This window comes from Actinomadura sp. NPDC049382 (assembly GCF_040677125.1).
GTDB classification, from domain to species: Bacteria; Actinomycetota; Actinomycetes; order Streptosporangiales; family Streptosporangiaceae; genus Spirillospora; species Spirillospora geliboluensis.
Genome location: NZ_JBFARO010000065.1, coordinates 1 through 43,770, shown reverse-complemented (window position 1 = coordinate 43,770; position 43,770 = coordinate 1). Strand labels below are relative to the sequence as shown.

Sequence of the window (43,770 nt, the reverse complement as noted above, 5' to 3'; positions counted from 1 at the left end):
CGCTCAGGCCGCTGCGCGGCCCCCCGCCAGGCCGCCCCGTGCGTGCGGCGTGGGCGCCGGTCACCGGACGGCCGCGCCGGGCCGCGCATCGCGACGCGTCCGCCGACCCACCCCGGCCGGCCGCCACGGGGTCGCGCCGCCACCCATCGCCCCGTGCGGACATCACCGCTTCGAAAACCTGGCTTCCAGGTGACATCCGATGGCTTTTTTTTGAGAGGTCCCGGCACTGGCCGTGATGGCCACGCAAGCACCTGCCAGGCCACTCGCGCCGAGGAGAGCCGCAAACTGCTCCCAAGTTGGTGCACCCGCATACCCGGCCGCCGCTGACAAAGCTGTGCCTATGGAAGTGAGCACAGCCAGGAAAGCCGCAGGCCAGCGGTTCGCGCCCTGCCGCTTCGGTGACTGCTGCTCTGCCATGACATCAACTCCAGGGCCGGGCACAAGAGACCCGGACATGTGCACTCTAAATCTACGACGTCCGTTCCTCCAGTGCCGTTCCCGCGGAGCTGCAGTGCCTCCGGCGGGGGCCTCTGACTCTGGGAAGCTCAGCTCGTCCCGTGACGGTTGTTGGTGGCTTGGGGATGCCTGAGCTTCCCGTCTGCCGTCGCCCCGATCGGAGATCTACCAGACCAGGGCCAGGGCGTGAAGGTCGTTCGTCCAGTTGGGCGCTCCACCTTCACGCCCTGGCCCTGGCCCGGCAGCGCGGAGCGCGGGACGACGGCAGACGGGAAGCTCAGGCGGGGCGTGGTGTGCGTTCGGCACGGCGCCAAGTGTGCAGGTCGTACGCGTGAGCAGCGGGCCATAAGCGGGCCATTAAGGACGGTGATCAAGTGGCAACAGCGGTCACTTGTGGACCATCGATTGCCCAGGTCAGAGCCCCGATCGGGGGTGATCTCGCAGATTTGCAAGCCGGGTGTCAGGGGTTCGAATCCCCTAGGCTCCACCAGCCAAAAGCCCAGGTCAGAACCGAAGTTCCGACCTGGGCTCTTGCGTCTCACGACCTCTTCTTCCGCTTCCGTGCCCGTTGCGTGCCCGATCGCTTCTTCCCCTTGAGTTCGGCCTTGGCCAGCGCACTCAAGGTGTCGGCGATCTCCCGGTGCCGCTCGTCCGTCGCGTGCAGGTAGATCATGGCCGCGCGGTCGCTGGCATGGCCCATGCGTTCCTTGAGTTCTGGGAGCGTCGCCCCAGCGATCGCGGCGAGGGTGTTCCCCGTGTGCCGCAGGTCGTGGAAGCGCACACCCTCGAGCCCCGCCTTGTCCAAGGCCCGCACCCAGTTGCGCCGGAGTTCGCCCGCCGGAGCAGCGCGCCTTTACCGCCGACGAAGATGAGCCCTTTGTCGCCGTCATGGGCGAACGTCTTGACGTGCTCCTTCAGTTCAGGGAGCACGATTGCCGGAATCGGAACCGTCCGCGCGCCCGCCTCAGTCTTCGGAGGCCCGAAGTGGAGAGGCTTACCCGTCACCTCCACCAACGTCCGCTCAACTCTCACGGTGCGAGCCTTGAGATCGACGTCCTTTCGTCGCAGCGCCACGGCCTCACCCCAACGCAGGTTCGTGAAGGTCGCGAGCAGGACGAGCGCCCGGTAACGATGGTCGATCGCCTCGGCCAGTGCGAACACTTCGGAGATGCTCAGGACGGGCCGCTCTGGCGAGTTCTCGGCCCCGCCACCCTAGACCGTGCAGGGGTTCCGCTTGATCATGCCGTCACTCACCGCCGTGTTCATGATGGCCTTGAGCAGCCGATACGCCTTGGCCACCGCGACGCCTCCGCCCCGTCCGCCAAGCGCCGGCGGTCACGGGGGCCGCGCCGCCGCACACGAGCATCGCCAGAGCAGCGGCCTTGTACTCCGCACCACCTATCGCCATCGTGTGACACATGGCCCAAGAAGATCGCCAACGCCGACCGCGCGAACTGCGTGACGCAGAGGAAGAGACGTTCACGGGTGTTCTCCGACGCATGACACGACGTCCGCCCCTAGCGATCAAAGTAGGCATCGTCATGGCGACCACCACAGCGATCGGAGTGGCCGTCTTTGACTCATCACTCGAAGCTGCCCCCGGGTTTCTCATCGGGGTCCCTTGGATGGCATGGCTGATCCATCGACATCGGTAGCAAAATCTCCGGTGAGTGCTTCCCCAACCGAGAGCCTCTGGCGGGGGCACACGGTCGCCGCGGGGTTGAGGTAGGAAGCCCGAGCAAGAGGCCGTGTCATTCGTGAGGTCAGCTATGCGGGTCTTCCTGCTTCTGGGCCAGAGGGGCAGATCGGTGCTTGCCTCGATCCCTTGCCTTCCAGAGCGGCCGTGTCTTCAGCATGATCGACGTCAGCCAAAGCAGCGCGCTGATTGTCATCGTCAGGGACGATGCCGGCGTAAAGGGCACACTCAAAAAGACGATCATGCTGAAAAAGAACAAGAACCACAAGCCGGCAATGATCTGGAGCAGGGGTTCCGGAAGCTTCCCGCGGGTCCAGACGAGCCTCGACCTGTACAGCTTCAGCACGCCCGCAACAACCGCCACCGCCCCGATTACCCCTGTCAAGGCGATTTGCAGACCAGCCCACATCGCGGACCTCCCTGAGCTCCCACAAGAGTAACGTGCCCGTTGCGTGCCCGATGTGAGGGGGCGACGGGGACTCGCAGTCATTTGCGGAGTGATGCGCCGAGTATGCCCAGGTCAGGGGATCGGCAGGTCAGCGGCGGTGCTGGTGATCGTTGATCTAGGGAAGTGACTTCCCAAGCTGACAGCACCGACCCGAGGAACCGTGATCCGGAACATATGCGGAACGGTGGAGTAGGGGACGAGGGCGAGCGACCGCCCGCACACAGGTCAGACGGGGTCGCGAGGTCGATCAGATACGCGCCCTCCGGAGCCGTGTGCCTACTCACGAAGGCCGAACCCCTAATCAGCGCTAGCGATTTACGGGCCGGGACTGCGCGTCAAGTGGTGCCAGTCATGGTTGCAACCCTCCGTGCAGTAGCGTGCCCGACGCCGCTCATCAGCGATGCTCAGCAGTGCGACAAGCAACCGGAACGACTTAAGTCGTTCATCTTCGGGCAAGTTAACGATCTTCGCGAGCTGTCCTCTCAGCTGGCCGCGTCTGATCAGCACGGCCGGAGTGTGAGTCGGCCGGATGCCAGCGCGGCGAATGCTCTCCTCGGCGTCATCGCTGGTCGCGCCAGCTTGTGTGCAGAACGCAGCGAGCTTCCATAGGGCGTTGTACTGCCGCTCACTCGTCAAGGCTTTGAACCAGGCGATGCCATCGGCAGCCGGCCGGAGTCCTTGGGCGAGTTCGTTAAGGACGACCGTAGTCTCGTCCATACCGACCACCTCCATGAGTCGTCCAGCCAGCCAAGGCTCGAGGCCCATCGAATCAGATCGCTTCCGTGCCCGTTGCGTGCCCGATCGCAGGGGGGAACCGCGGGGAATCACGGCCGCTCACGGGGACGTTCCCGAGATGCGTCAGGTCAGAACCAATGTTCCGACCTGGGCTTTTGTGTCTTACGATCTTCTCTTCCGCTTCCGTGCCCGGTCGTATGCCGGGCTTGCGTTCGGTCTTGGCGATCGCGCTCGGGGTGTCGGTGATCTCCTGATGCCGCTTGCCCGGCGGGTGTGGGCAGACCATGGCCGTGCGGTCACTCGCGTGGCCCATGCGTTGCTGAGTTCGGAGAGCGTGGCTCCGGCGATTGCGGACTTTCCCTGTGCGTTGCAGGTCGCGAACCGCACACCCTTGAACGCCAGCTTGTCCAAGGACGGTGTCCTGCTGCGCCGTAAGTCGCCCCCGGAGCAGTACACACTTGGCAGCGTGTGCGGCGGGCATGGCGCGGATGCGTTGCCTACGGGCCTTCCCCTCCGTCTTGCCGGTGGGATGATCGACACTGTGGGTGTTCTGCAGTGGATCATTCAAGCTGTTGGGACGATCGCTGGGATCGTCCTGTATCGGCTCTATGTCCGAGATCATGGATGGGCTGGATGGATCCTGATCGCCCTCTACGTCCTGCTTCTCTTTGGTTTGGTTGTGGCTACTCTCGGCTCACTGCTCGCCGGGGAGTATTGGTTCTTCCTTCCGCTGCTGGGAGTCACCGGGCTATGGGCGTTCGTGGTTTGGAAGGCTCTGGCGGGTTTCCGGAAGTAACGCGCGGCCCGCGAGGCGCGTGTGGCGCATGGCCTGTTCGCCTGTGAGCCATTGGGCGCCGAGTGCGGGCGCGCCCTCGGGGACTCGCGTCCGCAGATGTTCCCTGGAGGGAGCGTGCACGGAGCACGCGGCCAGGGATGTATCCGCGTTTCTGCTACGTCGGCTCAGGGGTGTGCTTGGCGTGATTTGCGGGCGAGGTGGAGGTCGCGGGACAGGTGTGCGCGTCGTAGGCCGTGGGAGCGTAGGTAGCGGAGGTCCTCGGTGGTGTCGTACATGAGCTGGACGTGGAAGTAGTTCACGTACTCGAGCACCGCGAACAGGCCGAAGGCCAGCCCCGGCCAGCTGCCCGCTCCCGGAACGGTGACCACTCTTCCGACTAGGAATGACACCCCGGCCGCAAGGAGCACCGCAATGGCGATACGGGCTATCGCGAAGGCGCCAGCGCCGGGCAGGGTCCTGCTGGGAGTCGAGAGCTGCCGGAGTTTAGCCGACCAGTATGCGGCCCCGACCAGGAGGAGGGCCGCGAACATCGCGAAGCCCGTTAGGTTCGTCGCTGTCATCGGTAGTCCGATAACGCCGAACCAGACCGCGGCCTGCAACGGAAGGTTGAACAGCTCCAGCCAAGCCAGAGAGCGCAGCCGTCGACGGACCCAGGAAGCGGAACGGTGATCCAATCCGGGGCCTATCTCAGCTCGGGAGCACGAGGTTTCCGTGGACGCCACGTACCAGGATTCGGAGCGTGTGGGGAGCGGGGCACGATGACGCAGATGAGGGGCGAGGCGTGGCGCGGGTGTTTCTCGCCGCTCCCCCTTCAGCGCTCGGCTGCTGGTGGGGCGGGTGGACGACGGCGTAAAGGAGTGTTGAGGGTCAGTGTCGGCCTAGGACGCAGAATTCGTTGCCTTCTGTGTCGGCCATGACCGTCCACGGGACTTTGCCCTGGCCCAGGTCGATGTCGGTGGCGCCGAGCGTGCGGAGTCGGGCTACCTCGGCTTCCTTGGCGTCAATGGGCTCTGGGAACAGGTCGACGTGGATGCGGTTCCACCATGCCCTCTCGTCGGGCTTGCGCAGGAACTCCAGGTAGGGGCCGGTGCCCTCGGCCGAGCGCAGCACTGAGTGGTCGTCGGTGACCTCGAGCAGGGTCCAGTTCAGTGCCTCGTCCCAGAACTGGGCCATGGCACGCGGGTCCGCGCAGTCGACAACTACGGCGGCGATCGGTCCGGTGTCCCGGGTGGATTCGCGGGGCTCCAGCACGCAGAAGACGTTGCCTTCCGGGTCAGCCAGCACCGTCCAGGGGACGTCGCCCTGGCCGACGTCCGCGGGTGTCGCGCCGAGGTCCTTCAAGCGCGCGACCATCTCCGCCTGGTGGGCCTCAGAGGTGGTGGCGAGGTCGAGGTGCACGCGGTACTTCACCGTTTCGGGGTCCGGAACGGCGACGAGATCGATGTAGAAGGCGGCGGGGTCTGGCCACTTGAAGCCCTTGGGCTCGAGGTTGGTGACACCGGGACCCTCGCTGGAGAGGTCCCAGTCGAGCGCCTCCGCCCAGAACTGGCCGAGGGCCGAGTCGTCCCCAGCCTTGAAGTTCACCTGTACGAGTCGCAGTGCCATGCCGCTGATCATAAGGCCGTCACGGAGTGAACCACATGGTCAAGCACGTCGCACTCCCCGTCGGCCCGCTGCTGGACGGCTCGCTCGGTGATGACCCGCTTGCCCTCGAACCGGCTGCACTCCAGGGCGGAATCCTGATCGGCTACGCCCGGGTGTCGACCGACGGGTTGAGGAGAGCCGTCCCGGCGTGAACCACCGGTCGGGGGGACGAGCGGCTTTGAGCGCCCGGCCCGGGCTGTTGGCTCATTGCCGGTGCGGAAGGTCCCAGAGATGGAGAGCGGTCTGATCCTTGGAGACCGTGTACCAGGCGTCTTTTCCTGCCGACAAGGGAGACCCCGAGACGGGGAAGGGGTAGGCGACTGATCCGCGTAGGGCCATTGTGCGTGGGTCGACGAGCCAGTGGCGGGGGACCTCCGCGTAGTACTCGGTGCCGACCACGGCGATGTCGTCGTACGGGAACGCCGCTTCGAAGTCCCAGCGAACACGGTCGTCTCCCGAAGGAGGGGGTACGGCATCCTGGGCGTTCAGTCGCCGCAGTTCCGTGCCGTCTTCCGCCTGGTGGAGATAGAGGGCCCACTGCCCCGTATCCGTCGTCAGGAAGTGCTCCCCGGAGGGACTCACCGCGAGAAAGACCTCCTCGACGAATCGCTGGACGGTGAGCTGCGTACCATCCCAGCGTCCCCACAGCACGGGCGAACTCTCCTCGCCCTCCGCGATGGACAGCCCCATGTACGCCGGATCGGGGTGAGGAAAGTGGAAGGAGCCCGATCCCACGGTCATCGTCGGGACCCGGGCCAGCAGCGAGCCGTCGCTGGCGTCGAGGATCAGCCATTCCTCCCCGGTGTCTTGCCCCGCGTGGCTGCGGACGTGAGCCCACAGGACCTTGCCGTCGGAGGAGAAAGCGGCCGAGCCGCTGTCGGCGTGGCCGTGGTGGTAATCGTCGGCGTACTCGGAGAACGAGGCATGGGCCGTCGTGCACACGGCGGCGGACCAGCAACCGTGGCGGATCTCCCACAGCACGGTCCCGGTCGTATCCACGGCCCGCAAGGCGTGCACGCCGGCGAACACGGCGACATCCCCGGCGGGAGAGACCGCCACTGAGCCGTACCGGCGAGGCCATGGCGCGGGAAAGCGGGTCTCCGCCCCCGCCCCCTCCAGGTCGCGGACGGCCAGTTCGGTGTCCCCGCGCTGCACCAGCAGCCTGCGCCCCAGCCAGTGCAGTACCCGTGGGCCGTCCGCCGAGGCGGGGTCGAGGGGAGCGGCGGCGGTGGCCAGGAGACGGGCGGCTCCCTCACGGGTGGCATTGGGCGTCACAGCCGCATGCTTTCACAGGGGGCGGTCGGCTTCGCTGGGGCGCCTGGGAACTCTTCGGCGGGGACTGACGGTGGTGGGCGTGGAAGACGCTTGGCCGGCTTTCTGGCCTGACGGGCGCCGACATCTGGCCCCCCGGAAAGCGACATTCTCGAATACGAGGGCGACACCCGGAACTGGTTCAACATCTACTGGAACGCGTCCGGCGGCTGGTCCAGCACCATCGTCAACGTTCCCAGCCCCGGCTCCTGGGGCGGCCGCCACCGCGGACACCTACTACCGAGCCGCAACCTCCACGTAGGCCGCATCCGAACCTGGTGATCACTTGCCGCGACGACGACGGGTCTCGTCCGTCCAGGACAAATCCCCTCCACCGTGCCCTTGCGAGCCCCGGTCCCAGGCACGCATGTCGCGACGGTTCTCACGCATCTCCCGCGTCAATGCCGCACCGCCTTGAAACCGTCGCCCTCGCCGACGGAGGCGGTAATCGAAGACCAACGCGAAGCCGAACAGCACGACGAAGAAGCCAAGCACAAACCACCACATGCACCCACCCTCGCCCACCCAGCCGGGCGTAACAATGGAGCCTTACACAAACCCCGAGCAGAGCTCCTGCCTCAGCCTCCCGGCGGCCCTGCCGCCAGATCCTCTCCCGGGTCGGCGCAGGGCGGTTGGCGGATTGAGCCGGTGCGCCTGGACGGCGTCGATCAGCTGCGCGTCCCCTGCTACCAGCTGTGGGCTCGCATCTCCTTTCAGGCCCTTGGGGCCGTTTTGGCCGGGGTGCGTTCGCGGTTCCAGAGGGAGCGGTAGAGGCCCGGGCGGGAGATGAGGTCGCTGTGGGTGCCGCGGTCGGCGACGCGGCCCTCGTCGAGGACGATGATCTCGTCGACGGCGTCCAGGCCGGTGAGGCGGTGGGTGACGAGGAGGGTCGTCCGGCCTTCGGTGGCGGTCAGGAGGTCGGCGGTGAGCTCGTCGGCGGTCGCGATGTCCAGGTGTTCCGCGGGCTCGTCGAGCAGGAGGATCGGGAAGTCGGCGAGGAGGGCGCGGGCCAAGGCGATGCGCTGGCGCTGGCCACCGGAGACTTGAGCGCCGTGCTCACCGACGTAGGTGTCGAGCCCCTGTGGCAGGGAGTCGACCCAGTCGAGGATGCGGGCGCGGCGTAGGGCGTCGCGTATCTCGGCCTCGGTCGCCGTGGGGCGGGCCAAGCGGATGTTGGCTCCGATGGTGGAGTCGAACAGGTGCGCGTCCTGGGCGCATAGGCCGATGACTGTTCTGGTGTGGTCGCTATTGAGCGCGCCTAGGTCGACGCCGTTCAGGGTTGCCTTGCCTGAAGCGGGCTCCAAGAAGCGCAGGAGGACGGAGGTAAGGGTCGTCTTGCCCGAGCCTGACGGCCCCACGATCGCGCAACGGCGGCCTGGTGTCAGGTCCAGGGAGATGCCGTCGAGGGCGTAGGGGGCGGTCGGTGTCCACCGGGCCCGGAGGTTCTCGACCTTGAGCGTGTAGGGGGACGCCGGGAGCGGTGCGGGGTCGGCCGGGTCCTGGACGGGCGGTTCCGCGTCCAGCACGGCGAAGATCCGTGCGGCGGAGCGGCGGACGCGCTCCAGGTACTGGGCGGCCATCGGGAGTCCGGCGACGACCTCGAACGCGGCCAGCGGGAGCAGGACGATCACCGCGAGCAGCACCCCGTCGAGCGCGCCCGAGCGGACGGCCGGGACGCCGGCGGCGAGGGTGGCCCAGACCGCGAGGCCGGCGGCGAGGGCGGAGATGGCGGCGCCGAGGCCGGCGGTGGCGGCGGAGCGGGCGGTGGCGCGGGTGAAGTCGCGGTCCAGGCGGGCCGCCTCGGCGAGCTGGGCGGGTGCCGCGCCGTAGGCGATGAGTTCGGGGGCGCCCTGGAGGGTGTCGACGATGTGGGAGGTCAGTTCGCCGCGCAGGTCGGTCGTCCGGCGTTCGGCCCGGCGCGCCATGACGGACGACAGCCAGGGCGCGACGACTCCGGCGACCAGCAGGGCGACCAGGAGGATGAGGCCGGCGGACGGCAGCAGCGCCCAGGCGACGCCCACCGAGGCCCCGCCGACGACGGCGGCGACCGTGCACGGCAGCAGGACGCGGAGGAACAGGTCCTGGACGGCGTCGACGTCCGCGACGAGCCGGTTCAGGAGGTCGCCGCTGCGGAACGCGGGCAGCCCGCCGGGCGCGAGCCGCTCCAGCCGTTCGTACACGCGCGCGCGCAGGTCGGCCAGGATGCGGAACGTCGCATCATGCCCGATGAGACGTTCGAGGTAGCGGAACACGCCGCGTCCCAGCCCGAACGCGCGGACGGCCACGATCGCGACCATCAGCATCAGGACGGGCGGGTGCTGCGCCGCGCGGGAGATGAGCCACGCGGAGGTGGCCATCAGGGCGACTCCGCTGCCGAGCGCGATGGCGCCGAACAGGACGGCGAGGAGGAGCCGCCCCCTGGCGGGCCGGGCGAACGCGATGAGCCGCAGGATCATGCCGCCTCCTCTCCGCCGCGAGGTTTCACGTGAATCATGCGCCACAGGGGTCATGCCGTCACCGCCGTGGGGGCGAGGGTGATCACGCGGTCGGCCAGGGTGGTCAGGGCCGGCCGGTGCGCGACGAGGAGGACGGTGCGGCCGGCCTTCAGGCGCTCGACGGCGTCGATGACCGCGGCCTCGCTCTCCACGTCCAGGTTCGAGGTCGGCTCGTCCAGCAGCAGGAGCGGCGCGTCGCGGAGGAAGGCGCGGGCCAGGGCGAGGCGCTGCCGCTGGCCGGCGGACAGCCCGGCGCCCCGCTCGCCGAGCGGGGTGTCGAAGCCCGCGGGGAGCGCCTCGATGAACTCCAGCGCGTTCGCGGCCTCGGCGGCGGCCCGCACCGACGCCATGGACGCCGACGGGCGGCCCAGCCGGATGTTCTCGGCGACCGTCCCGGCGAACAGGTGCGGACGCTGCGGGACCCAGGCGATCTGGGCCCGCCAGGCGTCCGGGGAGAACTCGGCGAGGTCGTCCCAGTCGGCCAGGACGCGGCCGGAGTCGGGCTGGACGAACCCGAGCAGCACCGACAGCACGGTCGACTTCCCGGCGCCGCTCGGCCCGACCAGGGCGACGGTCTCCCCGGGGTGGACGGTCAGGGAGAAGTCCGAGAGCGCGGGCCCCCGGTCGTAGGCGACCGTGACGCCCTCCAGCCGGAGGGTCGCGCGGGAGAGGTCGGGGACGTCGGTCCGGTCGCCCGTGGCGGGCAGCGGCGTCTCCAGCACCTCGAAGACGCGGGCGGCGGCGGTGAGGCCCTCGACGCTCGCGTGGTACTGCGCGCCGACCTGCCGCAGCGGGAGGTACGCCTCCGGCGCGAGGATCAGCACGAGCAGCGCGGTCTCCAGCCCGAGCCCGCCCTCGACGAGCCGCAGCCCGATCGAGACGGCGACGAGCGCGACCGACAGCGTGGACAGCAGTTCCAGGACGAGCGCCGACAGGAACGCGATCCGCAGCGTGGACATGGTGGCGCGCCGGTGCCGGTCGGTGACGTCGCGGATCCGGTCCGCCTGCGCCCGCGCCCGGCCGAAGATCTTCAGCGTGGGCAGCCCGGCGACGACGTCGAGGAAGTGGGCGGCGAGGACGGACAGCGTCCGCCACTGCCGGTCCATCTTCTTCTGGGTGGTGAGCCCGACGAGGATCGCGAAGACGGGGATGAGCGGCAGCGTCGCCGCGATCGTCACGGCCGACAGCCAGTCGCCGAGCAGGATCCGGAACCCGACGGCGGCCGGGACGATCACCGCGAGCACGAGCTGCGGCAGGTAGCGGGAGAAGTAGTCGTCGAGCGCGTCGATCCCGCGGGTGGCGAGGGTGGCGAGCTCGCCGCTGCGCTCGCCGGACAGCCAGCGCGGGCCGAGGCCGACCGCGCGGGCGAGGAGCCGTCCGCGCAGCTGCGACTTGACCGCGGCGGACGAGCGGTGCGCGGCGACCTCCTGCAGCCAGGCGACGAGCGTCCGGCCGAGGACGACGGCCAGCAGGAGCAGCAGCGGCGTCCGCAGGTCGGCGAGGGCCGCGCCGTGCAGGAACGCGCCGTCGAGCATGTCGGCGAGCAGCGTCGCCTGCGCGATGATCAGCCCGGCGGTGGCGGTGCCGAGCGCCACGGACGACAGCAGGAAGACCCGTGTCGTCCGGGCGTATCTCAGCAGCCGGGGGTCGAGGGGTTTCACCGCACGGCCTCGGGCTTCTTGGGCGCGGCGGGGATGTGGGACGTGCCGATCCGCTTGCGGAACACCCAGTACGTCCAGCCCTGGTAGATCATCACGATCGGGGTGAACACCACCGCGACCCAGGTCATGATCTTCAGGGTGTAACCGGTCGAGGCGGCGTTCTCGGTGGTCAGGCCGCCGGACTCCAGGGTGGACGGCATGACGTCCGGGAACAGCGCGGTGAACAGGGTCGCGACGGCGAGCACGATCGCGGCGCCGGTGCCGATGAACGCCCAGCCCTCGCGCCCGGCCCGGTTGGCGAGGGCGGCGAGCACCAGCGCGGCGGCGGCGCCCGCGGCGGTCAGCCAGGTCACCGGCTTGCCGTGCTGCACCTGCGTGATCAGCAGGAAGGCGCCGCCGGTGACGATGGCGGCGACGACCGCGAGTTCGGCGATGCGCCGCGCCCGGTAGCGGATGCTCCCGGACGTCTTCAGCGCCAGGAACACCGCCCCGTGCAGGACGAACAGGATCGTCGTGGTGAGCCCGCCGAGCAGCGCGTACGGGTTCAGCAGGTCGGCGAGCGTCCCGACGTACTCGTGGTCGGCGTCCAGCGGCACGCCCCGGACGATGTTCGCGAACGCGACGCCCCACAGGAACGCGGGCACGAGGCTGCCCCAGAAGATCGCCTTGTCCCAGCGGGACCGCCACCGCGCGTCGTCCTTCTTGCCGCGGTACTCGAACGCCACGCCGCGGATGATCAGCGCCAGCAGGATCAGCAGCAGCGGCAGGTAGAAGCCGCTGAACAGGGTGGCGTACCACTCGGGGAACGCGGCGAACATGGCGGCGCCGGCGACGATGAACCAGACCTCGTTGCCGTCCCAGACGGGTCCGATGGTGTTGATGACGACGCGGCGCTCGACGTCGTCGCGGCCGAGGGCGGGCAGCAGCATCCCGACGCCGAAGTCGAACCCCTCCAGGAAGAAGTAGCTCGTCCACAGGAAGGCGATGATGATGAACCAGACGGTGGTGAGTTCCATGGCCGGCTCCCTCAGTAGGCGAACGCGAGCGAGCGCTCGGCGTCGGGGTCGGAGTCGTCGTCGTCGGACGGCGGCGGGGGCAGCACCTCGTCCTCCGACGGCGGCCCGGCCTTGGCGTACTTGAGCATCAGCCCGGCCTCGATGACCATGAGGACGGCGTACAGCGCGGTCAGGGAGACGACGGAGATGAGCATCGACGTCGGCGACACGCCGGGCGAGACGCTCGCGCTCGTCTTCAGCACCCCGAACACCGACCAGGGCTGGCGGCCCATCTCGGTGAAGATCCAGCCGGCGGAGTTGCCGATGAAGGGGAGCGCCAGCGACAGCACGCCGATCCGGTACACCCACGGGTTGGACGGCAGCCGCCCGCGCCGCAGCAGCCACAGCCCGGCGAGCGAGACCAGCGCGGTGAGCATGCCGACCCCGACCATGATCCGGAAGTTCCAGTAGGCGATCGGGATGTTCGGGCGGTAGTCGCCGGGCCCGTAGCGGGCCTCCTCGGCGGCCTGGACGTCGTTGATGCCCTTGACCTCGCCGTCGAAGGTGCCGGTGGCGAGGAACGACAGGATGCGCGGGACCTTGATCCCGAAGATCTCCTCGTTCCCGTCGAGCGTGCCGATGGTGATGACGGAGAACGACGCGGGCTGCTCGGTCTCGTAGAGGGCCTCGGCGGCGGCCATCTTCATCGGCTGCTGATCGGTCATGACCTTGCCCTGGAAGTCGCCGGTGATGGCGACGCCGATCGAGGCGATGGCCGTGACGACGAGGGCGAGCTTCAGCGACGGCCGGAAGACCTCGGTGTTCTTGCGGCGGGCGAGGTGCCAGGCGCTGACGCCGGCCATGAACATGCCGCCGGTGACGAACGCCGCCGTGATCGTGTGAGGGAACGCGACGAGCTGCGTCGAGTTGGTGAGGACGGCCCAGAAGTCGGTGAGGACGGCCCGTCCGGACTCCTCGTCGATGCGGTAGCCGACGGGGTGCTGCATCCACGAGTTCGCGGAGAGGATGAAGTACGCCGACAGCAGCGTCCCGACGTGGACGATCCAGATGCAGGCATTGTGGAGCTTGGCGTTCAGCCGGTCCCAGCCGAAGATCCACAGGCCGAGGAAGGTCGACTCGACGAAGAACGCGAGCAGGCCCTCGATGGCGAGCGGCGCCCCGAAGATGTCTCCGACGAAGCGGGAGTAGTCACTCCAGTTCATCCCGAACTGGAACTCCTGCACGATGCCGGTGACGATCCCCATCGCGAAGTTGATCAGGAAGAGCTTGCCCCAGAACTTGGTGGCGCGCAGGTATTTCGTCTTGCCCGTGCGCAGCCAGGCCGTTTCCAGGATGGCGACGAGCGCGGACAGCCCGATCGTCAGCGGGACGAAGAAGAAGTGGTAGACGGTGGTGATCCCGAACTGCCACCGTGCGATGTCGACCGAGTCCATGGCGCGTGATGCCTCTCCCGGGCTTCTACTACAAGCCGTAGTACTACTTCCCGTCAGACATACTACGGGCTGTAGTACTACGGCATGTCGTTACGTCCCTCACATGGGAAGGACGGCCCGGGGACCCGTCCAGGAGCGCCGTCCCGGACGGGTCTCGCCGCGCGTCATCGGCCGGGCACGCGGGCCCGCCGCCTCAGTAGTGGAAGGCCGAGGTCACCCTCGCGCCGGGCGCGCCCAGGTTGACGACGGACCCCGCGCCGGACGGGACGGCCCGGCAGAACGCGCCGCCGTAGCCGTCCGGGAAGACGAACAGTCCCCAGACGCTCAGCCAGTCCTCGACCGCGCCGGTCTCCGCGTTCAGCATCGGCTCCGGCACCGGGACGACGCGGCGCTGGACGATGTAGTCCCCCTTCAGGCACGCGGCGACCGTCTCGGCCCATTCCCGGTCGGTCTCGTCCCAGCCCGCGTGGATGCCCTGGCCCGACAGCCCCGCGAACGGCTTGAGGATCAGGTGCTCTCGTTCGGCGCGGACCTGGTCGGCCAGCTCCGGGGTGAGGGTCCGCGTCCACGGCAGGATCCGGTCGACCAGGGCGTTCTCGTCCGCGGTGAACTCGGCGCGCGCCTCGGGATCGGAGACCAGGGCCATGCAGCTCTTGTAGGAGAACATGGACGCCGTCATGGGGGTCCAGAGGACGACGTGGCCGTCCGCGTAGGCGCGCATGACGGTTTCGGCTGGCTCGTCGTTGCGCGGGTCCCGGGCGATCTGGTTGGCGGAGAAGTAGCGCAGGACGAGGTCGATCTGGCGGCCGTGCAGGTACAGCCGTCCGCCCCTGTCCTCCACCTGGCCGAGCTCGCCCAGAAGCAGTTCGATGCCGTACCGCTTCATGGTCTCTTGGAAGGAGCGGTGGAGGGAGTCGTACGCCGCCATGCCGCCGATCGCCTCCAGCGTCGCGACGACGGGCGCCTCCTTCCCCGTCGCCCGGACGAACTGGCGCGCGATGGCGGCCGGGGTGTCGACGGTGCCGAGCCCGTGCTCGCCGGCGAACTCCGCGAACCCCTCGTGGGCGAGCAGGGCGCGGTTGACCTCGCTGATGTCGACGCCGCCCAGCTCGCTGCCGAGGTTGAACTCCAGCAGCCGGAACCGGGACCCGTCGTCGTAGAGGTCGGCGCGCCCGTACAGGACCGGCTCCCCCTCGAACTGGGTCATGAGGGCGGTCCGGCGCGCGTCCGCGCCGATCGCCGCGCAGAACCGGCGGCGGTCGCCGTCGAACAGGCGCTCCGGCAGCGACGCCATCAGCCGGAACAGCCCGGCGAGGTCGTCGGCGGCCTGCCGCGTGCGGTCCTCGGGGGCGAAGAGGGGACGGGTCCCCAGGTACTTCCCCCAGGCCGCGCCGAACTGCGGCGGCAGGTCGACCTTGGAGACGACGTCGTGGAGGGGGCCGTCCTCGCAGGCGTCCAGGTACGCGCGGGTCACCTTCACGAGGCGCGCTCCACCGGGTCGACGACGAGCTCCCGCTCGATCTTGCGGATGGCCTCGCGGTCGGCGTAGATCTGCTCCGAGTCCTCGTGCGCGAGGATGATGTAGCCCATCGTCATGCTGGCGAACAGGTCGGTGCTGGCGTCCACGTGGTCGCCGGTGGTGACGAGGTGCACCGGCGAGTGGTAGCTCGGCAGGTCGCGGGCCTGGTCGTAGATCTCCGCGTTGCGGACGATCCCGGTCGAGTGCGACATCAGGAAGACCGCCATCACGTTGCGCCGCAGCGTGTAGCCGGGCGGCATCTGCGGGCCGAGGCCGCGGCACACGTCCACGATCCGGGTGACCTGGCTCTCCCCCGTCGCGATCTCCGTCACCGCCGGGTTCCCGGCGCCGGCCAGCCGCGCGTTGACCTCCAGCAGCCGGGGCCCGTCCGGGGTCATCATGATCTCGGTGTGCGCCGCCCAGTTGCGGAGGCCCACCGCGTCCAGGGCGGCGAGCCCGTAGTCGATCAGCTCGCCGTAGACGTCGGTGTCGTAGGGCAGCCACTCGACGCTGTCGTACACCGCGATGCCCTCGCCGAACGGCACCCGCTTGTACTTGATCATGTCGGTGATCGAGTGGCGGCCGTCGTGGCTGACGGTGTCGATGGCGAACTCGGTGCCCGTCATCATCTCCTGGACGAGCACCTCCTCGGCCAGCACGTCCAGTTTGTCCCGGGTGCCGAGCATCGCGGTGAACAGCTCGCGCCACCCCTCCCCGCCGGGCGCGCGGCTGACCCCGACGGTGCCGGCGCTGGTCGGCGGCTTGACGACGAGGTCCCGGCCGGCGAGCCCCTCCCGCTCGATCCAGGCGGCGACCTCCTCCGGGTCGGCCGTGGACACCTGGCGGGGGATCGGCAGCCCCGCCTTCGCGAGCTCCTGGTGCATCCGGTACTTGTGGCGCCGGGCGTCGACCAGCTCGGGGTCGTTGGAGAACGCGGGCGCGAGCGCGTCCGAGCACTCCTGCGCCAGCCGCAGCGCCGCCTCGACGCCGGGGATGACCGCGATCGGCTTCAGCGCGCCGAGCCGCGCGACCGTCTCCGCCATGTCGCCGTGGTGGTTGATGATGGCGTCGTAGTCGCCCGGGTTGTGCGAGGAGTGCAGCGGGGCCAGCGAAGGGCCCGTGTAGTCCATCACGGCCACCGGGCTGAACCCCGCCTCGCGCAGCGCGGGAGCGACCATCGCCGCCGAGGTGAAGGGCCGCACTACCGCCACGACTGGTCTGTCCATGATGTTCACCTTGTCTCTGGTTGATCCGTTGAGTTGTGCGGTCGGCCGCTGGACGTCCGTCAGTCACCGCCCTCCGCCGTGCCGGCGGTCGCCAGCTCCGGTTCGTCCGGCCCCTCCGGCGGACGCCGGCGCCCGAGCTTCGCGCCGGCCGCGACGAGCACGGCGGCGAGGAGCCCGAACGTCCCCGTCAGCGCCCACACCCCCGAGCCCCAGGCGTGCCACGCGGCGATCCCGATCATCGGGCCGACGGCGTAGCCGACCTGCTGCGGGATCGTCGCCGCGGCGATGTAGTGGGCGCGCAGCTCCGGCGGCGCGACGAGACCGGGGTAGGCCATCATCGACGGCGCCGCGATGACCTCGCCGAACGTCCACACGACGGTCGCGAGCAGGAGCAGCGCGAGCGGCGTCGGCCCGGTGTAGAGCAGGTGGCCGGCGCCGAGGACGGCCATGCCGATCGTCATCGGCAGCCCGATCGGCAGCCGCTGGAGCCACTTGGACAGCAGCACCTCGAACGCGATGACGATGGCGCCGTTGACCGTCAGCAGGGTCGCGTACACCCGCTCGTCGTGGCCCGAGCCCGTCACGAACAGCGGCAGCGCGGCCGACGCCTGGATGTAGGCCACCGCCGTGAAGAACAGGCCGACGACGACGAGCATGAACCGCCGGTCGGCCAGCACCTGCCCGTACCCGGCGCGCCTGCCGTCGGACGCCCCGCCCGCGGCCTCCGGTTCGGCGTTGGACCGCAGCGCCGCGTAGGCGACGACGCCGAAGGCCAGCGACGTCGCCGCGTCCACGTAGAACAGGGCGCCGTAGGAGGCGTACGTCAGCAGCAGCGCGGCGCCCATCGGGCCGACCGTCGAACCGACGTTGAACGTCAGCCGCAGCACCGAGAAGACCATCACCTGCTGGTTCTTCGGCGTCAGCTCCACGATCCACGCCATCGAGGCGGGGCGGTACGCCTGGGCCGTCAGCCCGGCCCCGGCCGCGACGGCGGACGCGGTCCACACCTCCGGGACGTGCACGAGGGCCGCCGTGAGGACGGCCGTCCCGGCCATCGAGCCGACGATCACCGCGCGGTAGCCGATCCGGTCGGCGACGGCGCCGCCGACCGCGGAGCCGGAGATCCGGCCGACCATCAGCGCGGTCAGCACGATGCCGCTCTCCCAGGCGGTGAACCCCTCGTCGGTGAGGAACAGCACCAGGAACGCGTTCAGGAACGTGGCCAGGTTGCTGATCAGGGTGCCGATGATCAGGATCCGGACGGTCCCGTTCATCTCCCGCAGCGTGGCGAGGACGGTCGGGTGCTCGGCGTCGCTCACGGCGCGGGCTCCAGCCTGGTCCCCTCGAAGGTGAAGAACCGGCCCGCGTCGCCGATCGCGGCGGCGGTCTCCTCCAGGGTCGCGCCGACCGCGATCACGTAGCCGATGCGGGCCAGCCCGTGCGGGGGGCGCCGGACCCGGGTGCCCGGCTCCACCCCGACGGCGAGCTCCACCAGCGGCGGGCGCATCAGCTCGCGGTGCGCGGTGGCCGTGGTGACCTCCATGTCGTAGGGCGGGTAGGCGAACCTGATGGAGGCGGCGCGCCGCGGCTCGGGGAACGCGACGGCCGGGGCGCGCCCGGCGACCACGTCCGCCGCCGCGAGCGGGGCGTCCACGCCGGAGGTCAGCTGCCCCAGATGCGGGATCATCCCGCCGCCCAGCCGCGCGTTGATCTCGATGACGTGCCGAGCACCGTCCGGGGTCAGCTTGAACTCGATGTGGGTGAAGCCGTCGGTGAACCCGGCGGCGGCGTGGGCGCGGGACAGCGTGTCGCGGAACTCGGGGTCGGACAGCAGCGGGTCGTTCGCGTCGACGTCGTGGCCGATCTCCTCGAACGCCAGGTCGCCGCTGCCGCCGAGCACCTTGCGCGCCACGATCAGCGGCGTGCACTCGCCCTGGAACAGGACGCACTCGACGGAGACCTCCGGCCCCTCCAGGAACTCCTCGACGATCACGTAGTCGTCGAACTGGCGGATGCCGCCCATCCGCGTCCCGTCGGCGAGCGCGAACGCCGCGTCCAGGTCGTCCGGCCCCTCGGCCTTGCTGAGGCCGAGGCTGCCGCCCAGGTTCCGCGGTTTCACGATCAGCGGGTAGCCGACCTCGGCGGCGAACGCGCGGGCCTGCTCCAGGGACGACACGGCGCGCGACGCGGGCTGCGGCAGCCCCGCGTCCCGCAGCGCGGCGCGGGCGGCGGACTTGTCGCGGCACCGCGCCACCGCCCCCGGATCCAGGGCCGGGAACCCGAGCGCGGCGCTGAGGTGCGCGGACGTCTCGATGTAGACCTCGTCGTAGCAGAAGACCCCGGCGACGTCGTGGTCGCGGGCGACCTCGCGGGCCGCGGCCGTCAGCTTCTCCAGGTCGAGGCAGTCGACGACGGTGTGGCCGACGATGTAGGGGTCCTCCCAGGTGGCGGGGGTCGGGTTCAGCAGCCAGAGCCGGTACCGCGCCGACACCGACTCCAGGATGTACTGCCGGTAGACCCAGTAGCTGCTCGCGACCAGCAGGAGGAGCGGGCGGTCGTCGCCCGCCGGTGGATTGTGCGGCATGGGGACCTCGTTCAGGAGCGTCGGGGCGGGATCAGGAGAAGTAGTCCTCGAGCCCGCCGCGGCGGCGGATGTCGAGGGTGGCGCAGTGGAAGCCGCCGCCGAAGGTGTTGACCGTGCGGAACGGGACGGGGATGGGCGTGAAGCCCTCCTTCTCCAGCACCCGCAGCAGCTCGGTCTCGCCCGCCTCGACGAAGATCCGCTCCTGGTCGAGCATCAGCGTGTTCATCGCGATCCAGCGGCTGCAGAAGTACATGGTCTGGTCGGCGGGGATGGCCGGCTCGGGGCAGACCACGGTGTCCCAGCCGGCGAACATCTCCGGCAGCTCCCGCACCCGCTCCGGGTTGATCAGCACCCGGCCCGGCCGCAGCGGGACGAACGTCGCGTTGAGGTGCATCGGGTGGTCGTCGATGAACGCGACCTCGTGCACCCGGAACTCGTCGCCGAGCAGCCGGCGCGTCCACTCGATGCCGAACCGGTTGGTGACGTGGCTGCGCTGGACGAGGATGTCGCGGCCGAACCGCATGAAGTCGCCCGCGTCCACGATCGGCTCGAACTCGGTGATGACGGACGTCGCGTCCGGGAACGGGTCGTCCGGCGACGGGGTGTCCGGCTTGGCCGCCGCGTAGCCGGGGTTGTAGGACGCGTCGGTGAGCTGCGGCTTCGGGGCGGCGACCCAGCGCGCGCCGCGCCGGAAGTAGTCCTTGAAGATGGTCCGGAACGGGTGGGTCGCGAAGTAGTACGAGCGCCAGCCCATCGTCGCCTCGACGATCTGGTCGCCGGCGACGAGCGCGATGTCGCGGGGGAAGGTGTGCGACGACCCGCCGGTGGACGACCAGTCGGCCGTGCCGAACGGGCGGGACTGGTCGACCGGGTCGGGCCGCCGGACCGTCACCCCCTCGGCCTCCAGGACGGCGACGAACCCGTCGAGCTCCTCGCGGGCCGCCTCGACCTGGTCGGGCGGGAACCCGCCGCCCCCGTTGCGCCGGTAGAAGTCCCACGCCTCGGGCGGGACGGTCGCCTCGATCGCCGGATGCCACGGCGGGACGGCGGCGCCGTCGATGACGCCGACGATCACCTCTTCGAGCGGGTCCCACTCGTTGTAGGAGCCGACCGGGCTAGCGGGGGGCGTGGCGCTCTCAGTCATCGCGGGAGGTCCTTTCGATGGTCCGTACGGTCACGCGCGCCTCCGGGGAGGCGGCCTTCAGGCCGTGCAGCCGGCTCCGCGGCACCAGCAGGACGTCGCCCGCCCCGAGCCGGTGGGGGCGGTCGGTCGCCCACGCGTACACGTCCACGTCGCCGCTCGTGATCTCGACGAGGCGGTCGGACTCGTGCACGTCGGTGCAGAACGGGCTGTCCGGGCGCAGTGTGGTGGTGACGGCGTCGTCCAGCGCGGCGGACGCCAGCGCCGCGCCGGCCTCGGTGTGCTCGTCCAGGGTGTCGGCCCAGGCGATCTGGGCGCGGAAGTCGGCGTCGCCGAGGCGCAGCAGGAGCTTGGTGTCCTCGATGCCGCGCACCAGCTCGGGGATCACTAGCTCGCCGTGGGTGCGGGCCAGCCCGAGCAGCAGGTTCTCGTAGGTCATCCGCCCGTGGTGGACGTCGATGTGGGCGTGCTCGTCGCAGTACTTGGCGTCCACCCGGTCGCCGTAGACGGCGCGGAGCATCCGGCCGGTGTCGGCGAACCCCTGCGCGAACAGCCACTCCAGGTACGTCACCGCGGCCATGTAGCGGAACAGCCCGCGGTGGTCCTCGGTGAGCCAGTTGAAGTAGTTGACCCCGATCAGCGAGCTGGTGAGGTAGAAGTTCCAGTAGGCGTGCAGGTCGGTGCGCAGCCCGACGCTGGCCAGCATCTCCTTGAAGATCGTGCTGTGCTTCGCGCCGTAGAGGCCGTACCCGAACTCGTCGTTGAAGATCTTGAAGAGTTCGGACTGCTCGACGCCGTAGGAGCCGCCCAGGTTCCGCGCCATCGCGGACGCCTCGGTCAGCGCGTCCAGCGCGAGCTGGATCAGGTGCAGCGACGCCGCCTCCTCGGGGTGCCGGCACTCGGTGATGGCGCGCATGGTGCCGGTCATCGGCGCGGCGGCGTCCACCGCCGGGTTGACCCCGGACGCGTCGGCGGGCGCGCCGGCTCCGCCGACCTCGGCGAGGAAGTACTCCTGGAGCTCGTCGAGCGTCCGGACGGGCGGGACCTTCACGGCGTCGTCCAGGAAGGAGAAGGCGTACCGCTCCAGGTCCGGGCGGACGCTGTCGCGCAGCCGCCGCACCTCGTCGCCGTAGAACAGGTCGAAGTCGTCCTTGGCGGAGGCCAGCCCGGCGGCGGGCAGCAGGATCATGTCGCTCTCGTAGGCGTTGCACAGCAGCCGCCCGGCGATGAGCTGGCCGCGGCCGAGGAACCCGGCCTCGGTCGCGGGGACGGAGAAGTCGAGGCCGGCGACGTCCGGCGGGCCGACCGGCCGCCGGTACGGGTTGCCCTCGATGTAGACCTCCGGCCCGGGCCGGAAGATGCGCTGCGCGCAGTACGCCGCGAGGGCGTCCGTCGTGGCCGCGGTCATGACACCACCTCGAACTCGGCGTGGGCGAGCGGACGATCGGCAGGCTCCCCGGCGGGCGCGCCGGCGGCGACCTCGAAGCGCACGCACTCGCCGTCGTGCGCCGCGTCCAGCACCACGGGCTCGCCCGGCTGGACGCGCGGCGGGGCCGGCAGGCACTGGATCGCCTGCTTCCAGTGCGAGTCGCGGCCCGGCGGGTTCCCCACCGTGATCCCCGGCAGCAGCTCCATCTCGAACCAGAACACGACCGCGTGCAGCGTCCCCGCCGCCGTCGGGTGGATCCGGAGCCCGGTGCGGCGCGGGCGGGCGTCGGCGGTGCGGAAGTCGAAGTCGAACACCGTCACCGGCTCGGACAGGACGCGGTGCTCGTGCCGGTGCAGCCGCGAGTCGAAGTACTCCAGCGTCGACAGCCGGTTGAACGGCGCCAGGTCGAAGCCGTACAGCTTGCCCACGTGGTTCTTGCGGTGCAGCGCCTCGCTCTCGACGAGCTGCGCGACGATCCGGCCCCGCGACGGCATGATCGTCGCGTCCGGGGTGAGCAGGTGCTCGCGGGCGTGCGCGATCGTGCCGAGGATGCCCTCGCCGAGCAGCCCGCAGTCGACGATCTCGGTGACGAGCAGGCCGGCGCGCCGGGGCAGGTCCGCCGGGACGCTCATCCGGGTCGACATCTTCGAGACGACGGTGACCGCGTCGTCGTACCCGGCCGCGCGGACCACCCGCGCCGCGGTCTCGGCGACGGACGGCTGCCCCTCGCACGCCACGACCTGGCGGGCGCCGGCCCGCGCCGCCATCATGGCCAGCAGCCCCGACCCGGCGCCGATGTCCAGCACCAGCGCGTCCGGGTCGGCCGCCACCGCCTGCCGGATGGCCCGGTCGTACAGTTCGGCGCGCTCCTCGTCGTGCAGCATCTCCCAGTGCCAGCGGGGGACGGCGCGGCGCACCGCCCGGTTCCGGCCGATGAGGGCCTCCTCGTTGCCGTCGTCCACGCCGAGGATCAGCTCGAACGCCTTGACGGCGTCCTCGTAGCGTCCCTGGTGGTGCAGGTCGCGGCCCCAGTCGAGGAACGCGCCGAGCTCCAGCCCGGTACGCTCCTGCGGGCCGCGCGCGGCCGGGTCCGAATCGTGCGTCCTCGTCACGACGGTGCCTCCTCGGTTGTCACAGGTGTGTTCATCGGCCCGCGTCCAGGGCGGGCTGTGCGGGGTCGGCGGCGCGGGGGGCGGTTCCGGTGTCGGACGGGTCAGGCGGCAGGTTCGCGAGGATCTCCCGGTGGATGACCGAGACCGGCGCGTCGTCGTCGTCGGGGAGCACGATGACGGCCTCGTCCCCGCTGCGCACCATCGGCAGGCAGGTGCGCCGCACGGCGGCGACGCCGACCTTGGTGCCGTGCCAGGGGCAGCTCAGCCGCCGCCCGTCCGGGGTGAGGCGGGCCAGGCTCAGCGGCCCGCCGCGGTGCGGGCAGTAGTCGTGGACCAGCAGCGGCCGGCCGTCCGACCGGAGGACGAAGTAGCGGTCGTGGCCGACGAGCAGGGTGTTGTGTCGGCTCAGATCCATGACGATGACGCGGCCCATGGGCTCCTCGTGTCGGTCGGCCGCCGCGGGGGGACGGGGCGTGCGCGGGCATGCGGGCAGGGGGACATGGCGGGGCGGCGGGGCCGCCCTCGCCACTGGTCGGACGGAGGGATCAGCCGGGAGCGGCGGTGTGCAGCAGCCAGGCGGTGTCGGCCGCGAGGGGCTTCACGCCGTAGAGCCGGCCGGCGGGGATCAGGACGGCGTCACCGCGTTCCAGCCGCTCCGGGGGTCCGGTCGGCGTGGTGATCAGGTCGGCCTCGCCCCGCTCGATCTCCAGGACCGTGTCCTCGTCGTGGCCGCGCGTGCCGAACGGGGCGCCGGGCGCCGGCGCGACCCGGCGCGTCCCGGTGACCTCGGCGTCCCGCGCGAGGTCGCGGTGGCGGGGGAGGTCGTCGGCCCACTGGATCTGCGCCGCGGTGTCGTCCTCGAACCAGCCGCCGATCAGCCGTGCCTCGGCGATGCCGCGCATCAGTTCGGGCACGACGCGCGGGCCGTGCCGCCCGGCCAGGGCCAGCAGGACCTGGTCCCGGGTGATCCGCCCGTGGTGCTCGTCGATATGCGCGTGCTCGTCGCAGTAATGCAGGTCGACGGCGTCGCCGAATATGCCGCGGAAGACCTTCACCATTTCCACGAACGCGGGCGCGAAAACCGCCTCGGCGTAAGTGACCGCACCCGCGTAGCGGAAGAACTTGGCATGATCACGGGAGAGGTAGTAATAGTAGTTGTTCGTCGCCAGCGGGCCGGCCAGGTAGAAGTTCCAGTACGCGTGCACGTGCGTCGCCATCGACCGGCTGCGCAGCATTTTGGCGAAGATCGTGGTGTGCTTGGCGTCGTAGACGCCGTAGCCGAATTCATCGATGAAGATCTTGAACAGGGCGGACTGCTCGGGGCCGTAGGCGCCGGCGAGGTTCCGCGACATCGCGGACGCCTCGGTGAGCCCGTCGAGGGCGAGTTGCACCAGGTACAGGTCCGCGGCGCTCTCCCGGTCCCGGGCGTTCGCGATGGCGGTGAGCGCCGGCGACGGCCCGGCCGCGGCCTCGGCCACCACGTGCCGGAAGTAGGTCTCCAGCACCTCGGGGGTGGCGGCGCCGCTGACGTCCACCGCCTCGTCCAGGCAGCCGAACGCGAACCGTTCCAGCTCCGAGACCGTGCCCTCCCGGAGTTCACGCAGCTCACGGCCGTAGAAAAGGTCGAAGTCGTCATGCAGGACGGCCAGGCCCTGCTCGGGGAGCAGCACCGTCTCGGCCTCGTACCAGGTGCCGAGCAGCCGGTGCGCGGCGAGGGAGCGGTGCGCCGGCCAGTCGCCGGGGCGCAGCGGGCGCTCGAAGTCCGCCTCGGCCAGCGCGGCGGGGAAGAGCATCCGGCGGTAGGGGTTGGGACCGTGCAGCACCTCGGGGCCGCCCTGGAAGAGCGGGCTGCCGGCGAACGCGCGGACCCGCTCGCCCAACGTGCCGCCGGGGAGCTCTTTGGCAGGATGTGACTGAGACTGGACTGTCATTTAGTTAGACCGTTCGCCTGACTACGTTGATGTCGTGGTGTAGGAGAGGGATCCGGGCCCGATTGTGTCGGTCCGAAACCATGAGGAACGGTGGATGGTGCGTTGGCAAGTGGTCGGTAGAGTGGCGGGATAACGCAGTGAAAACGTATTCTCACATTAAGTGAGGGTGCCGTTTGCGTTGCGCGCTGGGCACGTTAACAAAGGTCACCGGGATGATCAATGATCGAAAAAAAGTTTGAGTACTCGATGACCAGGGGCGCGGCGGCGCGGAAGATATCGGTCATGTCCGGAAATACGGCCTGGGGACACCCGCCGTCCGGCCGCCCCGGTGCCGGCGCGGCCCCGCGTCCGCGCCCTGACCTCGGGCTTTCCGGCTCCTGGTGGCCCGCCGCACGTGCGAGGAGGCGAGGGCGACGGAGCCCGGCTTAATTTGACTCGCTGTGAAGGGGGCGAGTCAGCGTCTAATCGGAGGTTGTCCCCGGATCGATGTCCGTATCCGGCCGCCCCCTGCCCCACGACGACGCGACCGGAGCCGCGCTGGTCGGACCCGGACGCGCCCGACCGGTAGGCCCACGATGACCGGATGCCGTCCACGGGCCGCGGCTCCCGCACGGGGAACCGGGAGACGCGGCGAGCCCGCGGCCGACGTACGGCCGCGGGCTCGCGGAAAAGCGGGGCAATGCGGGGTGAGGGGCGTGCGCGCGGCACGTCGGCGCCGGGCTCAGCCGCGCGGCACGAGGCACCCCGGCCGGTTGTAGTCGATCACGCTGCCGGGGGCGATGCAGGCGGCGAGGATGTAGGTCTGCTGCGCGTACCCGATGTTCGGGCGCACCGTGATGTTGCCGGACTGGTCCACCTCACACGGGTTGTTCAGCGTGCAGCGGCCGCCGTCCTCGTTGATGGTGTTGTTCACCGCGATGACGTCACCGGACGCCGCGTCGATGACCGGCGACCCCGACGTCCCGCCGATCACGTCGCACTCGGACGTGTAGCGGACCGAGTCCTTCCACGTCCACTGCCCCTCGCGGAGCCGGTAGGCGAACCCGTCGAGGCTGCACGAGTACATGCGCCGCCAGTAGCCCGAGACCACGCGCAGGGAGGTGCCGGCGGTCGGGTGCTGGAGCGACAGCTCCAGAGCGGGCGTGCCGTAGGTCTGCCTGATGCTGGCGTAGCTCCGGTTGAGCCGGTACAGGGCGACGTCCGTGTCCGTCATGGTCGCGTACAGCATCGCCGACGCGCGCAGGGTGCCGAGGGACCCCGTCCCGCTGGAGTTCAGCAGCGTGAACGTGCGGCTGGACGACCGGTTCGTGATGACCTGCCCGGCCGACGGCATGCCGCCCTCGTAGCAGTGGCCGTTGGTCAGCACGAGCGCCGGGTCGCTGTCGGCGGAGTTCGGGGTGCGCACCAGCGAGCCCGAGCAGTTGCTCAGCGCGACGATCCCGGTGAAGTCGACGGCGGCGCGGGTCGGCGCCGGCGCCTGGGGGGCGGCGGACGCGGCGGACGCTGCGGCGGTCAGCGTCCCGGTCCCGAGGAGGGCGGCGACGAGCACGCCCAGAATGCGTCTTTGCATGGCGGGGGGTCCTATCGGGGGTGAGGGCGGCGGGGGCGGGAGCCGCGCCGGCGCCTGCGAGCACCTGGGAGCACACGGCACTCGACGCCGGACGCGCAGCGCGATGGTAACCAGGCCCTTCGCGCCCGGGAAGGCCCGGATCGGCCGACCTGCGGGAACCCGGAGAATCAGGCAGGCATTGCAAAAGCGGACACTCCGCCGGACGTCCGAAAAGCCCCGCCGGACACCCCCGTCCGCGCGCCGCCGCGGCCTAGACTGCGCGGCATGGACCTCAGCGACGCCACACGCATGATCCTGTCCGAGTCGGCGGCGCACCCGGAGCTGCTCCGGGTGACCCGGGAGGCGCACGACCGGCTGGCCCGCGGAGTCGGCGTCCCGCACACGGACCTCAGCTGGATGCTCCGGGAGGCGGCCCGCAAGAACGTCTACCCCGCCCTGCGCACCCGCTACGGCGTCGCCGCCTTCGACGAGATGGTCGTCGTCCTGTGCCGGGAGATCGACCACCAGGCCCCGGTCCCCGCCCGAACGCGCTGACGGCGCCCGAAATGCGCCGACAGCGCACGGATACGGGGAGCGTGCCCGAACCGCTGACGGCGCCCCGCGCCGCGCCTAGACTCCTCTCGGGCGCGACGCGTACCTTCGGCCGGAGGACGCGTACTTCGGCCTGAGGCGGGACAGTGCGCATCAAGGGCGGCGGAGCACCGGACGCGGAACAGCCGTGGAACGAGATCGTCCCCGGGCTGTGGATGGGCGGGCACTTCTACACGGAGTCCTCCGGCGAGCGCGCGCCCGCGGTCGTCGCGGACGAGTTCGACGTCGTCATCAGCATGTACCGCAAGGACGGCCACGGCCCGCCCGCCGACGTGGAGCACCACTACGAGGCCCTGCCGGACAGGCCGCTGACCGCCGTGCAACTGGAGGCGGTGTCGCGCCTCGCCGAGGTGGCGGTGGCGGCGGTGCGGCGCGGCCGGCGGGTGCTCGTCCGGTGCCACTCCGGCTACAACCGGTCCGGGCTCGTCGTCGCGCAGACCCTCATCGAGATGGGCTACCCGGCGGACGACGCCATCTTCCTCGTCCGGTACCGCAGGTCGAAGTGGGCGCTCAGCAACCAGACCTTCGTCGACTACCTGACGACCGGGCTGGACGTGGCGCGGCTCCTGACCGGCCTCGGCAGCCTCACCGAGGACGGCGACCTCACCTAGACCTGGCCGCACCCGGCAGCGCCGGCGGCGGTCAGCGGCCGGCGGCGGCACCGCGGAACGTCCGCCGGTAGGCCGACGGCGACGTCTTCATCGCCCGGACGAAATGGTGCCGGAACGTCGCCGGGCTCTCGAACCCGACGGCCGCGCCGATCTCCTCGATCGGCGCCGTGCCCTCCTCCAGCAGCGGCAGCGCGGCCAGGACCCGCTGGCCGATGACCCACCGCAGCGGGCTCGTCCCCGTCCGCCTGCCGAAATGCCGGACGAACGTGCGCGGCGCGAGGCACGCCACCCGCGCCATCCCCGCGACCGTGACGGGCTCGGCGAGGTGCGCCAGCGCCCAGGCCATCGCGCGCGCGACCGGGTCGTCCTCCGCGGGCGGGTGCACGGCGGCCTCCACGAACTGCGCCTGCCCGCCCTCCCGGTGCGGCGGGACGACCAGCCGCCGCGCGACCATGTTGGCGATGCGGGCGCCGTGGTCCTTGCGGACGAGGTGCAGGCACAGGTCGAGCCCGGCGGCGCTGCCCGCGCCGGTGAGCACGTCGTCGCCGTCCACGTAGAGGACGTCCGGGGTCACGCGGACGCGCGGGTGGCGGCGGCGGAGCAGGTCCGCGTACTGCCAGTGGGTGGTGGCCTCGCGCCCGTCCAGCAGGCCGGCGGCGGCGAGCGCGAACGCGCCCGAGCAGATGGACACGACGCGGGCGCCGCGCGCGTGCGCCGCGCGCAGCGCCGCGACCACCTCGGGCGGCGGGTCCCGCCGGACGTCGGGGACGGCCACGACCATCACGGTGTCCGCGGCCGCGAACGCGTCGAGCCCGTGCTCGGCGGTCATCGTGAAGCCGCCGACCACGCGCATCGGGCCGGGGCCGTACGCGCAGACCCGCAGGTCGTACCAGGGCACGTCCAGTTCGGGCCGGTGCAGCCCGAACACCTCGACGACCGCGCCGAGTTCGAACGGCGTCATCCCGTCGAACGCCAGCACCGAGACGGTGTGCCGGCGTGCCGGGGGAGCGGTGCGCATGGCCGGATCTTAGCGGTGGCGGACGTTCCCGCCACTCCCGGGCCGGTGCCGCGGCCCCCGAGGATCGAACCACCCGCACCGGACGAGGAGCCCCCCGATGACCGACACGCCCACCGACACGCCCACCGACATCTCCGCCGACACGCCCGCCGACACCGCTCACCCCGCCGACGCCGTCTCCGCCGTCACGGCGGTGCCCGCGGGCACCGCCGAGGAGGCGCGGCGGCACTTCGCCGCCCGGCTGGCCTTCGAGACCGATGTGTCGGACGTCGCCGCCGACCTGGCGGCGCGCGTGGCCGGGATCGTCGTCGTCGACACGCGCAGCGCCGAGAGTTGGGCGCAGGGCCACATCCCCGGCGCCGTCCATCTGCCCACCGCCGAGATCGCCGAGCGCGCCGACGCCCTGATCCCCCGGGACGCGACCGTCGTCGTCCACTGCTGGGGGCCCGGCTGCAACGGCGCGCAGAAGGCGGCTCTGGAGTTCGCGAAGCTCGGCCGCCCGGTCAAGGAGATGATCGGCGGGTTCGAGTACTGGGCGCGAGAAGGGTTCCCCGTGGCGCGCGGCGGCGCCGTGACGCGCCGGTCCCCCGACCCGCTGACGGCCCCCGCCTCGGGCGTCGCCTGCGCCTGTTGAGGCGGAGTCGGCGCATGTTCCGGCGGGGACGGGGCATAAGGATGTCCTTCGGCGACGTTAGACTCTACGAATCACTCTTCGACGCCCCCGGCGTCAGGCTCGTCCTTGCAGGCCGCCACATCGCGGTGCCTCCCGAGACGTGCCCCCCTCTCGGAAGGTAATGCGTGACCACAGCTGCCGCTGCACAGAACCCGACCATGCCCGCCACCGCGGACGAGGAGCGGGTTCCCACCTTCGCCGAGCTCGGCATCCCGCCGGTGCTGGTGAGCTCCCTGGAGCGCCAGGGCATCGAGGCGCCCTTCCCGATCCAGGCCGCCGCGATCCCCGACATCATGGCCGGACACGACGTCCTCGGCCGCGGCAAGACCGGTTCCGGCAAGACCCTGGCCTTCGGCCTGCCGCTCCTGTCCCGCCTCTCCGGCCGCAAGGCCGCCCCGAAGCGCCCGCTGGCGCTGATCCTCGTGCCGACCCGCGAGCTGGCCCAGCAGGTCCAGAACAACCTGGAGCCGCTCGGCCGCGGCCTCGGGCTGCGCTTCAAGACCGTCATCGGCCAGACGTCCATGTTCAAGCAGATCGACGCGCTGCGCCGCGGCGTCGAGGTCCTCGTCGCCACGCCCGGCCGGCTGAAGGACCTGATGCGGCAGGGCGCCTGCGACCTGTCCGACATCGAGATCGCCGTGCTGGACGAGGCCGACCACATGGCCGACATGGGCTTCCTGCCCGACGTCACCGACATCCTGGACGCCGCCAAGCGCGACGGCCAGCGCCTGCTCTTCTCCGCCACCCTCGACAAGGACGTGGACGTCCTGGTCAAGCGGTACCTGCACGACCCGGTCACGCACGCGATCGGCCCGGTGGACGAGTCCGTCGACACGATGGACCACCACCTCCTGCTCGTGGCGCCGAAGGAGAAGGGCGCCATCACCGCCGAGATCGCCAACCGCGAGGGCCGGACGATCCTGTTCGCCCGCACCAAGCACGGCGTCGACCGGCTCGCCAAGCAGCTCGTCCAGGTCGGCGTCCGCGCGGCGGGCCTGCACGGCGGCAAGAGCCAGGGGCTGCGCACCCGCACGCTCGCCGAGTTCCGCGAGGGCTCCATCAGCGTGCTGGTCGCCACCGACGTCGCCGCCCGCGGCATCCACGTCGACGACGTGTCGCTGGTCATGCACGTCGACCCGCCGGCCGACCACAAGGACTACATGCACCGCGCCGGGCGCACCGCCCGCGCCGGGGAGCGCGGCACCGTCGTCACGCTCGTCCTGCCGCACCAGGTGCGCTCCACGTCGGCGATGACGCGCCGGGCCGGCATCAACGCGCCCCGCGTCCGGGTGGCGAGCGGCGACGCCGAGCTGGTGAAGCTGACCGGCGCCCGGCAGCCGTCCGGCATCCCGATCGAGGAGCCGATCATCCCCGAGCGTCCGCGCCGCGAGGGCGGCCGTGGCCGGCAGGGCGGCGGCGGGCGCCGCCGGGGTCCGCGCTCCTTCGACCGCCAGGACGGCGGGCGCCGCCGCGAGGGCGAGCCCGGCCGCGGGGAGCACCGCACCTACTCCGGCGGCGACCGTCGGGGCGGCGGCCCGCGCACGGGCGGCGGCTCGCACGGCAACCGCCGCGGCGGTCCCCACAGCGGCGGCGGCGAGCGCCGCGCGGCCCGCTACAACTGACCGACGCCCCTCCAGGGCGACGCATCCGAGAAGCCCCGTCCGGCACCTGCCGGGCGGGGCTTCTCGCGTCCTGCCGTGCGGGACGCCGCCACCGGCCGCCTCTCAGTGAACCCGGCGGCCGTCACCGGCGTCGTAGGTCGCGACGGGAGCGGCGCGCGGAGGAGGGATCCGGAGGGTGACGTACTCGCGGGGGCCGGGACGTCCAGGGGAGGGGGCGCCCGCGTCGCTGGTGATACGCGTCCAATCGGCGACCTTGGCGGGACGGCACCCCGAGGACGATCTACAACCGCGGCGTGCTCGGCTATGAGCCCGCCGAGCCGCCCGGTAAGTCGACGCTGCTCGCCATCTACACGCTGGCGCCGGTCACGGTGATCCTGGCCGTCGTCATCGCCGCCCTCATCGCCCGCTGACGGGGGTTCAGCCGGCCTCTTCCTGGAGGGTGTCGTCCTCCCGGAGGGACTCCTCGCGCACGGTGGACTCCTCGCGGAGCCTGTCCTGGAGGATCTGCAGGCCCTCTAGGCCGTCCACGGACAGGGCGGCCAGCTCGTCCAGGGAGATCAGCGGGCCGTTGCGCAGCGGCGGCTGCCAGCCGTTCTCCTTGTCGTGGCTGCGCAGCACCTTCGCGGGAACGCCGCCGATGACCGAGTGGTCGGGGAACTCGCCGCGGACCACGGCGCCGCCGGCGACGGCGACGTTCCGGCCGAGCCGGGTGCCCGGCAGGATGATCGCGCCGGTGCCGATCCAGCAGCCGTCGCCGATCACGACCGGGTTGTTCTCCGGCCACTGCCGGCCTATCGGCGTGTTCAGGTCGCCGTAGGTGTGGTTCTGGTCGGTGATGTAGACGTTGGGGCCGGTGAAGACGTCGTCGCCGATCTCGATGGACTGGTGCCCGACGATGTGGGTGCCGCGGCCGAGGGAGCAGCTCGCGCCGATCCGGACGATGACGTCCGGGCCGAGGTCCAGACCGGGGACGAACCCGGCGGAGATCGTGACGTGCGTCCCGACGAGGGTGTGGTCGCCGATCGAGATCCACGGCTCGCCGTAGATCGAGCCGACGGGGAAGCCGATGCAGGCGCCCTCGCCGAGGTAGGCGAACTTGCGCCGGCCGGGGGTGTGCGGGGTGATCTCGCCGTGCCGCTGGACCCATTCCCAGGCGCGGTGCACGGCCACGTGCACGCCCTGCCGCGCCCGCTGCCTCGCGCGGGCCGCCAGCGCCTGCCGGACGGAGTTCTTCGGCGACATGGGCGTTACCGTACCGGGTGGTAGCAACCCCCGCGCACGGCGGAGCGCAACTCGCGGACGGGGATGGACCCCCGGCACGGCGGAGGGCCCGGCCGTTCGGAACGGCCGGGCCCTCCGGTGCGCGCACTAGTGCGGCGAATGCACCTGACCGTCGACATCGGCGCCGGAAACCGTCATGGAGTCGGCCGATGTGGCGTCCTCCACATGCTCCCCGGAACCCTTGGTCATGTCGCGGATGACGCCGCGCCGCGTCGCGACCACACCGGCCGCGCCGACGACGGCGACGGCGCCCATCATCGCCATGAGCGTGCCGCGCCCGGGACCGGACCGCCGCGGCGGCTCGACCCGTCCGGCGACATCGCTCAGAAACGTGCTCACCCGCGGGGCGAGCCCGGACTCCACGTACCGGGCCGCTCGCCGGAGCCTCGGTGCGCTCCAGCCGCGGACGAGCATGACACGCTCCTGCGCGGCGGGTGCGATCCGCTCCGCCGTGCTGGAGGCACTCTGCCGACACATCTCGGCGCCCTGCCGGGCCGCCTCCTGGACACGGCCGAACCGCGTGAGGACTTCCTCCCGCGGCTTCCGGCGGAGACTGATCATTAGGGACACGCTAACCTCCCTGTTTGCGAGGTCCTGTCGTGCAGCCTTCCCAGCGATCGGGAGGTAAACCCCGAATGCGTGACCGGCTGTGCGCGCGGGGTAGTCGAATCGGGCGCGACCGAGACCGTAACGTTTCGAGCAAGACATCCATCCGATGAGAGAGGCGGCCAGCGTGGCCAACGAGATCTTCGCGACGCTCACCACGTCGCTCGGCAAGATCGTGATCCAGCTCTACCCGGAGCAGGCGCCGGAGACCGTGGCGAACTTCGTCGAGCTGGCGGAGGGCACCCGGACCTGGACCGACCCGAACACCGGCCAGAAGACCGACAGGCCGCTCTACAACGGGACGATCTTCCACCGCGTCATCGACCAGTTCATGCTCCAGGGCGGCGACCCGCTCGGCACCGGCACCGGGGGCCCCGGCTACCAGTTCAAGGACGAGTTCCACCCGGACCTGAAGTTCAACCGCCCCTACCTGCTGGCGATGGCGAACGCCGGGCCCGGCACCAACGGCTCCCAGTTCTTCATCACGCTGAGCGTCGCGCACACCCAGCACCTGACCGGCCGGCACACCATCTTCGGCAAGGTCATCGAGGGCACGGACGTCGTCGACCGCATCGGCAAGGTGGAGACCGGGCGCGGCGACCGCCCGAAGCAGGACGTCGTCCTGGAATCGGTGACGATCGAACGTCGTTAGTCGTCTCTAGTAGTAGAGACCCGCGCGACGCGGAACCCGCACCGGCCACGGAGCCCAGATGAGCACAGACCACAGTCCCGCCCCCGAGACCTCGGTGCCGACCTGTTACCGGCATCCGGGGCGCGAGACGTATGTGCGCTGCACCAGGTGCGACCGCTACATCTGCCCCGACTGCATGCGGGACGCGGCGGTCGGGCACCAGTGCGTGGAGTGCGTCGCCGAGGGCAACCAGGGCGTCCGCAGGGCGGTGCCCCGGACGGTCCTCGGCGGACGGGCCGCCGCGTCCGCGGTGCCGGTCGTCACCTACACGCTCATCGGCGTGTGCGTGGCGGCGTACGCGGCCGAGCTGGCGTCGTGGCGCGTCGTGTGGGAGTTCATGATGCTCGGCCAGGCCGTCCTGCCGGACGGCCATGTCGGCGGCGTCGCGCAGGGCGAGTGGTACCGGCTCTTCACCACGATGTTCCTGCACCAGCGCGGCGGGTCGTTCGGCATCACCCACATCCTGTTCAACATGTGGGCGCTGTACGCGGTCGGCCCCGCGCTGGAGCAGGTGCTCGGACGCTGGCGCTACCTGGCGCTCTACCTGCTGTCCGGCCTCGGCGGGTCGGTGCTGCTGTACCTGGTCGGCGCCCCGCAGGACTCGGCGGTCGGCGCGTCCGGCGCGATCTTCGGGCTGTTCGGGGCGTACTTCGTGATCGGCCGCAGGCTGGGCGGGCCGGTCGGGCCCATCGTGGTGCTGCTGGTGATCAACCTGGTGATCACGTTCTCGGTGCCGGGCATCTCGTGGCAGGGCCACGTCGGCGGCCTCGCCGTGGGCGCGGTGCTCGCCGCGGCCTACGCGTATGCTCCCGCCGCGCGGCGCCGGCTGTTCCATCTCGGGGCGCCGCTGCTCACGCTGGCGCTGCTCGCGGCGCTGGTGCTGATGCGGACGGCCGAGCTGAATCCCGCCATGTAGCCGGACGGCGACGCGGTTCGGCGACGCGGACGCCGTCCACCCGCGGCGGCGTCCGCGCAGCCGAACCGTCGGACCGGGCCTGTGGAAAGTTCCTGTGGAAAACCTGGGGAAAGCCGGGGTGGGAGATCCCCGACCTGTGGATAACCCGCCGTCAGCGCCAGCGGGTCGAGAGGATCACGCCGAGGATGATCGCCGCGAAGCCGATGCCCAGGTTCCAGTTGTGCAGGTCGGTCATGAACGGCACGTCGGTGCCGGTGCTCGCCGTCACGTAGAAGACGGCGATCCAGATCAGGCCGATGAGCCACAGCCCGACCATCGTCGGCACCAGCCAGCGGGGGCTGACCTCGGGCGCCTTCGACTTCTGGGGCGGGGTGTAGACGGCCTTCTTACGCACTTTCGACTTGGCCACGGTGGGATCGATCTCCTCGGGCGTCCGGCGGCCGGAGCGCCGGACCGCGCATGGGTGTTTTGTCGGTTAGCGTAGTCGCTGGTGACCACTGTCTGATGAGCAATGTACGGCGTTCCGCGTGGGGAAGCATCATCCCAGCTCTCACGCTCCTCGCGGGCACCTTGTTCGCGGCGAGCGCGAGCACGGCCCGCGGCACGAGCCTGCGCGAGCAGGGCCGCACCCGGATCACCGAGCTCATCACCGCCGAACAGCGTCGCGGCCGCGCGGAGCGCGCCGAGTACCGGCGGTTGCGCGACCAGGTAGACCGTATCTCCCAGGAGGCCGGACGTCACGACGCCCGCGTGCGCGACGCCCGGGAGGAGGCCGAGCGGCGCGCGGCCGGAGCCGGGTTCGCCCCGCTCACCGGGTCCGCCGTCCGCGTCACGCTGGACGACGCGCCGCTGCCCGAGTCGGGCGCCCTGCCGCACGGCGTCGGCCCGGACGACCTCGTCGTCCACCAGGCCGACGTCCAGGCCGTCGTCAACGCGCTCTGGGCGGGCGGCGCCCAAGGCATGCAGATCATGGATCAGCGGATCATCGCGACGAGCGCCGTCCGGTGCGTCGGCAACACGCTGATCCTCCAGGGCGTCGTGTACTCCCCGCCGTTCCAGATCACCGCCGTCGGCGACCCGGACCGGCTCCGCGCGGCGCTCGGCGCGTCCGCCGAGATCGCCGTCTACCGCAAGTACGTCCGCGCGTACGGGCTCGGCTACTCGGTGCGGAGCGTGGGACGGGCCACGCTGCCGCCCTTCACCGGCAGCGTGACCTTGAAGCACGCTACGGTTCCGGCGAGGCCGGGCGGCTGACCCGACCGGACGAGGAGGCACGCGGTGCGGACGGTGATCCGGGGCATGGGCGAGCTGTGCATCACCGCCGGCCTGATCGTCATGCTGTTCGTCACCTACGAGCTGTGGGGGACCGGGCGCTACACCCAGGGCCAGCAGGACCGGCTGCAGGACGAGATGATGCACAGCTGGCGCGCCGCCCCGTCCGCGTCGGGCAAGGTCACCACGGAGAAGGTGAAGCTCGGCAAGGGCCTCGCGGTGATCCGCGTCCCGCGGTTCGGCGACGACTACCGCTTCGTCGTGGTGGAGGGCGTCACCCGCGCCGACCTCCGCAAGGGGCCCGGCCACTACCCGGGCACCGCGCTGCCCGGCCAGGTCGGCAACTTCGTCGTCTCCGGGCACCGGACGACGTACTCCGCCCCCTTCAACCGGCTCGGCGAGCTCGACCGGGGCGACAGGATCCTCATCGACACCCGCGACCGGCAGTACGTCTACACGGTCACCGACCGCAGGATCGTCAAGCCGTCGGCGGTGGAGGTGACCGCGCCCGTGCCGTTCCATCCGAAGCGCCGGCCGACCGAGCGGCTGATCACGCTCACCACCTGCCACCCCAAGTACTCCGCCGCCGAACGAATGATCATCTTCGGTGAGCTGGCCGAGGCGCTGCCGCGCGTGCCGGCCGCCGCCGGCACGTAGGAGGTCGTCCCGTGTACGCCTGGATCTGGTGCCGCCTCCCCGGCGAGTGGCCCACCAAGGCCGCCATCGCGGCCGGCATCGTGCTCGCGGTCGTCGCGGTCCTCTGGTACGCGGCCTTCCCCCGGGTGGAGGCGAAGCTCCAGTTCGACCACGGCGTCGTCCAGGACCCGGGTGTCGTCCAGAGTCCGGCGCCGTCCGGTTCCGCGCCGCCCGGCTGACGGTGCACCGCTCTGACCTGCACGGACTCCGAGAGTCGCACCGCCCGCCGGAAGGATGAGAAAAATTCGGTTGAAATCCGTAACGTCCTAGGGCCGCGTGACGAAGACCATAACGAGGGCTTCCGCCATTGCCCCCGAGTGGCGGAAGCCCTGCTTCATGCCCGGACCAGGACGGACCGCGGCCCCGTCCCACGGCCTCCGCGCACGCGAAGGGCCCCGGCTCCCCCACATGGGGAACCGGGGCCCTTCGCGCGTTCAGCGGGCCGTTCAGCCCTCGCCGTCGCCCGGCGGCCAGCCCGGCAGGTTCGGCGACGAGGGACCGCCCGGCTGGGTCGGGGTGGGCGGCGGCTTCTCCGCGACGAAGATCGTCACCGTGTCGCCCGGGGCGACCGTGGCGCCCTCGGTCGGCTGCTGGTCGAAGACGAAGCCCGGCGCGACCTGCTTGTCCGGGGGCGGCGTGCCCTTCTCCACCCGGCACTTCAGCCCGGCCGCCTCCAGCTTCCCGCACGCGGCGCGCTGGCTGTTGTTGAACAGGTTCGGCATCTGCACGCTCGACGGCCCGTTGGAGAACACCACCGTGATGGTCGCGTTCTTCGGCGCCTTCGTCCCGCCGGCCGGGTCGGTGCGGATCACGGTGAGGCGCGGGACGGTGTCGCTCGTCTCGGCCCGCCTCTGCACCTCGAAGCCCTTGGCCTCCAGCAGCTTCTTCGCCGTCGCGTACGGCTGCCCGGCGACGTTCGGGACCTCGATCTCCGTCGGCGGCTTCTTGCCCTTGGACACGAGCAGCGTCACCGTGGCGCCCTTGGCGGCGTTCGTGCCGGGCTTCGGATCGGAGCCGATGACGTTGCCCGCGTCGATGTCGTCGCTGAACTCCTTCTTCGGCTCGCCGAGCTGGAAGCCGAGCTTGGTCAGCTGCGCCGTCGCCTCGCTCTCCGAGACGTTGACGATGCTCTGTGGGATCGCGACCTGCGTGTTCTTCTCACCGCCGCCGCCGCTCAGCATCCAGCCGATCAGCGCGGCGCCGCCGATGAACAGCACGGCGAGGCCCACCCACAGCGCGGCCTTCCGCCCGCCCCCGCCGCGCTCGGGCATGTCGTCGTCGTAGCGGACGGGAGGCAGCCCGTACCCGTCGTCCTGCGGGTGGTGCATCTGCGTCCGGGACGCGCCGTGCGGCGGGTAGGCCCCCATCACCTGGGTGCCCTGCGGCACCTGCGCGCCGCCCATCAGCATCGTGGACGCCGCCGTCGACGCCACCGGATGCCCCTGCAGGACGCGCTGGATCTCCTGCCGGAACTCCGTCGCGTTCTGGTAGCGGTGGTCGGCCTCCTTCGCCATCGCCTTCAGCACCATCGCGTCGGCCCACTGCGGGATCTGCGGGTCCACCTGGGACGGCGGGACCGGCTCCTCCCGGACGTGCTGGTAGGCGATCGCGACCGGGGAGTCGCCGGTGAACGGCGGCTTCCCGGTGAGCAGCTCGTACAGGACGCAACCGGTCGAGTAGATGTCGCTGCGGGCGTCCACCCGCTCACCGCGCGCCTGCTCCGGGGACAGGTACTGCGCGGTTCCGATCACCTGGGCGGTCTGCGTCATCGTGGACGCCGAGTCGGCCATGGCGCGGGCGATGCCGAAGTCCATGACCTTGACCTCGTGCTGCCGGGTGAGCATCACGTTGGCCGGCTTGATGTCGCGGTGCACGATCCCGCCGCGGTGGCTGTAGTCCAGCGCCCGCAGGATCCCGTCGGTGATCTCCAGTGCCTTCTCGGGCAGCAGCGCGCGGTTCTCCCGGAGCAGGTCGCGCAGCGTGCTCCCGTCCACGTACTCCATCACGATGTACGGGATCGGGGTGTCGCCGATCATGTCCTCGCCGGTGTCGTACACGGCGATGACCGAGGGGTGGTTCAACGACGCGGCCGACTGGGCCTCGCGCCGGAACCGGGCTTGGAACGTAGGGTCACGGGCCAGGTCGGACCGCAGCGTCTTGACGGCGACGACGCGATCGAGGCGCAGGTCTCGGGCACGGTAGACCTCGGCCATGCCGCCCCGCCCGATCACCGAATCGAGCTCGTAGCGGCCGCCGAGCAGCCGAGGTTGACTCATATGTGCACTTTCCCTCGTACGTCTACACCTGGTGTTCCGAACCTAGCTTCCCGCTCTCGGTCGGCGAGGGCGCCGGGCTCGAAGTTGACGGAGTCGTGGTGCTCCCCGTCGGTGTGGGTGTTGGCTTGGGGGCGGTGGCAGTCGCCCGGGGCGATTTCATCGATGTCTTCTGTGAAGGGGACGTCTTGGGCGTCACTCGCGTTGACGGACGGATCCTATGCTTCCGGTGCCGTGGGGTGACAGCCGGCCGTTGGGGGGTGCTGCTCGCCCGGCGGGTGGGCGGGGCGCTCGGACGTTCCGCGGGGTCGCCCACGAGGCCGTCGCCGACCGGGCTGGTGGCCGGGGCGGCGGGTGGATCCCGCTCGTCCTCGCCGGATCCCGCGGACGCCAGCCCCTTCCACAGCGAGCCGACGACGATCACGAAGACCAGCACGAGGACGGCCGCGACCGACGCGTACGTCAGCGTCGTGCGTCGTTGCACTGTCCCACGCGAGAGGTTATCCGCCGCCGGGTCAGCGTCAAATCCCGACAAAGCTGCCGATTGCGTAACGATGGGGTCTCCGCCCCGAGCGGCGTGCCTGCCGCGTCGCGGGGCGCTGCGAGGAGCCGAGGCGGAGGCGGCGGAGGCGGTGGACGCACCGGCGGGCGCCCCCGCCGCCGGCGGCCTGACGGGGCGCGCCCCCGCCAGCGACGCCCGGATCGCCAGCGCCCGCGCCGCGACGCGCCCCGCGTCCGGCGGACGGTCCAGCGGGTCCTTCGCCAGCATCTCCATGACCAGCTCGCGGGCGGCGTACGGCACCCGGGCCGGCAGCTCCGCGGGCGCGTCCCGGACGTGCTTGAGCGCCACCTCCACCGGCGTCGAGCCGTCGAACGGCGGCGCGCCCGTCAGGCACTCGTAGGCCACCACGCCCAGCGAGTACAGGTCGGCCTTCGGCGACAGCTCCTTGCCCTGCGCCTGCTCCGGCGAGATGTAGTGCGCCGTCCCCATGACCATCCCGGTCTGGGTCTGCGACGCCGCCGCCAGCCGCCGCGCGATCCCGAAGTCGGTGATCTTCACGGTGCCGTCCGGGGACACCATCAGGTTCGCCGGCTTGACGTCCCGGTGCACGATCCCGGCCTCGTGCGCCACCGTCAGCGCCCGTCCCGCCTGCACCACCAGGTCCAGGACGGCCTCCAGCGGCAGCCCGCCGTCGCGGGCCAGGATCTCGTCGAGCGGCTCGCCCGACACCAGCTCCATCACCAGGAACGTCCGGCCGCCGTGCTCCCCGAAGTCGAACGCCCGCGCGATCCCCGGATGCCGCAGCTCCGCCGCGAACCGCGCCTCCGACTCGAACCGGGTGCGCGCCCGCACGTCCGAACCGAGCTCCAGCCGCAGCAGCTTCACCGCGACCTGCAGGCCCGTCACCGCGTCCGACGCGCGCCAGACCTCGCCCATCCCGCCGATGGCCAGCCGCTCCAGCAGCCGGTACCGGTCGCTCAGGACGAGGCCCGGGCTCACTTCTGCAGGACCTTGGCCATGATCGCGGCGGCGATCGGGCCCGCGTTCTCGGCACCCGAGCCCGGCGCCTCGGTCATCACGGCGAACGCGTAGCGCGGGTCCTTCATCGGGCTGAACCCGACGAACCAGTTGGCGTTCGGGTTGCCCGGACCCTGCTCCGCCGTACCCGTCTTGCCGGCGATCCGCCTGCCCGCCAGGTTCTTCGCGGTGCCCTCGGTGACCACCGCGCGCATCATGTCCTCGAGCTGCTCGGCCTGGTCGCCGGTCATCGCCTTCCCGAACTCCTTCGGGGACGCGCCGTACAGCTGGCTCTGGTCCTTGGCGCGGACGGTCTGCACCACGTACGGGTTCATGATCTTGCCGCCGTTGGCGACCGCGGCGGCGACCATCGCCATCTGCAGCGGCGTCGCGCGCACGTTCTCCTGGCCGATGCCGGACCGGGCCGTCCCGTCCGCGCCCGTCGGGGTCTTCTTGCCGCTGGCGTCCGTGAACGCCACCGGGACGTCGCTCTCGGCCGTGTAGAAGTCGGGCTCCAGCTCCACCCGCTTGCCGAACCCGAACTTCGTGGCGCCGTCGTGCAGCCCCTGGATGCCCATGTCCAGCGCCATCTTGCCGAACGTCGTGTTGCAGGACTCGGCGAACGCGCCGCGCAGCGAGGCCGCGCCGCCGCAGCTGCCGCTGTCGTGCGAGTTCGGCAGCGGCTGCCCCGACTCCGGCAGGGTCAGCTGGCCGGTGTTGACGGTCGACGAGCTGTTGATGCCGAGCTTCTGCATCGCCAGCGCCGCCACCAGCGTCTTGAACGACGAACCGGGCGGGAACGTCTGGCTGAGCGCGTTGTCGACCAGGGGCTTGATGACGCCCTCGCCCTTGTCGAGCTGCTCCAGCCGCTTGCCGCCCGTCAGCCCGGTCTGCGGCGCCACCTCGTTCGGGTCGAACGACGGCCACGACGCGGCCACCTTCACCGCGCCCGTCTTCACGTCGATCACCACGGCGCCGCCGCGGCGGCCCTGCTGCGTCCGCGCCTTCAGCTGCGCGTACGCGGTGCGCTGCGCCCCCGGGTCGATCGTCAGCTCGACGTTCGCGCCCTCGGCCTTCTTCCCGATGAACATGTCGAACCAGCGCTGCTGCGTGATCCGCTTGTCCTTGCCGCCGAGCAGCGAGTTGTAGGCCCGCTCGACCTGCGTGGCGCCGCCGTTGAAGTACCCGGTGACCGGCGCGAAGACCGGCCCGTCCTTGTAGGACCGGCCGTACTTCGGGTTGTCCTTCCCGGTCTCCTTGGAGATCACCAGCACCTCGCCGCCCGCGGAGATCTCGCCGCGCGGCGCGTTGAACACGTCCGCGTACTGCCGGCTGTTGCGGGCGTCGGTGCGCAGGTCCTCCGCCTGGCTGCCCTGGACGTAGTTGACCTGCGCCATCAGCCCGAAGAACAGCAGCATCGCGAAGATCGCCACCCGCCGAACCGGCTTGTCCATGTTCATAGGGGGGAAGTCACCTCGTGCTCACGATCTGGGTCATGCCCTCGTCCTGGATCGCCTGCGGGGCCGGCTTGCGCGCGTCATGGCTCATCCGCACCAGGATCGCGATCAGGATCCAGTTGGCCATCAGCGACGAACCGCCCTGCGACAGGAACGGCGTCGTGAGACCGGTCAGCGGGATGAGCCGGGTGACCCCGCCCACGATCACGAAGACCTGGAGGGCCAGCACGAACGACACACCGCCCGCGAACAGCTTCAGGAACGGGTCCCGCGCCGCCACGGCCGTCTTCATCCCGCGCTGCACGATCAACGCGTAGATCAGCAGGATCACCATCAGCCCGGTCAGCCCGAGCTCCTCGCCGAGCGAGTCGAAGATGAAGTCGCTGAACGACAGCGGCGTCCGCCACGGCTCGCCCTGGCCGAGCCCCGTGCCGAGGACGCCGCCCTGCCCCAGCGCGAACAGCCCCTTCATCAGCTGCGCGCTGTCGGAGTACTCGCCGCCGAGCTTCGCGCAGGCCGTGAAGCCCGGCGAGATCACGCCCTCGACGTCGTTCTGCTTGTAGATCTCGGTGTCGGGGTTGACGGGCACGACCTTGCCGCTCTCCAGCAGGCAGCCGCCGTCGAAGTACGGCTTCGGGTTCTGCCAGATGTCGATGCGCTGGTTCACGTGGCCCATGAACGGCAGCAGCGTCGCGACGAACACGCCCACGGCGAGCAGCCCGACACCGATCACCACCCAGGAGACCCGCTGCGTCGCGATGTAGAGCATCGACACGAACAGGCCGAAGAACAGCAGCGCGGTACCGAGGTCCTTCTGGAGGAACAGCACGCCCAGGCAGAAGAACCAGATCACCATGATCGGGCCGAGGTCGCGGCCCCGCGGCAGGCTGACCGGGCCGACCTTCTTGCCGATCAGCGACATCGCCTGCCGCTTGTTCACCAGGTAGCCGGCGAAGAACACGACCAGCAGCAGCTTCGCGAACTCGCCCGGCTGCACCGAGAACGGACCCAGATGGATCCACACCCGGGCGCCGTTGATCTCCGCGCCGATGCCCGGGACGATCGGCAGCAGCAGCAGGATCACGGCGGTGAGGCCGATCAGGTACGTGTAGCGCTGCGCCGTCTTCGGGGTGAACGACAGCGGCGCGTCCGGCTTCTCGGTGTCCCGCATGATCAGGACGGCGGCGACGAACAGCCCGATGCCGACGAACGTCCACATCAGCTGGCTGGGCGCGTCCGCGGCGTCCGGGAGGAGCTTCTTGCCGGCCAGCGCCGCGGCCTTGCGGTCGGCGCTGGTGTCCAGGTCGAGCCGGTAGATCATCGTCAGCCCGATGCCGTTCAGCGCGACCGCCAGCGGCAGCAGCAGCGGATCGGCGTACGGGGTGAACTTCGCCTGCACGAAGTAGGCGACGAGCGCCAGCACCGCGAGGCCGCCGCCGTACACGAACAGGCCCGCCGGGATGCTGCCGTCACGGGCCAGCCCGACCTCCGCGAACGCCGACAGCGTCATGACCATCGCGAAGATCAGCAGGGCCAGCGAGGCGGCGTTGCGCCGCTGGTACGGCAGCCGCGCCCGGATCTGCTCCCCGATCGACTGCATCTACGAGCTCCCTCCGCTGGAGGGGCAGTCCTTCGGCTTGCCCGCCGCGTTGTCGGTGCACTGGTCGCGCCGCTTCTCCAGCGCCTGCAGCGCGCTCTGCGCCGCGGCCCGGCCGATCATCGGCGGGGTGCCCTTGGTGATCTCCGTCGCGTCCGACCGGGGCAGCTCGCTCAGCAGGACCTCGCTGGTGACGATCTTCGTCTCCTGGCAGTTCTGCTGGCCCTTGCCCCGCACGATCGCGACCTTGCCGCCGGCCTGGACGAGCGTGTACTTGCAGACCACGTCGGTCAGCTTCTTCCAGTCCTTCGGGCCGTCCACGGTGTAGGTCGACCGGACCCGCTGCTGGATGTCCTCCGGCAGATCGCTCACCTGGATCTTCGGCTCCGGCTGCTTGGACGCCGGCCGCGACAGGTCGAGGCCCGGCACCTCCTGCGGCGTGCCCCGGTACAGGACGACGGTGTCGCCGGTCGCGCCGATGTAGTAGCCGTTCCGGACGTTCTGCAGCAGCACGAAACCGCCCGCCACCACGCCCACCACGACCACGCCCGCGACGACGATCAGCCACGTCCAGCGGCGGGCGCCGCCGCGCCGCGGCCGCTCCATCGGCGCCTGCTGGATCGTGCCCGGCGGGGGCGGGCCGCCCATCGGGTCGCCCATCGGCGCGGGCGCCGGCGGGGGAGGCCGCTCGTCCACCGCCACCGGCGGCTGCGGCCGCGTGTCGCGCAGCTGCGCCGCGCGGCC

Annotated in this window: 39 protein-coding genes and 3 pseudogenes; 12 read left to right on the top strand and 30 right to left on the bottom strand. The window is 71.0% G+C overall.

Annotation, left to right across the window (positions count from 1 at the left end):
* Positions 1-994: 994 nt before the first annotated feature.
* Both AB0K34_RS29765 and AB0K34_RS29760 read right to left on the bottom strand, forming a co-directional pair.
* Positions 995-1,273: pseudogene (locus tag AB0K34_RS29765) on the bottom strand (tyrosine-type recombinase/integrase); the annotation flags it as partial.
* A 53-nt stretch (positions 1,274-1,326) separates the two neighbouring features.
* Positions 1,327-1,617 (bottom strand): annotated as a pseudogene (locus tag AB0K34_RS29760) (site-specific integrase); the annotation flags it as partial.
* Between the two features lie 693 nt (positions 1,618-2,310).
* On the opposite strand from AB0K34_RS29760, the gene AB0K34_RS29755 reads away from it, so the two are divergent.
* Positions 2,311-2,592 carry a hypothetical protein gene (locus AB0K34_RS29755; protein WP_171069067.1) on the top strand — a complete coding sequence of 94 codons (282 nt, stop codon included), beginning with the start codon at positions 2,311-2,313 and terminating at the stop codon, positions 2,590-2,592.
* A gap of 323 nt (positions 2,593-2,915) precedes the next feature.
* Here the strand turns inward: AB0K34_RS29755 and AB0K34_RS29750 are convergent, their stop codons facing one another.
* Positions 2,916-3,317 carry a DUF5958 family protein gene (locus AB0K34_RS29750; protein ID WP_138637493.1) on the bottom strand — a complete coding sequence of 134 codons (402 nt, stop codon included), beginning with the start codon at positions 3,315-3,317 and terminating at the stop codon, positions 2,916-2,918.
* Between the two features lie 136 nt (positions 3,318-3,453).
* On the opposite strand from AB0K34_RS29750, the gene AB0K34_RS29745 reads away from it, so the two are divergent.
* On the top strand, positions 3,454-4,131 hold the full coding sequence (locus tag AB0K34_RS29745) for a hypothetical protein (RefSeq protein ID WP_138637492.1): 678 nt from the start codon (positions 3,454-3,456) through the stop codon (positions 4,129-4,131).
* A gap of 164 nt (positions 4,132-4,295) precedes the next feature.
* Here the strand turns inward: AB0K34_RS29745 and AB0K34_RS29740 are convergent, their stop codons facing one another.
* Together AB0K34_RS29740 and AB0K34_RS29735 are read right to left on the bottom strand one after the other, a co-directional pair.
* Positions 4,296-4,499, bottom strand: a complete 204-nt coding sequence (locus AB0K34_RS29740; RefSeq protein ID WP_240807760.1) for a hypothetical protein — start codon at positions 4,497-4,499, stop codon at positions 4,296-4,298.
* A 499-nt stretch (positions 4,500-4,998) separates the two neighbouring features.
* Entirely contained in the window at positions 4,999-5,736 is a 738-nt protein-coding gene (locus AB0K34_RS29735; RefSeq protein ID WP_138637491.1) for a VOC family protein, read from the bottom strand.
* Between the two features lie 35 nt (positions 5,737-5,771).
* On the opposite strand from AB0K34_RS29735, the gene AB0K34_RS29730 reads away from it, so the two are divergent.
* Positions 5,772-5,927: a hypothetical protein gene (locus AB0K34_RS29730; RefSeq protein ID WP_171069066.1), complete on the top strand. Its 156-nt coding sequence runs from the start codon at positions 5,772-5,774 to the stop codon at positions 5,925-5,927.
* Positions 5,928-5,979: 52 nt separating this feature from the next.
* On the opposite strand, the gene AB0K34_RS29725 is transcribed toward AB0K34_RS29730, so the two are convergent.
* The 16 genes from AB0K34_RS29725 to AB0K34_RS29650 form a co-directional block, all read right to left on the bottom strand.
* Positions 5,980-7,050 (bottom strand): hypothetical protein, encoded by a 1,071-nt coding sequence (locus AB0K34_RS29725; RefSeq protein WP_364552230.1) that lies wholly within the window; start codon positions 7,048-7,050, stop codon positions 5,980-5,982.
* A gap of 318 nt (positions 7,051-7,368) precedes the next feature.
* Positions 7,369-7,593, bottom strand: a complete 225-nt coding sequence (locus AB0K34_RS29720) for a hypothetical protein (protein WP_364552227.1) — start codon at positions 7,591-7,593, stop codon at positions 7,369-7,371.
* Between the two features lie 206 nt (positions 7,594-7,799).
* The gene (gene cydC, locus AB0K34_RS29715; protein ID WP_364552224.1) at positions 7,800-9,542 is read right to left on the bottom strand and encodes a thiol reductant ABC exporter subunit CydC; all 1,743 of its coding nucleotides are present in this window, start codon (positions 9,540-9,542) and stop codon (positions 7,800-7,802) included.
* Positions 9,543-9,592: 50 nt separating this feature from the next.
* Positions 9,593-11,242 (bottom strand): thiol reductant ABC exporter subunit CydD, encoded by a 1,650-nt coding sequence (gene cydD / locus AB0K34_RS29710; RefSeq protein ID WP_364552221.1) that lies wholly within the window; start codon positions 11,240-11,242, stop codon positions 9,593-9,595.
* Complete coding sequence (gene cydB, locus AB0K34_RS29705) at positions 11,239-12,258, bottom strand: cytochrome d ubiquinol oxidase subunit II (RefSeq protein ID WP_138637489.1); 1,020 nt, start codon at positions 12,256-12,258, stop codon at positions 11,239-11,241. Before cydB ends, cydD begins: the two co-directional genes overlap by 4 nt.
* Before the next feature lie 11 nt (positions 12,259-12,269).
* Positions 12,270-13,691, bottom strand: coding sequence for a cytochrome ubiquinol oxidase subunit I (locus AB0K34_RS29700; RefSeq protein ID WP_364552218.1), 1,422 nt, complete (start codon positions 13,689-13,691; stop codon positions 12,270-12,272).
* A gap of 193 nt (positions 13,692-13,884) precedes the next feature.
* Positions 13,885-15,171, bottom strand: a complete 1,287-nt coding sequence (locus AB0K34_RS29695) for a hypothetical protein (protein ID WP_364552215.1) — start codon at positions 15,169-15,171, stop codon at positions 13,885-13,887.
* A complete protein-coding gene (locus AB0K34_RS29690; protein ID WP_364552213.1) occupies positions 15,168-16,436 on the bottom strand; it encodes an ATP-grasp domain-containing protein in 1,269 nt (422 codons plus the stop codon). The genes AB0K34_RS29695 and AB0K34_RS29690 overlap by 4 nt, the downstream gene beginning before the upstream one ends.
* Before the next feature lie 59 nt (positions 16,437-16,495).
* Positions 16,496-17,755 carry an MFS transporter gene (locus AB0K34_RS29685; protein ID WP_138637485.1) on the bottom strand — a complete coding sequence of 420 codons (1,260 nt, stop codon included), beginning with the start codon at positions 17,753-17,755 and terminating at the stop codon, positions 16,496-16,498.
* A complete protein-coding gene (locus tag AB0K34_RS29680; RefSeq protein WP_364552211.1) occupies positions 17,752-19,020 on the bottom strand; it encodes an ATP-grasp domain-containing protein in 1,269 nt (422 codons plus the stop codon). The genes AB0K34_RS29685 and AB0K34_RS29680 overlap by 4 nt, the downstream gene beginning before the upstream one ends.
* Before the next feature lie 31 nt (positions 19,021-19,051).
* A complete protein-coding gene (locus AB0K34_RS29675) occupies positions 19,052-20,164 on the bottom strand; it encodes an amidinotransferase (protein WP_138637483.1) in 1,113 nt (370 codons plus the stop codon).
* Positions 20,157-21,569 carry an iron-containing redox enzyme family protein gene (locus tag AB0K34_RS29670; protein ID WP_138637482.1) on the bottom strand — a complete coding sequence of 471 codons (1,413 nt, stop codon included), beginning with the start codon at positions 21,567-21,569 and terminating at the stop codon, positions 20,157-20,159. Before AB0K34_RS29670 ends, AB0K34_RS29675 begins: the two co-directional genes overlap by 8 nt.
* The gene (locus AB0K34_RS29665; protein ID WP_301174007.1) at positions 21,566-22,702 is read right to left on the bottom strand and encodes a 50S ribosomal protein L11 methyltransferase; all 1,137 of its coding nucleotides are present in this window, start codon (positions 22,700-22,702) and stop codon (positions 21,566-21,568) included. Before AB0K34_RS29665 ends, AB0K34_RS29670 begins: the two co-directional genes overlap by 4 nt.
* Before the next feature lie 31 nt (positions 22,703-22,733).
* A complete protein-coding gene (locus AB0K34_RS29660; RefSeq protein WP_301174008.1) occupies positions 22,734-23,135 on the bottom strand; it encodes a Rieske (2Fe-2S) protein in 402 nt (133 codons plus the stop codon).
* Positions 23,136-23,247: 112 nt separating this feature from the next.
* The gene (locus AB0K34_RS29655) at positions 23,248-24,633 is read right to left on the bottom strand and encodes an iron-containing redox enzyme family protein (protein ID WP_364552208.1); all 1,386 of its coding nucleotides are present in this window, start codon (positions 24,631-24,633) and stop codon (positions 23,248-23,250) included.
* A 721-nt stretch (positions 24,634-25,354) separates the two neighbouring features.
* On the bottom strand, positions 25,355-26,203 hold the full coding sequence (locus AB0K34_RS29650) for a serine protease (protein ID WP_301174010.1): 849 nt from the start codon (positions 26,201-26,203) through the stop codon (positions 25,355-25,357).
* Positions 26,204-26,467: 264 nt separating this feature from the next.
* On the opposite strand from AB0K34_RS29650, the gene AB0K34_RS29645 reads away from it, so the two are divergent.
* Together AB0K34_RS29645 and AB0K34_RS29640 are read left to right on the top strand one after the other, a co-directional pair.
* Positions 26,468-26,737, top strand: a complete 270-nt coding sequence (locus AB0K34_RS29645) for a hypothetical protein (RefSeq protein WP_138641970.1) — start codon at positions 26,468-26,470, stop codon at positions 26,735-26,737.
* Between the two features lie 143 nt (positions 26,738-26,880).
* On the top strand, positions 26,881-27,405 hold the full coding sequence (locus AB0K34_RS29640; RefSeq protein WP_205719727.1) for a dual specificity protein phosphatase family protein: 525 nt from the start codon (positions 26,881-26,883) through the stop codon (positions 27,403-27,405).
* A gap of 31 nt (positions 27,406-27,436) precedes the next feature.
* On the opposite strand, the gene AB0K34_RS29635 is transcribed toward AB0K34_RS29640, so the two are convergent.
* A complete protein-coding gene (locus tag AB0K34_RS29635) occupies positions 27,437-28,423 on the bottom strand; it encodes a helix-turn-helix domain-containing protein (protein WP_138641969.1) in 987 nt (328 codons plus the stop codon).
* 97 nt (positions 28,424-28,520) lie between these two features.
* Here AB0K34_RS29635 and AB0K34_RS29630 point away from each other — a divergent pair, with 97 nt between their 5' ends.
* Positions 28,521-29,057, top strand: coding sequence for a rhodanese-like domain-containing protein (locus tag AB0K34_RS29630; RefSeq protein ID WP_138641968.1), 537 nt, complete (start codon positions 28,521-28,523; stop codon positions 29,055-29,057).
* A gap of 197 nt (positions 29,058-29,254) precedes the next feature.
* On the top strand, positions 29,255-30,718 hold the full coding sequence (locus AB0K34_RS29625) for a DEAD/DEAH box helicase (protein ID WP_138641967.1): 1,464 nt from the start codon (positions 29,255-29,257) through the stop codon (positions 30,716-30,718).
* A 417-nt stretch (positions 30,719-31,135) separates the two neighbouring features.
* Here the strand turns inward: AB0K34_RS29625 and AB0K34_RS29620 are convergent, their stop codons facing one another.
* The gene (locus AB0K34_RS29620; RefSeq protein WP_301174012.1) at positions 31,136-31,960 is read right to left on the bottom strand and encodes an acyltransferase; all 825 of its coding nucleotides are present in this window, start codon (positions 31,958-31,960) and stop codon (positions 31,136-31,138) included.
* 126 nt (positions 31,961-32,086) lie between these two features.
* Positions 32,087-32,413 carry a hypothetical protein gene (locus AB0K34_RS29615; RefSeq protein ID WP_301174013.1) on the bottom strand — a complete coding sequence of 109 codons (327 nt, stop codon included), beginning with the start codon at positions 32,411-32,413 and terminating at the stop codon, positions 32,087-32,089.
* A gap of 301 nt (positions 32,414-32,714) precedes the next feature.
* Here AB0K34_RS29615 and AB0K34_RS29610 point away from each other — a divergent pair, with 301 nt between their 5' ends.
* Positions 32,715-33,257 (top strand): peptidylprolyl isomerase, encoded by a 543-nt coding sequence (locus AB0K34_RS29610; protein ID WP_301174014.1) that lies wholly within the window; start codon positions 32,715-32,717, stop codon positions 33,255-33,257.
* A gap of 58 nt (positions 33,258-33,315) precedes the next feature.
* Positions 33,316-34,212, top strand: coding sequence for a rhomboid family intramembrane serine protease (locus AB0K34_RS29605; RefSeq protein WP_138641512.1), 897 nt, complete (start codon positions 33,316-33,318; stop codon positions 34,210-34,212).
* A gap of 151 nt (positions 34,213-34,363) precedes the next feature.
* Here AB0K34_RS29605 and AB0K34_RS29600 read toward each other — a convergent pair whose 3' ends face one another.
* Positions 34,364-34,621 (bottom strand): cell division protein CrgA, encoded by a 258-nt coding sequence (locus tag AB0K34_RS29600; RefSeq protein WP_089327631.1) that lies wholly within the window; start codon positions 34,619-34,621, stop codon positions 34,364-34,366.
* 95 nt (positions 34,622-34,716) lie between these two features.
* Between AB0K34_RS29600 and AB0K34_RS29595 the strand changes: the two genes are divergently transcribed.
* From AB0K34_RS29595 to AB0K34_RS29585, 3 genes are read left to right on the top strand one after another with little or no spacing between them, the layout of a single operon-like run.
* Entirely contained in the window at positions 34,717-35,466 is a 750-nt protein-coding gene (locus AB0K34_RS29595) for a DUF881 domain-containing protein (protein ID WP_301174015.1), read from the top strand.
* A 24-nt stretch (positions 35,467-35,490) separates the two neighbouring features.
* Complete coding sequence (locus tag AB0K34_RS29590) at positions 35,491-36,141, top strand: class E sortase (protein ID WP_240808542.1); 651 nt, start codon at positions 35,491-35,493, stop codon at positions 36,139-36,141.
* An 11-nt stretch (positions 36,142-36,152) separates the two neighbouring features.
* Positions 36,153-36,359: a hypothetical protein gene (locus tag AB0K34_RS29585; RefSeq protein WP_301174016.1), complete on the top strand. Its 207-nt coding sequence runs from the start codon at positions 36,153-36,155 to the stop codon at positions 36,357-36,359.
* 267 nt (positions 36,360-36,626) lie between these two features.
* Here AB0K34_RS29585 and pknB read toward each other — a convergent pair whose 3' ends face one another.
* The 5 genes and pseudogenes from pknB to AB0K34_RS29560 form a co-directional block, all read right to left on the bottom strand.
* On the bottom strand, positions 36,627-38,456 hold the full coding sequence (pknB, locus tag AB0K34_RS29580) for a Stk1 family PASTA domain-containing Ser/Thr kinase (RefSeq protein WP_301174017.1): 1,830 nt from the start codon (positions 38,454-38,456) through the stop codon (positions 36,627-36,629).
* A 22-nt stretch (positions 38,457-38,478) separates the two neighbouring features.
* Entirely contained in the window at positions 38,479-39,954 is a 1,476-nt protein-coding gene (locus AB0K34_RS29575; RefSeq protein ID WP_301174018.1) for a serine/threonine-protein kinase, read from the bottom strand.
* Positions 39,951-41,426 carry a penicillin-binding transpeptidase domain-containing protein gene (locus tag AB0K34_RS29570; RefSeq protein WP_301174019.1) on the bottom strand — a complete coding sequence of 492 codons (1,476 nt, stop codon included), beginning with the start codon at positions 41,424-41,426 and terminating at the stop codon, positions 39,951-39,953. The genes AB0K34_RS29575 and AB0K34_RS29570 overlap by 4 nt, the downstream gene beginning before the upstream one ends.
* Positions 41,427-41,442: 16 nt before the next feature.
* Entirely contained in the window at positions 41,443-43,029 is a 1,587-nt protein-coding gene (locus tag AB0K34_RS29565) for an FtsW/RodA/SpoVE family cell cycle protein (protein ID WP_138641505.1), read from the bottom strand.
* A pseudogene (locus AB0K34_RS29560) lies at positions 43,030-43,770 on the bottom strand (serine/threonine-protein phosphatase); the annotation flags it as partial.

Bases quoted from the DNA above. Each gene is read 5' to 3' on its own strand.
- AB0K34_RS29755 (WP_171069067.1), top strand. From the start codon at position 2,311: ATGATCGACGTCAGCCAAAGCAGCGCGCTGATTGTCATCGTCAGGGAC.
- AB0K34_RS29750 (WP_138637493.1), bottom strand. From the start codon at position 3,317: ATGGACGAGACTACGGTCGTCCTTAACGAACTCGCCCAAGGACTCCGG.
- AB0K34_RS29745 (WP_138637492.1), top strand. From the start codon at position 3,454: ATGCGTCAGGTCAGAACCAATGTTCCGACCTGGGCTTTTGTGTCTTAC.
- AB0K34_RS29735 (WP_138637491.1), bottom strand. From the start codon at position 5,736: ATGGCACTGCGACTCGTACAGGTGAACTTCAAGGCTGGGGACGACTCG.
- AB0K34_RS29730 (WP_171069066.1), top strand. From the start codon at position 5,772: ATGGTCAAGCACGTCGCACTCCCCGTCGGCCCGCTGCTGGACGGCTCG.
- AB0K34_RS29720 (WP_364552227.1), bottom strand. From the start codon at position 7,593: ATGTGGTGGTTTGTGCTTGGCTTCTTCGTCGTGCTGTTCGGCTTCGCG.
- cydC (WP_364552224.1), bottom strand. From the start codon at position 9,542: ATGATCCTGCGGCTCATCGCGTTCGCCCGGCCCGCCAGGGGGCGGCTC.
- cydB (WP_138637489.1), bottom strand. From the start codon at position 12,258: ATGGAACTCACCACCGTCTGGTTCATCATCATCGCCTTCCTGTGGACG.
- AB0K34_RS29700 (WP_364552218.1), bottom strand. From the start codon at position 13,691: ATGGACTCGGTCGACATCGCACGGTGGCAGTTCGGGATCACCACCGTC.
- AB0K34_RS29690 (WP_364552213.1), bottom strand. From the start codon at position 16,436: ATGGACAGACCAGTCGTGGCGGTAGTGCGGCCCTTCACCTCGGCGGCG.
- AB0K34_RS29680 (WP_364552211.1), bottom strand. From the start codon at position 19,020: ATGCCGCACAATCCACCGGCGGGCGACGACCGCCCGCTCCTCCTGCTG.
- AB0K34_RS29675 (WP_138637483.1), bottom strand. From the start codon at position 20,164: ATGACTGAGAGCGCCACGCCCCCCGCTAGCCCGGTCGGCTCCTACAAC.
- AB0K34_RS29670 (WP_138637482.1), bottom strand. From the start codon at position 21,569: ATGACCGCGGCCACGACGGACGCCCTCGCGGCGTACTGCGCGCAGCGC.
- AB0K34_RS29660 (WP_301174008.1), bottom strand. From the start codon at position 23,135: ATGGGCCGCGTCATCGTCATGGATCTGAGCCGACACAACACCCTGCTC.
- AB0K34_RS29655 (WP_364552208.1), bottom strand. From the start codon at position 24,633: ATGACAGTCCAGTCTCAGTCACATCCTGCCAAAGAGCTCCCCGGCGGC.
- AB0K34_RS29650 (WP_301174010.1), bottom strand. From the start codon at position 26,203: ATGCAAAGACGCATTCTGGGCGTGCTCGTCGCCGCCCTCCTCGGGACC.
- AB0K34_RS29645 (WP_138641970.1), top strand. From the start codon at position 26,468: ATGGACCTCAGCGACGCCACACGCATGATCCTGTCCGAGTCGGCGGCG.
- AB0K34_RS29635 (WP_138641969.1), bottom strand. From the start codon at position 28,423: ATGCGCACCGCTCCCCCGGCACGCCGGCACACCGTCTCGGTGCTGGCG.
- AB0K34_RS29630 (WP_138641968.1), top strand. From the start codon at position 28,521: ATGACCGACACGCCCACCGACACGCCCACCGACATCTCCGCCGACACG.
- AB0K34_RS29625 (WP_138641967.1), top strand. From the start codon at position 29,255: ATGCCCGCCACCGCGGACGAGGAGCGGGTTCCCACCTTCGCCGAGCTC.
- AB0K34_RS29620 (WP_301174012.1), bottom strand. From the start codon at position 31,960: ATGTCGCCGAAGAACTCCGTCCGGCAGGCGCTGGCGGCCCGCGCGAGG.
- AB0K34_RS29615 (WP_301174013.1), bottom strand. From the start codon at position 32,413: ATGCTCGTCCGCGGCTGGAGCGCACCGAGGCTCCGGCGAGCGGCCCGG.
- AB0K34_RS29610 (WP_301174014.1), top strand. From the start codon at position 32,715: ATGAGAGAGGCGGCCAGCGTGGCCAACGAGATCTTCGCGACGCTCACC.
- AB0K34_RS29605 (WP_138641512.1), top strand. From the start codon at position 33,316: ATGAGCACAGACCACAGTCCCGCCCCCGAGACCTCGGTGCCGACCTGT.
- AB0K34_RS29595 (WP_301174015.1), top strand. From the start codon at position 34,717: ATGAGCAATGTACGGCGTTCCGCGTGGGGAAGCATCATCCCAGCTCTC.
- pknB (WP_301174017.1), bottom strand. From the start codon at position 38,456: ATGAGTCAACCTCGGCTGCTCGGCGGCCGCTACGAGCTCGATTCGGTG.
- AB0K34_RS29570 (WP_301174019.1), bottom strand. From the start codon at position 41,426: ATGGACAAGCCGGTTCGGCGGGTGGCGATCTTCGCGATGCTGCTGTTC.
- AB0K34_RS29565 (WP_138641505.1), bottom strand. From the start codon at position 43,029: ATGCAGTCGATCGGGGAGCAGATCCGGGCGCGGCTGCCGTACCAGCGG.